A 57671-nucleotide genomic window follows, 5' to 3' on the forward strand; every position below is an offset into this window, starting at 1 on the left:
ACTCGAGCGCATTTTTCAGTGCATCGGAAGCGACCTCAAGGTCTGGGTTGAGGATAAGGTGATACTTGGCATTTGTAAGCAGTGCTTGGTTATGCCCCGCACCGAATCCAGGATTTGCCCCTACAAAAATTAAATCATGCTCACCTGAAAAATACTGTATTACATCTTCATTATGAATAGCTAAATCATTTGATGGCGAATGGTCAACGACTATCAAGACACTAACAACCCCAGCTTCCGCTATTGCTTTCTGTAGCTTGTTGAAAGTGCTTGCTATCATTGCCTTTTCAGTACAATAAGCAACCACAGAAATAGATAGGAACGATTGATTCATGCTATTTAATCCAGTGATCACGCCACAATAGAACATTGCGCTCAAAATAGTTATAAGTAACAGCAGATAAAATTAGCGTAGTGAACATAAAACCAAACCAATATAAAGCAGCAGTATTCACTGTAACGTTTGGCAAATAGAAACTCATAGCACTTAACACTAATAGGTTTACAAGGTATGCTGAATATGACCATCTAGCCACAGGTCTTACTAATCTATAAAATAGATTATTAACTCTTAAGTCCATACCAAGAACAAGTAATCCGGCAGCAGCAATATTCGCCATTGGAAATAACATAACCTTTAAAAAAAGGCTGTCATCCATAATTTCATCTGGTTGCATCGAAATAATAATAACTGGCATTAATAATAAAGATAGGAATGGTGCAGCCTTGATCATTCTATCTCGCCATATTTTTCCATGATAATAAAAATAGGAGGTTAACACCCCAATCATTATTGAATCGAGGCGTAGTGATGCTGTCGATCTGACTTGATTGAATGTTAACTCAGAGTCTGAATACACAAATGTTACACGCATCATCAAAGAGAATACTAGTAATATAAAGAGAGTAACCAACAATGCCTGTATAGCCGAACCACGCCAAGTAAAAAACATTATCACTGGTATAAATAAATAAAAAATCTCTTCAATTACTAAGCTCCACGCTTCACCAAAAAAACCAGGATGGGGTAAAAATAAACTTTGTGTAAATGTCACATAATGCCATAATTCTGGTGTCGACTCAGGCCGCCATGTGTCAATAATCAACCAATTTAAGAGTAAGAATAATAAATAGTTAGGATAGGTTCGTAAAAAACGACGCCCCCAAAATTTAGGAATCCAGCGCCAACGACTATTACTTTTAGAACTTTTTTCTATAATAATTGAGCCAATTAAAAAACCAGATAATACAAAGAATATTTCAACTCCGAGAAAACCACCAAATTTGAAAAGTTGAGCCTCTGGAAAAATTGGAAACAATAGACGACGACCATGCGAAAGTAAAACCAGAAGGATTGCACTAGCTCGACAAATGTCGAGCCAGCGATTTTCTTTTTCAATATGACTTAACATAATTAGTTGGCTGTAGCTGTATACGCAGCAATTTTAGATTGCAACTTATTCTCGCTATTTTGTATTAATTTTTTATAAGTCATATTGGAGATACCCCATAAAGTAGAGTTTAAGTCTTCCTTATGCCCGACTAAATATTTTGATGTCACGATTGTGTGAACATCGTCATGCTGCTCAATGAAACGATCAATGGTATTAGTTTGCGCATCGTGATTACAACTATCCCAAGCCAAGAGCTTATCATAGAATTTATCCGAGTAAACATTTGTAACCATACTAACCATTTTATCTATATGGACATAGCATTCATTACCAATATTTTCGATGTGTAATATTTTGACATCATCATGCAAGTCAGCAATCAAACCAGCAAATACATCCCAGTTTTCTTTTTCAGATAAATATTTTTTAATATTATTCAGTCTACTTGAAAAATCATCCGGAAGATAGACATCATCTTCACAGATAGTTATTTGCTGAAATTTGAGGTCTTTAGCCCTATTAATGAGGAATTTATAACTCAATCCACATCCTACCCATCCAAGTCGATGCCTTAAGCCTGGAACATACTGGATACCATAGTGATTATCTTTTTCAAAGTCAGCTTTGCGGGAAGTCGTCTCAGGTAATCCTAAGCAAATCATATCCGTATCAAACTGAATTACATCTCCCACAGCCTGATAAAAATCATCATAAGTAATCAGGTCATGCGCCAAAAACAATCTCAGGAAATAATAGGAAAACATATCAGGCATGTCAATACAGCCTTTTCTAATTTCGTTATTTCGTTCTTTTCTGACAATATCATTGGAGACCCAATATTCAACTTTTTCCACCATAGCCTGAATATCATTCACAGGAACAAAATCAACCAAAGGCAACAATGCAGAATACTCATCCATATCTGCACTTTCTTCAGATACAATGATTTTATTTTGTGACAAACACTCGTATATTCTAGTTGTTTCCAGTAAAGCACCCTCATAATAATGGATATTAACTACAACCTTTGCTTTTGACATTTCGGCATACAGAGCCTCACCAAAAAGATCATTAATTATTTTCACAGAAAAATGTTTTTTTAGCTCTGTGATATAGTCTCTACGCCTATCATTATTTATATCACCATAAAATAGCACATCAACAGTCTCAGAAACCGTGTTGTTAAGTTCTCGCGGAAGAAATCCCACTGGCAGATGATAGATCTGGCGATAGCTCAATCCTTTATCTTGTAAAAACGCAATATTCTTTAAAGAGTAATCAAAAATGGCTAATGAGTTTTCCAAGCGTGCAAGGTAGTCATCAGTGAACCAACGAGAGCTGACTGATTGTTCAAGTTGATACGCGATATACAATCCAGGTAAAAGAGGGAACATCTGTGGACAAATAACAATATGCAAGACGTCCCGATAGCCCTCTTCTGGCATTTGATATTGAATTACAGCCTGAATATTCACTTTTTTCAAACTAGCACACATCAATTCAGCGAGATAACCACAATGTGCAGTAGTCAAAATAACTAATTCGGCAGTATCTTGATCTCCTAATGAAATAACCTCAGGTGTAACATGATGAGACCGACCACCCAATACATAGCTAACACGATGCAAAGTCGTGCGGATACCTTGCTGTCGTAAACTACGTAAACCTTTTGTGACCAGAGATGGATTTCTTGTAAGAGTAACTATAGGACGCAAAAATGGTTGAATCGCTCTAGCCAGTTTGCCACGCCGGCCACCTTCACTGCATACTTGCCGCCAGCCAAGTTGTAATGCAACGACATCACCACGTAACAAACGGCCCATCACTCGTAAAGGCATGGTTATCCGCCAGGACAAACTGGTTGTCACTTGTTGTTTCCAAGCTTGGAAGAATACTTCCTGCTGCTGGAGCTGATTTTCAAAAGCATTAACCTGACGAGAAGAAAACTCAGCCTGTGCAGAGATAACTGCCAATCGCTCAGAGAGAATTTTAGTCTGTGCAGAAGCCACTGTTACCTGCTCAGATGCCGCAGCTGCCTGTTCAGACGCAATAACTAACTGTTCAGAAATAATTGCAGCCTGCTGATGTGCTTCCTCAATACTTTTCTGCTGTCTCTCGATTATAGAAAGAGACTCCTGATGTTGACGAGCAATCTCAGCCTCATAGTCAGATAAATGCTTGGCATGTAACGCAGTTTGTTCAGACAGCGCAGTTACCAATTCAGCATTACGCTCTTTCCATACTCGCACATCAGCCTGATGCTCGCGAACTAGATTTACAAATTTTATAGAAACTGCAGCTTGAATCGAAGAAGGGAGACCATCAAATATTTTAGGATCAAGGCGATCTTGTTGCATGTACTCGCTCACATGACAAAGGATTATATCGTGCTGTTCAGGTTGGCCCAATCGAAAGCGTAAATATGTAGGTTTTAATTGCAATGAATAGGGTACCAAATATCCAAATAGATAGAAACTGAGCCGTCTTATACGTTCAGCATCATCATGAGCCTCCAGAATGAAATTGTAAGAATTCTCGCCCCAAACCGTTAGTGATTTGTCCAGCAAAAGTGCTTCCACTCCTACGCTGGAGTTAATAGTTAATATCTGTCGACATAAAGCAACAAAATATAGACTATTTTGTGAGTTATCGAGACAAACCTGTGCGGCTTTAAGCGTAAAAGAGCTCCCTGGATGAGAGCGAACCAGCAGATCATGTGCTGCCACTTTCTGCCGTGCGGCAGCAAGCAGTGCGAGATTGCTCATTCCATTGCCATAAGCAACCAAATTAGAGTCGTCTTCAACTTGTAACACAGCACCACATTCATAAGAGGTTTGTGCTGGCAATTCTTGGCAAGCTTCGGGATGAGTCAAGAAAAACTGCAATAGCTCTCGTGTTGTGAGAGACAATTGCCAGTCATGACACAGGGAATAACGTTGTGCTGACTCAGAGTTGCCATTGACACCGCGAAAATCGACATACCCGGTCTCACGATACAGTGGTCCACGCAGTGAACCCAATTCAATATGGATGACTGGAATGCCACGGGCGGCACATACCGCCTCCAATGAAGCAACATTACAAATAGTGACGATGGCTTCAAGTTCAACCGGAGCCGCATCTAATAAGACTTCAAGTTCACGCTCAAATGCAGCATCTCGCTCGCACAAGAAGTGCCGAAACGCCTCTATCGGATTACCATTACGCTTATTCAACCAATGATCAAATTTATTCTCATCCAGCCATGCGTAATAATGTTGCTCGGGCATGGTATTAAGAGGTAATGAATAACCCAACCGAGATTGTACCGCCTGATCACATTCCCAGCGACCTTCCCAATCACCGGGAGCGCGAACATAGTCACGCCCAGTGATAAAGAAGGCAGATTCATCTGCCCATTCACACAATAAACGGTAATAACACCAAAGATAGGGTGCTGCCTGGGCACGAAAAGGATAAGGTGGTAGAAAAGCAGCCAGCATTGATAACTCCGAGAAATTCAGGCAAGAACGGTGATAGGAGCGTGTACAACGCCACCCAGTTCTCTGGAAGACCAAAACTTGATTGCCTGCATTGGCCGACGCTGATCAAGTTCTTCACGCTCCCCTCCCTTGAGAGAGGCCAAACCGCAGTGCAACAAATAATCACCACTATTAATTGGTAAGGTCACTTGATAAGTCACCAGTTGGCGGCCAGGTTTCAAGGTTATAGGGTGACCAGCAGCAATATTGCTATCACCCCAAATATCACCACCTTGAGCTCGGCTCAATGAAAGTCCTAATGCCACATCTTCAATATTCTCACTCGACCAGAGTTCAAAACGCAGCGTTAGTGTTTCACCTGATTTGACAAGGGGTTCTTCATGAAAGGGTGTACCATCCGCCTTAACAATGGTCAGGCTTGCGATAATCGCGCGTGCTGAACCAAATCGCTTCTCACCCAGCGCCAGATTGGCCTCATTCTTTTGCTTTTCAAGTAGAACTAGCTGCGACGGGCAATCGCCATCACTTTCGATGTCAGGCAATGCCAAGGTATCGGCTTGCTCCTGTGACAAGATCATGCCCTTTTCGTACGCCATCACAGCAGCTAGCACATCACTGGTATCACCAATAAGACGTCCCCCTTCCATCACCAGGCACCGATCGGCATACTCAAGAATACTGCCTGTTGAGTGGGTCACCATCAAGATGGTTACCCCCTTCGCTTTCAGGGCCTCCATACGCTTGAAACACTTGTATTGGAAACCAATATCACCAACGGCTAACGCCTCATCGACTATCAAAATTTCAGGGTCAATACACGCCTGTACCGCAAACGCAAGACGTACGTACATTCCGCTGGAATAGGTCTTGACAGGTTGCTCCATAAAATCGCCGATGTCGGCAAAACGGGCAATTTCCTCAAACCTTGCGTCAATATTCTCTTTGCTCAACCCCAAAACACTGGCATTAAGATAGACATTATCGCGGCCACTAAACTCAGGATTAAATCCAGCGCCTAACTCAAGCAAAGCCGCAATACGGCCATTGACATTGACTTCGCCATGAGAAGGATTGAGGGTTCCGCAGATCAGCTGGAGCAGCGTGGACTTCCCGGCACCGTTATGACCGATAATACCAACGGTCTCACCCTTTTTAATCGTGAAATCAATTCCCCGGAGCGCCCAAAACTCACGAAAATACTGTCTGACAGCACAGCGAAACAACCGGAAGAAGCGGGGAATTATAAACTGCTTGAGTCGATCAACCGGTTGCTCATAAACCTGATAACACTTGCTCAAACCACGCACTTCAATCGCGACTTTGTCAGAGCACATCGGCAAACCCCTTACGCGTTTTCTGGAACAAGACAAATCCTGCATACATCACAGCGATTCCGGCAAAAAATGTCGTGCCGTATAACTCCCAAGAAGGTAATTTTCCCCAATAGAGCACATCACGCACCTGCGCAATCACCGGTGTAAGGGGATTGACGTTCAGCCAGTGACGATACTCTTCCGGTAACGCTTCGACAGGATAAAATATCGGTGAAAGGAACATTAATATTGTGCTGATAACGCCAACCAGTTGTGAAAGATCACGCAAGTAGACCCCCATCGCAGCAAGCGCCCACGAAACGCCCATGACTAGCAAGACCAGCGGTAAAATTACAACTGGGAAGAGCAATGCGGTAAGAGGTGGAATACCAAAGGCAATAACATAGAAAGCGATCCAAACAATAAAACTGATCACTAGATTTATCATGGCACTACCCAACGCAATCCAAGGCAATATATCAAGCGGAAATACAACCTTTTTGACGTAATTTACATTCTCCAGAATCAAACGAGGCGCTCGATTAAAACACTCGGAAAATAGATTGAATACCATTAAACCGGCAAACAATACCAAAGCAAACTCGCTGCGTGAATCACTACCACCACTCCAACGTGCTTTAAACACAACACTAAAAATAAAAGTATAAACAGCAAGCATGAAAAGTGGGGTAAATAGGGCCCACAAATTCCCAAACAATGAACCACGGTATCTAGCAGCGACTTCTCGACGAACCAGAGTAATAATTAAATGACGATTGGTATAAAAAGACAACATACTAATTGGTGATATACTATGATCTCGACTCATAAAAACCCTTGGGAAAATAATAACTCAACACAATATCCCATTAAAAACACTTTCCGAACACATATAAAAAATTTATCATCCATCCGTTTTATAAAAGTCTACTGAAGAATCAAAGAAAATATTCCACATCAGAAAAAATCGCTGCCATTTCATCCTTTTTTGATAAAGTTGCTTCATTGGATGGCCAATGAACACTTAAATCTTTATCATTCCACAATATGCTCCTGTCACTTTGTGGATGATAATAATTAGTCGTTTTATATAAAAACTCTGCTGTTTCACTTATAGTGAAGAAACCATGTGCAAACCCTTCCGGGATCCACAACTGCCGCTTGTTATCACTAGATAGATTAACACCGATCCATTTTCCAAATGTCGGCGAGCTTTTGCGTATATCTACTGCCACATCAAAGACTTCACCTGCAACACAACGCACCAGCTTGCCCTGAGCATGAGGTGGCAATTGATAGTGCAAGCCACGCAATACCCCTTTTGAAGACTTGGAGTGATTATCCTGCACAAAAGTCACCGGATATCCTACTGCCTCTTCAAACAGCTTGTGATTGAAACTCTCAAAGAAAAAACCACGTTCATCACCAAATACTTTTGGCTCAAAAATAAGCACGTCGGGAATAGCTGTCTTGATTACATTCATCTTTATATCCATACGTAATTCGACTTTTATGGGGGACATTTATCTTCCCCAGATATCACATCAGACTTTGGCGACCATTCTTAACAAATATTGGCCATAGGCGTTCTTTGCCAGTGGCGCTGCAAGCTCACGAACCTGAGCAGCATTGATAAACTTTTGGCGATAAGCAATCTCCTCCGGGCATGCAACTTTCAACCCCTGACGTGTTTCGATGGTCTGAATAAAGTTGCTCGCTTCAATCATGCTCTCGTGGGTGCCGGTATCAAGCCAGGCATAGCCACGGCCCATCATGGCGACCGACAAATTGCCTTGTTCCAGGTAGATCCGGTTCACATCGGTGATTTCCAGCTCACCGCGTGGCGATGGCTTCAGGCTCTTGGCGATCTCCACCACGCTGTTGTCGTAGAAATAGAGGCCAGTAACCGCATAGTTGCTCTTGGGCTCCAGTGGCTTCTCTTCCAGTGAAATAGCTGTGCCTTGCTTATCAAATTCCACCACCCCATAACGCTCAGGGTCATGCACATGGTAGGCAAAGACGGTTGCACCACTGTCCTTACTTGCTGCCGCTTCCAGTTGTTTCTGCAGGTCATGGCCGTAGAAAATGTTGTCGCCCAGTACCAGTGCACAGGGGTCTGAGCCGATAAATTCTTCGCCCAGAATAAAGGCCTGTGCCAACCCGTCCGGGCTTGGTTGCACCTTGTATTGCAAATTCAGGCCCCACTGGCTGCCATCCCCCAGCAGTTGCTCAAAACGGGGGGTATCTTGCGGGGTGCTGATGATCAAAATATCCCGAATACCCGCCAGCATCAGGGTGCTCAGCGGATAGTAGATCATCGGCTTGTCATAGATGGGTAGCAGCTGCTTGCTCACCGCCATGGTGACTGGATAGAGACGGGTGCCAGAGCCACCGGCCAGAATAATGCCTTTACGTTTGGTCATGATGCTTGTTTCTTATTTTTAAATTGCAAAAGAGAAGGGTGGTTTGAGGCCACACCTTTCTGTTTTATCCCTGTCAACCAGAGATGTATTCAGTACATCCCTGGCCTGTGATTTACTTGCCGAGGATCTCGGTCAACATCCGCTCCACACCGACGGTCCAGTCCGGCAGTACCAGATCGAAGGTGCGCTGGAACTTGCTGGTATCCAAGCGGGAGTTATGAGGGCGCTTGGCCGGGGTCGGGAAGGAACTGGTCGGCACCGCATTGAGCTGCGTGACTGCCAGTTCAACCCCGGCCTCTCTGGCTTTGGCAAACACCAGCTGGGCGTAGTCAAACCAAGTGGTGGTACCGGAGGCAATCAGATGGTACAACCCGGCGACCTCGGATCTGCTCTGCGCCACACGGAGCGCATGAGCGGTGCAATCTGCCAGCAATTCGGCACCGGTCGGGGCACCAAACTGGTCATTGATGACCGACATCTCGCTACGCTCCTTGCCAAAACGCAACATGGTCTTGGCAAAGTTGGCGCCACGGGCAGCGTAGACCCAGCTGGTGCGGAAGATCAGGTGGCGCGAGCACAGGGCAGCAGCCTGCTCACCCGCCAGCTTGGTCTCGCCGTAGACGTTGAGCGGAGCGGTAGCATCGGTTTCAAGCCAAGGGCGCTCACCACTGCCATCGAACACATAGTCAGTGGAGTAGTGCACCAACCAGGCTCCCAATGTCTCCGCTTCTTTGGCAATTGCAGCCACACTGGTGGCGTTGAGCAGCTCGGCAAACTCCCGCTCGATCTCGGCTTTGTCTACCGCAGTGTGGGCTGCTGCGTTCACGATGACATCCGGCTTCACCTGGCGCACTGTCTCCGCCACACCGGCCGGCTTGCTGAAGTCACCGCAGTAGTCGGTGGAGTCAAAATCGACGGCAGTGATACGGCCCAGCGGCGCCAGTGCACGTTGCAGCTCCCAGCCAACCTGACCATTCTTGCCAAACAGCAAAATATGCATCAGGCACGCTCCCCGTAGTTCTGTTCGATCCAGGACTGATAGGAGCCACTCTTCACGTTGTTGACCCACTGCTGGTTATCCAGATACCACTGCACGGTTTTGCGGATACCGGATTCAAAGGTTTCTTGCGGTTGCCAAGCGAGCTCGGAGCTCATCTTGCTGGCATCAATAGCATAACGGCGGTCATGGCCAGGGCGGTCGGCCACATAGGTGATTTGATCGCGGTAGGAGCCGGCCTTGGGCACCATTTCATCCAGTAGCTCGCAGATGGTATGCACGACTTCCAGATTCTGTTTCTCGTTGTGGCCGCCGATGTTGTAGGTCTCGCCGATGACACCTGTGGTGACCACGGTATAAAGCGCGCGGGCATGATCTTCCACATAGAGCCAATCACGGACCTGATCACCTTTGCCGTACACCGGCAGCGGTTTGCCATCCAGCGCGTTGAGGATCACCAACGGGATCAGCTTCTCGGGGAAGTGGTACGGGCCGTAGTTGTTGGAGCAGTTGGTGACGACGGTCGGCAGGCCGTAAGTACGGCGCCAGGCACGCACAAGATGGTCGCTGGAGGCCTTGGAGGCAGAATAGGGGCTGCTGGGTGCATAAGGGGTAGTTTCGGTGAAAAGCGGCAGTACCACACCGGGGGCCACTTCATCCGGATGGGGCAGGTCGCCATACACCTCGTCGGTGGAGATATGGTGGAAACGGAAAGCCGCCTTGCGTACCTTGTCCAGACCGTTCCAGTAGGCGCGAGCCGCTTCCAGCAGCATGTAGGTGCCAACGATATTGGTCTCGATGAAGTCGGCGGGGCCGGTGATGGAACGATCAACATGGCTCTCGGCGGCCAGGTGCATCACGGCATCCGGCTGGTGCTGGGCAAACACTCGATCCAGCTCGGCGCGGTTGCAGATGTCCACCTGTTCAAAGGCATAACGTTCACTGTTTGCGACACTGGCCAAGGATTCCAGATTGCCCGCATAGGTGAGTTTGTCGAGGTTGAGAACTGAGTCGTTGGTATTTTGAATGATATGACGAACAACCGCCGAGCCGATAAAACCTGCGCCACCAGTGACAAGAATCTTCATAGTTATACTCTTGAAAAGTAATAGAAAATTGGTTATTTTTTGAACCTGTTACGTATTGCTTATGGTGGTGAAAATACTCGCCAAAATGGCGGGTTTCTGACACCAACAATGAAAAAGACAATAGCTACCGCCCCTGGGTTACAGCCCCCAGATTGCTGCTTTGACCGGATTGTATGTGCTGTTGGCCATAGTGCCCTCCAGCTTGGGAAAATTCTGTCACCGCTCCCTGATGACAAAAGTGCGATTTCTCTTGCACATTGGATATGTCAGTTTACAAAAAATCACCGTCAATCGTTGCTATGCCCCAAGGGCAAAGTCCGAATTTTAGCGCCTTTACTAGCCGCTTGAACAGCTATAACAACCTTTCCTAAAGTAAGTGATTTGCCCCCTCTCCTGCAGCGGTTCTCCACTCTTCTAGCAGAGGAAGATGAGCTTACAATCTCTAATAAAACCTCTTTTGAGGCCAAAGATAATCGTTGCCAACCGGCTTCAGAAGTAAAAATAGTGACAAGCAGCGCCTCAGTGTGGAGCGCGCTCACATGAACGCCACTTTTTGCCAATCCAGCTGGAGACACGTAACACTTTCTTACAATTGCCCCCCGCCGCACACGCAAAATTTCAACTCTTCCACCAGGTTCTGATACCGGTCGCAATGCTGTCTGCACGACGTATTATGTCACTTGGGTTTCATATGTATATGTTTTTGCTGAAAACAAACAGGGCGAACCTGATGGTTCGCCCTGTGACGGTAAGATAACGCAAGGAGAGATCTGTGGCTACTGTCAGCTTTTTTCTTTGCCACCCTCGGTATAGGTGGCTTGCCAACCGCCGCCGACGGCTTTGTAGAGCGCGACCTGGTTGCTGAGCTGCGCCAGACGGGTACTGATCAGCCCCTGCTTGGCACTGAACAGCGAGCGCTGGGCATCGAGTCGGGTTAGATAACTGTCCACCCCCTTCTCGTAACGCACCTCCGCCAGCTTGAAGTAGGTCTGGTTTGCCTCCACCAGTGCCTGCTGCGCCTGCAGTTGCCGCTGATAGTCAGACTGGGCGCCGAGTGTATCCGCTACTTCCTTGAATGCGGTCTGGATGCTCTTCTCGTAGCTCGCCACCGCCTGCCTGGTGCTTACCTCGGCCACGTCCAGATCCGCGATGCGCTTGCCGCCATCAAAAATCGGCAGGTTGATCTGCGGCATGAAGGTCCAGGTGCCGGTGCCGCCGTCAAACAGCCCGCTCAACTGGTTGCTAGCGGTGCCCGCCGTCGCGGTCAGCGAGATGGTCGGGAAGAAGGCTGCACGGGCGGCGCCGATATTGGCATTGGCCGCCTTCAGGCTGTGCTCGGCCGCCAGGATGTCCGGGCGCTGTTGCAGCAGACTGGATGGAGCACCCACCGGGATGGCCGCCAGTTGCACCTCGGCCAGGCTCGCCGGCTCGGTCATCAGTGCGGGGACGCCAGTCCCGAGCAGCAGTGCCAGGCCGTTGCGATCCTGCTTCACCTGCCGCTGGTACTGGGCCAGGCTCACCTTGGCACTCTCCAGCGCGGTACGGCCCTGGGCCAGCTCCATCTCGGAGGCGGCCCCCAGCCGGTATTTGTGCTCGGTCAGGCCATAGCTCTCCTGCTCGGTGGCCAGGGTCGCCTCGCTCAGCGCGAGCAACTCCTGATCCGCCAGCAGGGTGAGATAGGCGTTGGCCACCGAGGCGATCAGCGCGATCTGGGTGCTGCGCTGGGTCTCAACCTGCGCCAGATAGTTTTCCAGCGCCTGATCTTTGAGGCTCTGGATCCGGCCGAACAGGTCCAGCTCGTAGGAGGTGATGCCGATGTTGGCGCCGTACTGGCTGCTGATGGTACCCTGCCCCGTGCTGCTGAGATCGTCCGATCCCTGCTGGCGGGTACCCGAGCCATTGGCCGCCAGGGTCGGCAGCTGGGCCGCCCGCTGGATCCGGTATCTGGCCTCGTAGGCCTCCACGTTGAGGGCCGCGATGCGCAGATCCCGGTTGTTCTCGAGGGCCGTGGCGATCAGCTGCTGCAGGGCGGGATCGAGGAACTGCTGGCGCCAGGGGGAGACAGCCGCCTCCCCTGCCGGGTTGCTCTGCCAGGCGGCGCCTTGCGGCAGCGCCGGGCGCTGGTAATCGGGGGCCATGGAACAGCCCCCCAGCAGCAGGGTCACGCTCAGGGCGATCAGGGTTTTAGTCATGTTTGATCTCCTCGGCATGGGCCAGACGCGCCTGCTTGGTGCTGTGCTTGGTGAAATAGCGCATCACCAGCACGAAGAACAGCGGCACGAAGAAGATGGCCAGCACGGTGGCACTGATCATCCCCCCCATCACGCCGGTACCGATGGCGTTGCGGCTGCTGGCGCCGGCACCGGTACTGATCACCAGCGGCAATACGCCGAGGATGAAGGCGAGCGAGGTCATCAGGATAGGACGCAGACGCAGGCGCGCCGCCTCCACCACGGCTTCGCTCAGCCCCATGCCCCTGTCATAGAGCTCCTTGGCGAACTCGACGATGAGGATCGCGTTCTTGGCCGACAAACCGATGGTGGTCAGCAGGCCCACCTGGAAGTAGACGTCGTTCTCCAGCCCGCGCAGGGTGGCGGCCACAATGGCCCCCAACACCCCGAGCGGCACCACCAGCATCACCGAGAACGGAATGCTCCAGCTCTCGTAAAGCGCCGCCAGACAGAGGAACACCACCAGCAGCGAGATGGCGTACAGGGCCGGTGCCTGAGAGCCTGCCTGCCGCTCCTGGTAGGAGAGACCGGTCCACTCGATGCCGATGCCTTCCGGCAGCTGCTTCACCATCTGCTCGATGGCGGCCATGGCGTCACCGGTACTCTTGCCCGGCGCCGCTTCCCCGACGATCTCCATCGCCGGTACGCCGTTGTAACGCTCCAGCCGTGGCGAGCCGAAGCTCCAGTCGGTGCTGGCAAAGGCGGAGAAGGGCACCATCTGACCGGCGCTGTTGCGCACGTACCAGAGCTTGAGATCTTCCGGGTTCATCCGGAAGGGGGCATCCGCCTGCAGATAGACCTTCTTGACCCGGCCTCTGTCGACGAAGTCGTTCACATAGGCAGAGCCCCAGGCACTGGAGAGCGTGCTGTTGATGTCGCTGATGGAGAGCCCCTGCGCCAACGCCTTCTCGTAGTCGATCTTGATGTCGAGCTGGGGAGTGTCTTCCATCCCGTTCGGGCGCACCCGCACCAGGTTGGGATCCTGCGCCGCCATGCCGAGCAGCTGGTTGCGCGCCGCCATCAGCTTGTCGTGGCCCACGCCGGCCCGATCCTGCAGGAAGAAGTCAAAACCGGTCGCCGTCCCGAGCTCCGGGATCGGAGGCAGGTTGAAGGCGAACACCTGGGCTTCCTTGATGCTGAACAGGTAGCCCATGGCACGGCCGATGATGGCATTGGCGCTGCGATCGGGCGTGTTGCGCTCCTTCCAGTCTTTCAGCTTGATGAACGCCATGCCGCTGTTCTGACCGCTACCGGCGAAGCTGAAGCCCGCCACCGTCAGCACGGAGTCGACGTTATCCTTCTCGTTTTTCATGAAGTAGTCGCGCATGTCGGCCAGCACCACCTCGGTGCGCTGCTTGGTCGCCCCGACCGGCAGCTGCACCATGGACATGATGACCCCCTGATCCTCTTCCGGCAGGAAGGAGGTGGGCATGCGCATGAACAGGATGGCCAGTACCGCCAGCATGGCGGCGTAGATAATGCCGTAGCGCACCCCTTGCTTGACCACCTTGCGCACGCCGCTCTGGTAGCGGTTGGCGCTGGCGTCGAAGGCCCGGTTGAACCAGCCGAAGAAGCCGCGCTTGGCACCGAACTCGCCATGCTTGAGGGGTTTGAGCAGGGTGGCACACAGGGCCGGGGTCAGGATCAGCGCCACCAGCACCGACAGCACCATGGCCGAGACGATGGTGAGCGAGAACTGGCGATAGATGGCACCGGTCGAGCCGCCGAAGAAGGCCATCGGCACGAACACCGCCGAGAGCACCAAGGCGATCCCCACCAGGGCACCGGTGATCTGGGTCATCGACTTGCGGGTCGCCTCGAGCGGAGAGAGATCCTCCTCGCTCATCAGACGCTCCACGTTCTCCACCACCACGATGGCGTCATCCACCAACAGGCCGATGGCCAGCACCAGGCCGAACATGGTCAGGGTGTTGATGGAGAAGCCGAACGCCGACATGACGCCGAAGGTCCCCAGCAGCACCACGGGCACCGCAATGGTCGGGATCAGGGTGGCGCGGAAGTTCTGCAGGAACAGATACATCACGCAGAACACCAGGAAGATCGCCTCCACCAGGGTCTGTACCACTTCCTCAATGGAGATCTTCACGAACGGCGTGGTGTCGTACGGGTAGACAATCTCCATGTTGGCCGGGAAGTAGGTGGAGAGCTCATTCAGCTTGCCACGCACCTTCTCGGCGGTATCCAGCGCGTTGGCGCCGGTCGCCAGCTTGATGGCCACCGCCGCGGTGGACTGACCGTTGTAGAGCGCCTCGGCATCGTAGCTTTCGCCGGCCAGTTCGACTCTGGCCACGTCTTTGAGCCGCACCTTGGAGCCGTCCTGGTTCACCCGCAGCAGGATGTCGTTGAACTCCTCCACGGTGGAGAGCCGGGTCTGCCCCATGATGGTGGCGGTGAACTGCTGATCGGTCACCGCCGGGGTACCCCCCAGCTTGCCGAAGGCCACCTGGGTATTCTGCGCCTTGATGGCGGCCTGCACGTCACCCGGGGTCATCTGCACCCGGTTGAGCTTGTTGGGATCGAGCCAGACCCGCATGGAGTACTGGCTGCCGAACAGGGTGATGTCCCCTACCCCGTCCAGACGACTGAGCGGCTCCTTGATGTTGGCCACCACGTAGTCGGCCAGGTCATCGTTGGTCATGGCGCCATCTTTGGAGATAAAGGCGGCCACCATCAGGAAGCTGCTGGAGGTCTTCTGGACCCGGATCCCCTGCTGCTGCACCTCTTGCGGCAACAGCGACATGGCTTGCTGCAGCTTGTTCTGCACCTGCACCTGGGCGATGTCGGGGTCGGTCCCCGGCTGGAAGGTGAGGGTGACCGATACCCGGCCGGAGGAGTCCGACTGGGAGGACATGTAGAGCAGGTGATCCAGCCCGGTCATGTTCTGCTCGATGATCTGGGTCACCGAGTCTTCCACCGTCTTGGCGGAGGCCCCCGGGTAGCTGGCGGAAATGCCCACCGCCGGCGGCGCAATGCTCGGGTACTGGGCGACCGGCAGCTTGATGATGGCCAGGCTCCCCGCCAGCATGATCACCAGGGCGATCACCCAGGCGAAAATGGGTCTGTCTATGAAAAATCGTGCCATGAGGCGACTACTCCATCCTACTTGTTGGCCGGGGCATTGGCCGGCGCCTGGGCAGACTGCGCAGCGGCACTCTGTTCAGCAGGTGCCACGACGACCCCGGGTTTTACCTTTTGCAGGCCGGCTACGATCACCCGTTCGCCCGCCTTGAGACCGGATTCCACCACCCAGTCACTGCCGACGATGCGGCCCAGCTGCACTTCACGCAGCTCCACCTTGTTGTCCGCCGTCACCACCATCACGGTAGCGCCGCCTTTCGGGGTACGGGTCACCGCGGTCTGCGGCACCAACAGCCCTTCGGCGCGCTCGCCCTCCTGCAGGGTGGCACGCATGAACATGCCCGGCAGCAGCAGCTGATGAGGGTTGGGGACGATCACCCGCAGAGTCACCATGCCGGTGGTCTCATCCACGGTCACGTCGGAGAACTGCAGCGAGCCCTCTTCACCGTAGGTGGAGCCATCTTCCAGCTGGAAGCTCACCCGGGCGCCTTTCTGCTCGTCCTGGGTCAGCTTGCCGGCCGCCACCTGGCGCTTGAGACGCAGCAGATCGGCGGTGGACTGGCGCACGTCCACATACATGGGATCGAGCTGCTGGATGGAGGTGAGGCTGTCGGCCTGCTGGGCCGTCACCAGGGCACCCTCGGTCACCGCGGACTTGCCGATACGGCCGCTGATGGGCGCCGTGATGCGGGTGTAGGCCAGGTTGATGTTGGCGGTCTGCAGCGCCGCCTTGGCGGCACCGATTTCGGCCAGCTGCTGCTTCCAGGCCGCGTCGGCGTCGTCATACTCCTGGCTGCTGATGGCCTTCACCTTCACCAGCTCGGCATAGCGCTTGGCCTTGAGGCGGGCGCTCTGCTCGTTGGCCTGCGCCTTGGCCAGGTTGGCCTTGGCACTGGCCACCGCGGCCTGATAGACGGCGGGGTCGATCTGGTACAGCAGCTGGCCGGCCTTGACGTCACTGCCCTCGGTAAAAAGACGCTTGAGAATGATGCCGCTCACCTGGGGACGCACCTCGGCGACCCGCAGCGGGGCGCTGCGACCGGTCAGCTCGGTGGTGAGCTGCAACGGCGCCGTGTGCAGGGTGACGACATCCACCGCGGCCGGCGGCATCGCACCGGGCCCCTGCTGGGCACTGCCCTGTTCGCCGCAAGCGGTCAGCAGACCGCTCGCCAGCAGCGCAAGGCCGACTGAACGTGCGAGAATATGTTTATGCATGGAGAACCTGAGCCTCTGTCTATCAATGAATAACCACAGGGTTTATAGGACCCGGTTGGTAAAATCGGAAAGATGAGGCAATATACATACATTCATAAATGTATGTAAGTGACTTTTTTTACTTTTACAAGGTGCGCGCAGAGATGGCCAGAAGAACCAAAGAAGAGGCGCAGCAGACCCGCTGCCACATCATGAGTACGGCCCTGGATCTGTTCTGCTCACACGGCCTGGCCAAGACCAGCCTGACCGACATCGCCAGGGCCGCCGAGCTGACCCGGGGCGCCATTTACTGGCATTTCAAGAACAAGGAAGAGCTGTTCGTCTCCCTCTGGGAGGAGCTGTGCCAACCCCTCTCCCATCAGCTCGATGCCTGCGTCTCCGAGCTGGAGCCCGACCCCCTCGGCAAGCTGCGTACCTTCCTCAAGGAGGTGCTGGTCAAAATCTGCACCAACCCGGCCCATCAACAGATGTTCACCATCATGTTCAACCTGGAGTCGCTGGAGGGAGAGGCCATCTCCTTGCGCGAACACATGCGCAGCCAGTCCAACAACTTCTTCCGGGATCTGGAAACCACCCTGGGCAATGCGGTGCGCCTCGGCCAGCTGCCGCAGGGGCTGGATCTGCAGCGGGCCGCCACCCTGCTGCACTGCACCCTGGATGGCTACATCATCAACTGGCTGCACTTTCCGGAGCGCATCGACCTGCGCCAGGAGGCCGACTTCCTGCTGGACAGCCTGTTCGCCCTGATCGCCCTGCCAACCGGCCCGGCCGCCCGTCGCCCCTGAGCCTGCAAGGCCGAACACTGGCGGCCCTTGCCCGATGCAGACAACCCCTACTTCCTTCCATCTCCTGCCATCAATTTGGCGCCCCGGCGCCAAATTGGCTCAAGTTTGCTATAGTCACGCCCCCGAAATTGAGTTGCGCCCCCCGAACCAAGGTGCCTGCCATGTCCCGTTCATCCTCCTCTTGCCCTCCGGCCTCCATTGCCATGCCCTCAGTCGACCCATGGTCAGCGGCGCGCCAATCGTTTCTGGCGCTGCTGCCAGCCGGCGCCCACCTGCTGGAGGCGGGCTGCGGCGAAGGCAACGATCTCTGCTTCTTTCGCCAGCAGGGGCTGGTGGTGACGGCCTTCGATGCCCGCCTGGCACAAGCCAGGGTAGCCTCGCGGCGCAGCGGCCAGCCGGTGCGGGTCTGCCGCATCGAGCAGTTGCATAGCGTAGTGCCCTATGACGGCATCTGGGCGCGCGGCGCCTTGCCGGCGATCGCGCCAGACGAGCTCAGCGATGCGCTGGCCCATCTGGCTGGGCTGCTCAAGCCCGCCGGGCCGCTCTATTGTGCCTTTCCCCACCCCAGTGGCCAGCCCGTTGCCACCGGCAGCACTCCTGCCGAGGAGCACCTCTCCCAGACCCGGCTCGATGAAGACGGCCTGCGCCGGCTCATCGCCCCGCTGCCGCTGCAACTGCAGCAGTGCTGGGAGTGCAAGCAGGCGGATGGCCGCTGGCTGCACGCCCTGCTGATCCGCGCCTGAAAGGGCGCGCCAAATTAATCGCCCACCGCGCTTCGCGCCCACCCTGCCAGTGGCTATCACCACCATGATCACATTTAACAATATTTAACTCGACATTAACGCACGCACGACAGACATGATGCGGATTTTGTGTTAAAAAGCGGCATTAAAATCAAAATTAAATAACAAATCAGACACTAACACCTGGATTTACTTATGAAACTTGTCCTCAAACTGGTTGCCGGCATCCTCACCGGACTCTTGCTCGGTCTCTACGCCCCGGAATGGGTCGCACGCGTGCTGTTTACGGCCAAGACAGTCATAGGTCAGCTGATCACCTTCACCATTCCGCTCATCATCCTGTTCTTCATCATGAGCGGCATCGCCAGCCTGCCGAAGAACTCCGGCAAGCTGCTGGGCAAGACGGTCGCCCTCTCCTACTGCTCCACCATACTGGCGGGCCTGTTCGCCTTTACCGTGGCCAGCAACCTGATCCCGCGCCTGACCACCGCCGCCGAGCCCACCGCCGAGAGCGCCATCAAGCTCGCCTCCTACATCAACCTGGAGATCCCGCCGCTGTTCGGGGTGATGTCGGCGCTGGCCGCCGCCTTCGTGTTCGGCATCGGCATCAGCGCCACCCAGGCCACCGATCTGCGCCGGGTCGCCGATCAGGGCCGCGACATCATCGACCGCCTGCTGGCCAAGGTGATCATCCCGCTGCTGCCGTTCTACATCGCCGGCGTCTTCGTCGAGATGACGGTGGAAGGCACCGTATTCGCCACCCTGAAGACCTTCGGCGTGGTGCTGGTGATGGCCATCGTCATGCACTGGCTCTGGCTCTCCGTGCTGTTCGTCGGTACCGGTCTGGCCCTGGGCCGCTCCCCGGCCCAGCTCATCAAGAACATGCTGCCGGCCTACTTCACCGCGCTGGGTACCATGTCCAGCGCCGCCACCATCCCGGTCGCCCTGCAGGCCAGCAAGAACAACGGCGTGAGCGACGGCATCGCCAACTTCACCGTGCCGCTGTGCGCCACCATTCACCTGTGTGGCTCCACCATCACGCTAGTGACCTGCGCCACCGCGGTGATGTTCCTCTCCGAGCATCTGGCCATTCCGGGCATCAACACCATGCTGCCCTTCATCATGATGCTGGGCGTCATCATGATCGCCGCGCCGGGTGCCCCGGGTGGCGGCGTCATGTCCGCGCTGGGTCTGCTCACCTCCATGCTGGGGTTCGGTGAAGCCTCCATCGCCCTGATGATCGCCCTCTACCTGGCGCAGGACAGCTTCGGCACCGCCTGCAACGTCACCGGCGACGGCGTCATCGCCCTGTGGGCCGACCGTTTCGCCCAGAGCGGCGAGCCAGCGCTCAGCGCCGAGCAAGATGCGGCCTGATAGAGCAAGCAGATAAAAAACGGGAGCCATCGGCTCCCGTTTTTTGTTGACGGTCAGCGCCAATCAACCGCGGCGGCGGATCACCCCTTCCTGCGCCGTGCTCGCCACCAGCACCCCATCGCGGGTGAAGAACTGGCCGCGCACCAGGCCGCGACCGGCACTGGCGCTCGGGCTGTCCACCACGTAGAGCAGCCAGTCGTCCAGCCGGAAGTCCCGGTGGAACCACATGGAGTGATCGATGGTGGCCACCTGCATGTCCGGCTCCCAGTACGACACGCCGTGGGGCTGCAGGGCGGTGAACAGGAAGTGAAAGTCGGAGGCATAGGCCAGCAGGTACTTGTGCACCCGCTGATCGTCCGGCATCTGGCCATTGGCCTTGAACCAGACGTGGCGCAGCGGCTCGTGCACGTCGGGGCGGATCGGGTCGACCAGGGTCACCGGGCGAATTTCGATGGGCTTCTCGCACATGATCTTGTCGCGCAGGGCAGGCGGGATCTGCTGCTCGTAGGGGCGCACCAGCTCCAGCTCGCTCTTGAGCTGCTCGGGGGGCGTGATCCCCGCCGGCATGGCGATCTGGTGTTCAAAACCGTCCGCCTCGACCTGGAAGGAGGCGTTGAGATAGAAGATGGGCTTGCCGCCCTGAATGGCCTTGACCCGGCGGGTGGAGACGGTCTGGCCGTCGCGGATATTCTCCACATCGTAGACAATGGGACGGTTGGCATCGCCGGGGCGCAGGAAGTAGGAGTGGAAGCTGTGCACCTGGCGATCGCTTGCCACCGTCTGTTTGGCGGCTGACAAGGCCTGCCCCATTACCTGTCCGCCAAACACGGCCCGCAGACCGAGATCCTGGCTCTGGCCCCGAAACAGGCCCTCCTCGATTTTCTCGAGCGCCAGCAACGCCAGCAGCTCATCAAGTACCTTGCTCATTATTATCTCCTGTGTCAGTGCGGGAAGGCTAACAAGCCCGCTCGTGCCGGGCAACCACCCCCGCCCCTACCAGTCGCCTGCCCGGCCCCATTAATTCAGCTTTACGTTAATTTGAACAATAACGAACTCAAAAGGCGCCAACGAAAAGGCCCGCCGAGAGGCGGGCCTGTTGCAGTGCGGCCTTGCGGCCACGCAGCGCTTACTTGCTGCCGGTACCCGAGTTGCGGGTGGAGGAGGTCGGCTTGCGACGGGCCGTGGTGGCACGGGCGCGCGGCTCCTTGCCCTGCATCTCCTTGTGGCGCTTGACGGCGCGACGGATCTGGGCGGCCTGCTTGTGACGACTGGTTTTGCCATCCTGCTGCAGATCGACCTTGGACTCGGTCTCGTTGGGCAGGTTGACCAGGCCACGCAGGTAGTTCACCTCTGGCAGTTTCAGCTCCTGCCAGCCACCGCGCGGAATGCCGCGATCCAGCTGCACGTCGCCGTAGCGAATACGCATCAGGCGGCTCACCTGCACTTCCTGGGATTCCCACAGGCGGCGCACTTCACGGTTGCGACCCTCGGTCAGGGTGACGTTGAACCACTGGTTCAGACCCTCGCCACCGGCCGGCTTGATCTTGTTGAACTTGGCCATGCCGTCTTCCAGCTGCACGCCCTTGCGCAGGCGCTGCAGCATGGCTTCGGTGATCTCGCCAAAGACCCGCACCGCGTATTCCCGCTCCACTTCGTGGCTCGGGTGCATCAGCCGGTTGGCCAGCTCACCGTCGGTGGTGAACAGCAGCAGACCTGAGGTGTTGACGTCAAGGCGGCCGACCGCAATCCAGCGGGCCCCTTCCATCTTGGGCAGACGATCAAACACGGTGGGACGACCTTCCGGATCGTGACGGGTACACATCTCCCCTTCCGGCTTGTGGTAAGCCAGCACGCGGCAGATCACTTCCTCTGCGGCACGGGTCTTGATCTGGTGACCATCCACCCGGATCACGGCGTTCACTTCGACGCGATCCCCCAGTGTGGCGACCTTGCCATCCACACTGACCCGACCTGCGGTGATCAGGGCCTCCATCTCACGACGGGAGCCGTGACCCGCGCGGGCCAACACTTTTTGCAGTTTTTCACTCATCGGGGTTACCTGATTGTTGATCGCTGCCCGCAGCTGCCAATGTCAGCGTGGACAACGAGGGTTGCAGTTCGGGATCAAGCTCGGGGAGCTGCTCCAGACTCTGCAGATTAAAATAATCCAGAAATTCTCGGGTGGTGGCGAGCAGCTCCGGGCGGCCCACCACCTCCTTGTGACCGATGCTGCGCACCCAGCCACGTTCTTTCAGGGTATTCACTATCTGGCTCGAGACCGCCACCCCGCGGATGGCTTCGATCTCGGCCCGGGTGATGGGCTGACGATAGGCGATCAGCGTCAGCGTCTCCATCACGGCGCGCGAATAACGGGGCGCCCGCTCGCTCCAGAGCCTGGAGAGCTCCTCGGCGTACTCCTGGCGGGCCTGAAAGCGCCAGCCGGAGGCGACTTCCTTGAGCTCCACTCCCCGTTCGCTGTAATCCTGTCTGAGCTCCGCCAGCAACAGCTGGACGTAGCGGCTGGTGACCGGGTAGTCCGCCAGTACGCTGCTCTTGAGCTCGCTGACGTTGAGCGGGCGTCCGGCGACGAACAGCGCCGCCTCGATCAGCGTCTTGAGTCGTTCAGCCGGCAGCGCCATGATCCGCTCCTCGCAACATCGGCCTCTTCAACCGTTCAGTGGGCAGCGCCACGCTCGCTCTCCTCATGCTGGCCGGCCAGGGCAAAGTGGATCGGCCCCAGCGGTTCCGCCTGCAGGATCCAGATCAACTGCTCCTTGCAGAGCTCCAGCAGCGCCAGAAACGTCACCAACACCCCCATGCGCCCCTCTTCGGCGCGCAGCACCCGATCCAGGCGCAGGGTCTGGCCCAGCGAGAGCATGGCAAGGATCTCCGCCATACGCACCCGGGTCGGGATCTGCTCACGGCGGATCTGGTGATGTTCAAAATGAGTCGCGCGTTTTACCACACTTTGCATGTAAAGGGCGAGCTCAACCAGCGAAACATCGGGCGTCAATGGTTTGAGATCGCCAAAATCCGGCGGCAGGGCGGTGGCGATGAAGATCTCCCGCTCCAGCCGCGGCAGCTCGTTGACCCGCTCCGCCCCCACCTTGTAGCGCTCGTACTCCTGCAGCCGGCGAATGAGGGTAACGCGGGGGTCCTCCCCCTCCTCCTCATCTTCCAGCTCAGGCGCCTTGGGCAGCAGCAGACGGGATTTTATCTCCGCCAGCCAGGCCGCCATCAGCAGGTATTCGGCCGCCAGCTCCAGATTGAGGCCCTGCATCAGCTCCACGTACTCCATGTACTGGGCGGTGATCTGCAGGATCGGCAGGTTGAGGATGTCGAGCTGCTGGCGCCGGATGAGGTAGAGCAACAGATCGAGCGGCCCCTCGAAGGTATCGAGAAACACCTCCAGCGCATCGGGCGGGATGAACAAATCCTGGGGCAGCTCGTGATAGGGCTGCCCCAGCACCCGGGCGATGGGAGACGGGACGGCCTGGGGGGGAATGGCTTCCCCCGCCGGGCTCGCCACCCTCTCACCCGCCGTGGGCGTGGTCGTCACCGGCACAGGATCGGCAGTATCACTCAAACGGAGTCGGATCCCCGGCACCACGCCGGCGCAGCACCGGCTCGTCGTCGGAGAAGTCCACCACGGTAGTGGGCTGCTCGCCCAGATAACCGCCGTTGACCACCAGATCCAGCTGCTTGCCCAGCTTGTCGAAGATCTCCTCCGGGTCGAACTCCGCCATGTCCGATTCCGGCAGGATCAGGGTGGTGGAGAGCAGCGGCTCGCCGAGCGCTTCCAACAGCGCCTGGGCAATCTTGTTGTCCGGCACCCGGATGCCGATGGTCTTCTTCTTCTCGTTCATCAGGCGACGCGGCACCTCCTTGGTGGCCTTGAAGATGAAGGTGTAGGGACCTGGGGTGTTGTTCTTGATCAGGCGAAACGCCGTGTTGTCCATCTTGGCATAGGTGGAGATCTCGGAGAGATCGCGGCACACCAGGGTGAAGTCGTGGTTGGGATCGATGCGGCGGATGCGGCAGATGCGCTCCAGCGCGCCCTTGTCGCCCATCTGGCAACCCAGCGCATAGCCCGAGTCGGTGGGATAGACGATGACGCCGCCGTTCTGAATGATCTGTACCGCCTGGCTGATCAGACGGGCCTGGGGGTTTTCCGGATGTACGTAAAAGTGCTGACTCATGACTCGTTCTCGCAATGGGGGCGGCAATGCCTGCCCGCTTGATGGCCGTGGAGCCAGGCTCCACGACACTACCTTAATCTGTTTGACGTCCGCCGGCGCCTCTCAACGGCTGGCCAGCAGGGCGGCGTGCTGCTCGGCGCTCAGGCCGAAGTGGCCGGGATGGGCCAGCCAGAGCGGCATCCCCTCCTTGGGCAACCAGAGGTGGCGCCCCAGCTCGGTCCAGTTGGAGGGGAAGTGAAAATCCGATCCTACCGAGATGTAGAGGTCGTGCTCCTTGGCCCACTGGCCGAGATTCGCCCGCTCCTGCGGGCTCTGCTGGGGCAGCGAGACCTCCATGGCATCGCCACCGGCCGCCTTGAAGGCCACCAGCAGCCGCTTGATCCACTTGGCGGTGAGGTCGTAACGGCTCGGGTGGGCCAGCACCGCCAGACCACCAGCGGCGTGAATGGCGCTGATCGCCTCGCCCATCTCGGGCCACTCGGCCGGAGCATAGCCCTTGTTGCCCCGGCTCAGGTACTTTTTGAAGACTTTCTGCATGGTATCGGCCACCCCGCGCGCCATCAGCACCCGGGCAAAGTGGGCCCGGGTCACGGCGGCGTCGCCAGCCAGCTGCTTGGCCTCTTCATAGGTGCCGGGGAGCTGGCACTTCTCCAGACGACGCCCTATTTCCTGGGCGCGCGCCTCACGACGGGCCAGCTGGCCGGCCAGAAACGCCACCAGCTGCGGATTTTTTTCATCCACCCCCAGCGCCACGATATGAATTTCGTGATGCTCCCAGCCGGTGGAGATCTCGACCCCGCTCACCAGCCGCAGCGGCAGTTGCTCGGCGTCGATGGTGCGGCGCACCTCATCAAGCCCGGCAAGGGTATCGTGGTCAGTGACTGCTAACACCTCGACCCCTTGTGCGGCGGCGCGGCGCACCAGTTCGGCGGGGCTCAGCACGCCATCCGAGGCCGTGGTATGGCAGTGTAGATCGAATCTCATCAGATTATTCCGCTCTCGTGGTCAGGTCACCATGGGTACACATTCGGTGAAAGAAGGCTAAAAAGCGACTTGACTTGGCCGCGGCTTTATCGTTTTCTGTAGGCACTTCATTGCAAACATCTTTTTACAGGACTTTATCATGCAAACGACTTCCATCCTGACCATCTGGTGGTGGCACACTCCCTGACATGCGGGCGTGTGGTCGTTGCTGTACCTGTAAATCTGACAGCAAATAAAGAACCCAAAGAAAAAGCCCGCTGACCCCAGCGGGCTTTTTTATTATCCGGCAAATGGACCTGTGATGAAACCGAGAATTCAGACAAGCAACCTGACCTGGCGATGGCGCCCCTGAACCAGCCACCCCAGACCCATTAAATTTTCAAGGAATTCAACGTCATGAACATCGGTAAACAGCATCACACGCAAGGGAACGCACTATGACAGCCAGCCATCGCCTTCCTCTGGGTGAATTCGATACCCTCACCCTCAACGCCCCCTATGTGGCCGATCCGCTGGCACTCTACAGCGAGCTCTGCCAGGGTCGCCCCAACAACCTGCTGCTGGAATCGGTCGAGATCGACTCCAAGGCCGGCAAACAGAGCCTGCTGCTGGTGGACGCCTGCCTGCGCATCGAGTGCCGTGGCCGCACCGTGCGGGTGCGCAGCCTCAACGACAACGGCGCACAGCTGCAGAGCCTGCTGGCCGAGCGCCTGCCAGCCGCCGTTGCCCAGAGCCTGGTGGCCGGCGAGCTGCAGCTCGACTTCCCGGCTTCTGATCGGGAGCAGGACGAAGACAGCCGCCTCAAGGGGATCAGCGTGCTGGACGTGCTGCGCACCCTGCAGCGGGAGCTTGATTGCCAGCTCGGCAAAGAAGCGCTCTTTATGGCCGGCAGCTTCGCCTACGACCTCATCGCCTCCTTTGAAGATCTGCCCGACGTGCCACAGGGGAGCAACGACTGCCCCGACTACTGCTTCTACGTGGCCGAGACCCTGATCACCATCGACCACATCGCGCGCTCCACTGCGCTGCTTGCCTGCATCTTTGGCGGCGACAGCGACGAGAGCCGGGTGGAAGACAGATACCACCGCCTGAGCGAGCGCCTCGCCCAGTTCAAGCACGCCTGCCAGCAAGCCCCCGCGCAGGCCCCGGCCACCCCGGCCCTCACCGGCGGCATGAGCGTGGACAAGAGCGACAAGCAGTTCTGCGCCGAGGTGGAGAAGCTCAAGGGCTTTATCCGCCGCGGCGACATCTTCCAGGTGGTGCCGTCCCGCTGCTTCTCCCTGCCCTGCCCCAGCCCCGTCGCCGCCTATCGCCGCCTCAAGCAGACCAACCCCAGCCCCTACATGTTCTATGTGCAGGATGAGGGCTTCACCCTGTTTGGCGCCTCGCCGGAGAGCGCGGTGAAATTCTGCGCCACCAGCCGCGACGTGGAAATGTACCCCATCGCCGGCACCCGCCGCCGCGGCTTCAACCCGGATGGCAGCATCAACCGGGATCTCGACGGCCGCATCGAGCTGGAACTGCGTCAGGACGAGAAAGAGGTAGCCGAGCACCTGATGCTGGTGGATCTGGGCCGCAACGACATCGCCCGCATCTCGGAGCCGGGTACCCGCTACGTCAAGGAGCTGCTGAAAGTGGATCGCTACAGCCACGTGATGCATCTGGTCTCCAAGGTGGTCGGCACCTTGCGCGCCGACCTTGACGCCCTGCACGCCTATCAGGCCTGCATGAACATGGGCACCCTCACCGGCGCCCCCAAGATCCGCGCCAGCGAGCTCATTCGCATGGTGGAAGGCAAGCGCCGCGGCAGCTACGGCGGCGCGGTCGGCTACATCAACGGCGCCGGCGAGATGGATACCTGCATCGTCATCCGCTCCGCGTTCGTCAAAGAGGGCGTGGCCCATGTGCAGGCCGGTGCCGGCGTGGTCTATGACTCCAAACCCCAGGCCGAGTCGGACGAGACTCGCGCCAAGGCGGCGGCCGTGCTGGCCGCCATCGCCGCCAGCCATGGCACCTCCCTGCAAGCCCTGAGCGCCCAGCAGGAGCAACATAAGGACGTGAGCCATGACTAACATCTTCCTGCTCGACAACTTCGATTCGTTTACCTACAACCTCGTCGACCAGTTCCGCTCCCTCGGCTATCCGGTGCGGATCTACCGCAACAGCCTGCCGGCAAGCCGCATCATGAGCGAGATCGCCGCCTGTGAAGGGGACGCCGTGCTGGTGCTCTCGCCGGGGCCGGGTGCCCCCCATGAGGCGGGTTGCCTGATTGACCTCATCAAGCTGGCCCGTGGTCAGGTGCCCATCCTCGGCATCTGTCTCGGCCATCAGGCCCTGTGCGAAGCCTACGGCGGCACCGTCGGTGCGGCGGGCGAGATCGTCCACGGCAAGCGCTCGCTGATTGAGCACAACGGCCACGGCGTCTTCGCGGGGCTGCAAAGCCCGCTGCCGGTGGCCCGCTACCACTCGCTGGTCGCCACCTATGTACCGGAAGAGCTGACGGTGATTGCCCACTATCAGGGCATGCCCATGGCCATCGAGCAGCAGGATGAGCGGGTGCTGGGGTTCCAGTTCCACCCGGAATCCATCATGACCTCGGAAGGGGCCCGCCTGCTGACCCAGGCGCTCGCCCATATCACCCGTCCAGAAAGCAGTGTGCGGTAAGGAGACCAACATGCATCATCATCTCAACACCCTCTATCAGGGTCAGTCTCTGAGCCGTGAAAGTACCCGCGACGCCTTCGGCCAGGTGGTACGTGGCGAAGTGGATCCCATCGTGCTCGCCAGTCTGTTGACCGCCCTCAAGATCAAGGGGGAGACCCCGGAGGAGATCGCCGGTGCCGCCGAGGCCCTCTTGGCGGAAGCGCGCGACTTCCCGCGTCCGGATTACGCGTTCTGCGATATCGTCGGCACCGGTGGCGATGGCCTCAACACCATCAACGTCTCCACCACTTCGGCGCTGGTCGCCGCCGCCTGCGGCCTGAAAGTGGCCAAGCACGGCAACCGCTCGGTCTCGAGCAAGTCGGGTTCGAGCGATCTGCTGGACAAGATGGGGATCAAGCTCGACATGAGCCCGGCGCAGGCGCGCCGCTGCCTGGACGAGCTTGGCATCTGCTTCCTGTTCGCCCCCCAGTACCACGCCGGGGTGCGCCACGCCATGCCGGTGCGCCAAGCCCTCAAGACCCGCACCCTGTTCAATGTGCTGGGGCCGCTCATCAACCCGGCTCGCCCCACCTATCAGCTGATGGGGGTCTATGCCCCCGAGCTGGTGCGCCCCATCGCCGAAACCCTGCTGGCACTGGGGCTGAAAACCGGTATGGTGGTGCACGGTGCAGGCCTTGACGAGATTGCCATCCACGGCCCGACCCAGGTGGCCCAGATCCGTGACGGCGAGATCCGCGAGTTTCTGTTAACCCCGGCCGACTTTGGCCTGGAGACCTACCCGGTCAGCGCCATTCAAGGTGGCGAGCCGGAAGAGAACCGCGCCATCACTGCCGCCATTCTGGAAGGGCGGGGCACCCCGGCCCACAACGCCGCCATCGCCGCCAACGTGGCGCCGCTGCTGCTGATGGCGGGCAAGGCGACCGATCTCAAGAACGCGGCGGCCCAGGTGCTGGCGGTGCTGGCAAGCGGCAAGACGGCGGAGCTCGCCGCTCGCCTCGCCACCCTGAGTCATCAGGAGGCATGATGTCAGCCACGACTCTGCACAGCAGTCATTCAGAGTGCCCTGAGGGCAGTTCACAGCTTCGCAAGGATAACGAGATGTCAGACCTTATTGCCCCCCATGCTTTTCTGAACATGGCCTCCATCAGCCAGACCATTCTCGGCAAGATCGTGGCGGCCAAGCAGGAGTGGGTTGCTGCCCGCAAGCTGGCCCAGCCGCTGGCGAGCTTCCAGAGTGCGCTGACCCCCAGCGATCGGGATTTCGTCGGGGCGCTCAAGGCGGGCTCCACCCGCTTCATTCTGGAGTGCAAGAAGGCCTCCCCCTCCAAGGGCTTGATCCGCAACGACTTCAGCCCGGAGGCGATCGCCGACATCTATGGCAAATACGCCACCGCCATCTCGGTGCTGACCGACGAGAAGTTCTTTCAGGGGGATTTTGCCTTCCTGCCACGGGTGCGCAGCCGCGTCAGCCAGCCGGTGCTCTGCAAGGATTTCATGATTGACCCCTACCAGGTCTATCTGGCCCGCCACTATCAGGCGGATGCCATCCTGCTGATGCTCTCGGTGCTCACCGACGAGGGCTATCGCGCCCTGTTCGCGGTGGCCAAAGAGCTGGGCCTTGGCGTGCTCACCGAAGTGAGCAACGAGGAGGAGCTGACCCGCGCCATCGCCCTTGGCGCGCCGGTGATCGGTATCAACAACCGGGATCTGCGCGACTTGAGCGTCGATCTCAACCGCACCAAACAGCTGGCTAAAGATATTCCGAGCGATCGGGTGGTGATCAGCGAGTCCGGCATCAACCACCGCGCTCAGGTGGCGGATCTGCGCCACCACGCCAAGGGCTTTCTGGTGGGCTCATCCCTGATGGCCGAGCCGGATCTGGAGGCTGCGGTGCGCAAGCTCACTCTGGGCCAGAACAAGGTGTGCGGTCTCACCCGCGCCGAAGACGCCATTGCAGCCCATCAGGCGGGCGCGGTATTCGGTGGCCTTATCTTTGTGGCGAAAAGCCCGCGCTATGTGGACATTCCTGCCGCTCGCGCCGTGATGGCGGGGGCGCCGCTCTCTTACGTCGGGGTATTTCGCAATGCCCAGCCCGCCACCATCGTCAAGACGGTGGAAGCGCTGGGGCTCGCCGCAGTGCAGCTGCACGGTGATGAAGACGCCGCCTATATCGAGGGACTGCGCGCGCTGCTGCCGGCTGGCTGCCAGATCTGGAAGGCAGTTGGCGTCTCTCTTGGCAAAGAAAGCGGCGAGCCGCTGCCCGCCCTCGACTATCCGGCCGATCGCCTGCTGCTGGATACCAAAGTAGGCAGCCAGAGCGGCGGTACCGGTCAGGCGTTCGACTGGGCCCTGCTGGCCAAGCTCGATAAAGCCAAGCTGATGCTGGCGGGCGGCCTCAACCCCGACAACGCCCTGCAAGCGGCCCAGGTCGGCTGCCTCGGCCTTGATTTCAACTCAGGGGTAGAGAGTGCCCCGGGCCAGAAGGATGCGCACAAGCTGGCGGCGGCGTTTGCCGCCCTGCACAACCTGTAAGCGCGCCCTGTGAGGCCACTACTGAATCACTGTTTCGTAATTGATGTTCCGTTTTCGACTCAAGGTATAAGGAAGAAACCATGACCCTGCTCAACCCGTTTTTTGGTGAATTTGGCGGCATGTACGTGCCCCAGATCCTCATCCCCGCCCTGCTCCAGCTGGAGAAGGCCTTTGTCGATGCCAAGGATGATCCGGCCTTTATCGCCGAGTTTCAGACCCTGCTGACCGAGTATGCCGGTCGCCCGACCCCGCTCACCCTGACCCGCAACCTGACCAAGGGCACCAAGACCCGCCTCTATCTGAAGCGTGAAGATCTGCTGCACGGCGGCGCCCACAAGACCAACCAGGTACTGGGTCAGGCGCTGCTCGCCAAGCGGATGGGCAAGAAAGAGATCATCGCCGAGACCGGTGCCGGTCAGCACGGCGTGGCCACTGCGCTGGCCTGCGCCCTGCTCGGCCTCAAGTGCCGGGTCTACATGGGTGCCAAGGATTGCGAGCGCCAGAAGCCCAACGTCTTTCGCATGAAGCTGATGGGCGCCACCGTCATTCCGGTGCACTCCGGCTCCAGCACTCTGAAAGATGCCTGCAACGAGGCGCTGCGCGACTGGGCCGCCAACTACGAGTCGGCCCACTACCTGCTCGGCACCGCCGCCGGCCCGCACCCCTTCCCCACTATCGTGCGGGAGTTCCAGAAGATGATTGGCGAAGAGGCCAAGGCCCAGTGCTTCGAGAAAGAAGAACGCTTGCCCGATGCGGTGATCGCCTGCGTCGGCGGCGGGTCGAATGCCATCGGCATGTTTGCCGACTTTATCGATGAGCCGTCGGTGCGCCTCATCGGGGTCGAGCCGGGTGGTCACGGTATCGAGAGTGGCGAGCACGGTGCGCCGCTCGGTCACGGCAGCAAGGGGGTCTTCTTTGGCATGCACTCCTACCTGATGCAGGACAATCAGGGCCAAATTCAGGAGTCCTACTCCGTCTCGGCAGGGCTGGACTTCCCCTCCGTCGGCCCGCAGCACGCCCATCTGGCCGCCATCGGCCGCGCCGAGTACCCCTCGGTAACCGACAAGGAGGCGCTGGACGCCTTCCAGGAGCTGGCCAAATCCGAAGGCATCATACCGGCGCTGGAGTCCTCCCACGCGCTGGCCCACGCCCTCAAGATGGCCCGCAGTGAACCGGAAAAAGAGCAGGTGCTCATCGTCAACCTCTCCGGCCGTGGCGACAAAGATATCTTCACCGTCGCTGACATTTTCGAGAAAGAAGGAACCTTGTCATGAACCGTTACGCACAACTCTTCTCCCGTCTGGACGAGGCCAATCAGGGCGCCTTTGTGCCGTTCGTGATGCTGGGTGACCCCACCCCCGAATTGTCGCTGGCCATCGTCGATGCGCTGGTCGCCGGGGGCGCAGATGCCCTCGAACTCGGCATTCCCTTCTCCGATCCGGTGGCGGACGGCCCCACCATTCAGGGCGCTGCCCTGCGTGCCTTTGCCAGCCACACCACCCCGGATGACTGCTTCGAGCTGCTCGGCCGCATCCGCGCCAAGTACCCGCAGCTGCCCATTGGCCTCTTGGTCTACGCCAACCTGGTCTATGTGCGCAAAATTGACGGCTTCTACGAGAAGTGCCAGCAGGCAGGCGTGGATTCGGTGCTGGTCGCCGACGTGCCGGTGCAGATGTGCGCCCCCTACAAGGCGGCTGCCGACAAGTTCGGCATCGACAGCATCTTTATCGCCCCGCCCAATGGCGACGCCGATACCCTGCAACAGGTGGCGGAGCTCGGCAATGGTTACACCTATCTGGTGAGCCGCGCCGGCGTGACCGGTGTCGAGACCAAGGCCGGCATGCCGGTGGAAGGTCTCATCAATACCCTGCGCGAGTTCAATGCCCCCCCCGCCCTGCTCGGCTTTGGCATCAGCGAACCGGCTCAGGTGCGTGAGGCGATTGCCGCTGGCGCCGCCGGTGCCATCTCCGGCTCCGCCGTGGTGAAGATCATCGAGACCCACCACCAGAACCCGGAACATATGCTCACTCGTCTGAAAGAGTTTGTGGAAGGGATGAAGGCTGCGACCAATCGGTAAGGGGTTGCATGGGTCACATGCCATTGGCCATGTCTGAGGAAAGGGAGCCTGATAGGCTCCCTTTCTATTTCCTGCTTGTTGCAGCTCCCAGCGTCTTTGTCCCCTCTCCCCTTGGGAGAGGGCTAGGGTGAGGGGAGTCAGGGTTCCCCGAAGGTTAACGATTTGATGGGTGCCCGTAGGTTCGAATAGCGAAGCGTATTCGGACGTTCGCGATCCGGGCGGAGTTAATCCGAACTCCCAAGCCAGCGGTGAGGCGTTTGATGCGGCTACGCCGCATGGGACACGAGGGCGCCGCCCTCGACGGGGTTTCGCCCGCCCTTCGGGCTGGGGCGAGTGACTTTGGAAAGACCCCAAGTCACCAAAAGTCTTCTCCCCCGCTTATTCGCCCGACTGACGTCGGGTACCTTCGGCTCACCCTCTTGTCCAACGGCACGCGCCGATGGGCCGTCCATGGCCCAGCGCCGCTCGCTCGACATCCTGCCTCGCGGCCTGGACAAGAGGGCTCGCCTCAGCGAAATAAGAGGGGGATCAACACTGTGCCAGCCCTCAGCTTCCGTCTAAACCACTGATATGCGCCCTCTCCCCTTGGGAGAGGGCTAGGGTGAGGGTATTTCCGCACTCTAGGCTAATCCAACTGCTCACTTGAGCAACAGTTTTCACTAATTGATTGAACCAGCTCAGATTTCTATCAACTTCCTCTTTCCATGTCTCAATCCGGCCCCTTAAGATAGCGATCAACAATCCATCTCTCTTGGGAGAACGCCATGGAAGTGATTGTTGCTATCCCGCAGGTTAACAACAGCGAACTGGGAGCTGTCACTCAGGGGCGGTAGCGTGGTTGTTGTCGGTTGGCGAAGAGCGAAGTCCAGCAGGTGAGTATTATTACGCCAACCTAAGCGGAATAAACAAGGATGTGGAAAAACCGTATAACCTAGAGTTTCAGATATATTCGCGCTGCACATTGGGCTTCACTGCATGAAATACCAATTTATTATTTTTAGCAAAACATACGATATCCGTACGCTAAACAGTTTATAAATCGAAGTTTTGTAGTTCTGCTGCGCAAAGCATCCAAAAACTGCAATTTAAAAAGCTCCACTTAACTCGGTGTTATCTTAAATAATAGAAGAGAAAAAATGGTCCGCAGCACCTATCAGTTCCAACGTTGGATCCCTCGTTCAAAAACATCATGGGCATGGCGTGTATTTAAAAAGCATAATATTGAGTTTCAGCGAATGTACTCAAGTTTTGATACAGCCAGAAAGTTTACTTATAAAAGTCTGGGCTCGACAGGTGCCCAATTGACAGACTCCCCAATCAAGCACTTTAAGTTTGAACGCGCATGGGAAGCCGAACAGTTTTCAGATGTTGAAGATTGGACTTCAGCCTTTAACGAACTTGAAAACTGGGTAAACCTAAATGCACTAGTGGCAATATCATCAAATTTAGAAACCTATATGGGCACAATTATTCCACTAGCTCTCGAATCTGATATTGGTGTTATTTTTGGGACGAGTCAAAGAATAGATGGCATTGAAATCATTAAACATGGTAAGAAAAAACCATTCAATTTCGATGACATCGTAACCTCGTGCACTAAAGGCACTTGGGATAGTAGAGCATCAGCTTATGAAAGGGCATTTGGAAATATACCTAAGTATCTGAAAAGTAACTTGTCTGATTTAGACAAAATTAGGAACATACGAAATAACGTAGCACATGCATTTGGTCGTGATATCGATGAGTCGAGACGAAAGGGAGAACTAACAACACTTCCTATTGAAAGAATTACGCGACAAAAACTAATGAAATATCAAAGCATTGTTTGGAAAACTGCAAAGTCTATAGATGTTCATTTGCAAAACTTCCACATCGGCGAATATCAAACGTTGCTTTTTTACCATTCTTTATATCCTAGTTTAAATCACAATGTACACCCGAGTATGAGAGCAGTTGAGCTTAAAAAGAAAATAGGTCAATTCGGCGAGGCCCCTGTAGGAAAAGACTTTTGCAAAGGATTAGTTGACTATTACGAAAACATTTAACATGACAAACATTTCAAGAAAGTTATAAATTCCAGGAACTTTCTATTTTAAATAAGTCATCATATTTACAACCAAACAATTTAATCAGAATGGCAATGTAACTTACCATTTTCACTCTGTATACTCTCGTTTAACCTCACTATCTTAATGGAAATTTAATAATGAAACCTAAATTTTGGAAGTTATCTCAAGGCACACGTGAATTTGAATTTAAAGATGTTATTGAATCAATAAATTCAGGACTTGTTTATGTTCATAAAGATACGCGAGGTAAAGGTACTTCATCTACATCTCAAGCAGATGATTTCATTAATGCAAATATTGGTGAGTATTTTTACCTCACTCATGGCAATGAAGGCATTTATCTTCTTGGTCAATTTATTGGCCCTGCAAATCTATTTTCAAAATATGGTGATGGCTGGTTAGAAAGAGAATTTAAGTTCATCTTTGCTTCAAATAACCGCAGTAGTTACTCTGGTGAGCATAAATGGTGGACACCTAATGATAACTCTACATTCACTCGTGTGCCTGAGCATGAATTAGAACAGTTTGAATTAGAAATTTTAACTCCTTATTTTGATGTAACTTTAAAAGATTTTGGGTTCTAGTCACATAACAAATGCTTACAAAGAGACTGTCAATATACGGCGTTGCCAGTCCCTTAGGCAGGCTTTATATGGTAAAAGGAGTTCTTCATTTATGTCCGGTTTAGTTTTAGAGCTCCAAAGAGATGCTCTCAACAAAGAAGTTGATGTTTCTGACCTGCTCAGAAAAGCAATGGTCGTGTCAAGGAAACTAAGTATTGATGAGATTTCAGAATGGATTTCAAACGAACTATCAGGTTACCCTAATGACGAGAGTTCGATTCCTGAATACAGAGAGGTTCGTGGAGAAATTAAGATCTTTAATCCTTACCGAGGATGGCAACCCCTAAATTTTGGTGATGCTGAATTCGGTGAAGAACTTTCAAAAAGAAAGATATCTCAAGCTATTAGTGAAATTGGAAAACTAGCAAATAGTGACAATGGCAGTTACTTATACGTTCCCTTTTCTCAAGCTATAAAAAACGTTCTAATGAGACAAATGGATATACCCTTGGAGCCAACACTTCTTGTCGGAAATTCAGTGTTGCATGGAATTCTTGATCATGTTAGAAATGCAGTATTAGACTGGGCTCTTGACTTAGAAAGCAGAGGGATCATAGGTGATGGCATGAGTTTCTCATCAAAGGAAAAAACAACGGCATCGCAGGTTACATATCAGATAACGAATCATATTGGGAGCATGCAAAACTCGCAGATTCAGCAAGACTCACCAAGAGCAACTCAGGTCCAAAATATTACGTTAGAACAAGCGGATATCATGAAATTCTTGGACGCTATAAAGTTAGCTAGAGATGACTTGGGGCTAGATCAAGACTCTAAAGATGAACTAAACACTGAAATTTCCACAATAGAATTACAGCTTACATCGCCAAAACCAAAAAACTCAATTATCACTGAGTCATTAAAATCAACAAGAAACATACTTGAAGGGATTAGTGGCAGTATTCTAGCTACAGGCCTTTTAACTCAATTATCTGCATTGATGTAATTACCATATAAAAATGCGACAAGAAGGGGCGTATTCAGCGCCCCTTACACTGGCGTTAACTAGCTAAAGGAAATACAAAAACCTCTTGAACAGACAGACATCAGGATACCTATACTTTCTGAGCAAGATATGGCATAGCAAAAAATACTATAGATGGGTGTCCAATTCTTGATTTTTTACTCAGCCACAATATATCCAACAACCCTTTCCAATCCCGCCACTACCGCCCCCTTCCCCACACCCGCCATCCCATCAACACCAGCATCACTACAACCCCCGGCAACCAGACCCAGTAGAGCTCGGAGAGGAGCACCGCCTCGCCCCGGGCGGTGAGATAGGCCTCCAGCTTGAAGGGGGCGACCCGGATCACCTGCCAGGGGGCGAAGAAACGCTCGTCCCGCCACGGCCAGAGCCAGCCAACCCCCTTGCCGCCGGTAGTGAGCGAATCGAGCAGGCTGTGGGAGAGCAGCGAGACCAGCAGAAACGACCAGACGGTGGCGGCACTGACCCGAAATTGGCGGTGAAACAGCATGGCCAGCGTGGGAAGGGCAAAGGCGAACAGCAGGGAGTGGGTAAAGCCGCGGTGGCCAAAGACATGGCCGTAGGCAACCCCCAGTTTGAAGGCGAGCACGTCGGCATCGGGCAGCATGGCGATGGCAACCCCCGCCAGCAGCAGGTGTGGCGGGATAATCCGGCTGCCAAGCCCCAGCCCAAGACAGAGAGGAACGGCGGCGTGGGTGACGATGGTGGGCATAGAGTGAAGCTCCAAATGAAAACATGAGCCTACCTTATCCCCGCTCGGTGAAGTGAAGGTGAAGTTGCGTGCCACCAGCCTTGAGCCCATGGCGGGCATTGCCTACAATGACCCACTTTTTATCACACTCAGGTAAATAAAATGAGCGACAACAAACCTGCCCTGCCCGACCGCCTGGCGGCCAACCCGCGCAGCCCGCACCATGTGGCGGAGTGCTTCCAGCACGAGATCGGCATTCGCGTGAACGGCAAGGAGCGCACCAATGTCGAGGAGTACTGCATCAGCGAAGGTTGGGTGAAGATCCCCTCCCCCAAAGCCAAGGATCGCTATGGCAACCCCATGCTGATCACCGTCAAGGGCACCGTCGAGGCTTTCTACGCCTAAACGGCCCTGACCGCGCGCCCCGCTGGGCCCGCCGCCATGCTATTCAGCACACCGGCCTTGTGCCGGTGTTCTGCTTTGGGCCTTTCATCTTGACGCCTGTGGCGGGCAAGTAGTGTCGCAGCGGGCGCCGCCCCCACTTGCATCGGGCCTGCGTCTCGGCAATCCTTGCCGCCCCTTGAACTGGCAAGATCTCATCCATGAACAAGCTGTTTGTCCTGCTGGCGCTGTTGACCCTGAGCACAGCGGCCCACGCCGATATCCTTATCAATCCCCAGATCGTGGTGAACGGCCAAAGCCAGGGTGGCGGGCGTATCCACATCTGTACCCTGACCCCCTTCAACAGCGTCTATGCCGATGCGGGGCGCAGCGAATGGCTGGCACGCCAGAAGGTGAGCCGCCGCTGCCAGCAGGGCCAAGGCAACAACAGCCTGTTCTGCGAGGCGGCCAAGGCGAGCTGCCTGACAACCCGATTGGACGAAGGGGACGACGCCAGCACCCTGCTGGTGTTCGACGGTGCCCACCAGAGCGGCGACTCCCTGCGCATCGACCGGGATATTGCGGATCTCGGCCGCTACGGCTTTGCCAACCGCATCTCCTCCTTCACCGTGCCGACTGGCTGGGTGGTACGCTTTTTCGAGGAGACCGATTTTCGCGGTGGCTACTACACCCGCAAGGGCGGCGAGCAGGAGGCAACCGACTTCAACAACCGCATCCGCTCGGTGCGGATCCTGAGCCGCTAGCACCCTGCCCCATCACCTCTTCGCCATAAAAAAACCTCTGCCCAGGCAGAGGTTTTTTCTTTTCGAGGCTTACTGCCAGTTGGGGTCGGCTTCAACCTGCTTCATCAGGGCGGCCTGCATCCCCTTGTCCGGCTGACCGAGCCAGGTGTAGCGGGCAAACTTGGACGGGGTTTCGCGAGCGGCGTCGCTATCCGGCAGATCGATCAGCACGCCCCACACCCGCTTGGCCTTGGCATCCACCAGCAGTTGCATGTAGTGGCTGGCGCAGTCGTGAGGTTTGCAGACCGAGCCGCTCTGATAGGGGGTGCCGGCCACGGCTTCGAGCGGGGAGCTGGTGCCGTTGCCGCTGCGCACCCACTTGGGCAGGTTCTTGATACCCTGGGTCGCCTTGGCCCAGGGGGCCTTGAAGTCCGCCGACAGCAGCAGATCCGAGGTATAAGTAGCGGCGGCAAACGCCGGCGCGGCGCCGACCAGCAGCAGGGAGAGCGCCAATGCGCGCGAGAGACGGGTCATGGTGTGATTCCTTGTTATATGAATGCCTGAACGGGCGCGGGCTGGCCGCGCGCCATCACGCTACCGCCTGCGCCCGCCCCTGTCGAGCCCAGGCCGTGCCGAGGCGTCAGTGGTTGGCGCCAGATGGACGACACCCCGCCGCGCCAGTGGCGAGACGGGGTGTGCATGGGGCAAGAATCGCTTAGCCGAGGGAGGCGAACAGCCCCGCCAGGGTGGCGCTCATCAGGTTGGCCAGGGTCGCCGCCAGCACCGCCTTGAAGCCGAGGCTCGCCACGTCGTGGCGGCGCTCCGGCGCCATGGTGCCGATGGAGCCAAGCTGCACCGCGATGGAGCCCAGGTTGGCAAAACCGCACAGCGCGAAGGTGATGATGATCTGGGTGTGGGCGCTGAGATCCTGCTTGATGTTGGCAAAGTCCAGGTAGGCGACGAACTCGTTCATGATCACCTTCTGACCGATCAAGGATCCTGCCGCCATCATCTCGCTGGCGGGCACACCGATGAGCCAGGCCACCGGCGCGAACAGGTAACCCAGCAGCTGCTGCAGGGAGAGATCGGCCCAGCCAAACCACTCGCCCACCGTGGTGAGACCGGCGTTGATCATGGTGATGACGCTGACAAAGGCCAGCAGTATGGTGCCGATGGCCACCGCGATCTTCATGCCGCTCATGGCGCCGCCCGCCAGGGCGTCGATGGCGTTGCTGTAGTCGCTCTTGTCGAGGGTGATCTCGGCCTGCTCGCGCACCTGCTGCTGCTCCGGCACCAAGAGTTTCGCCATCAAGAGGCCACCCGGCGCCGCCATAAAGGAGGCGGCGATCAGGTATTTCAGATCCACACCGAGCCCGGCGTAGCCACCGAGCACAGAGCCTGCCACCGAGGCCATGCCGCAGGTCATCACCGCAAACAGCTCGGAGCGGGTCATGCCGGCCAGGAAGGGGCGGATCAGCAGCGGCGACTCCCCTTGCGAGAGGAAGATGTTGCCGGTGGCCACCAGGGATTCGGCGCGGCTGGTGCCGAGCAGGCGGTGAATGCCGCCTCCCAGCACCCGGATCACCCACTGCATGATGCCGAAGTGATAGAGCACCGCGATCAGCGCACTGATGAAGATCACCAGCGGCAGCACCCGTACGGCGAAGATGAAGCCGTTGCTGGCCAGATCGCCAAACACGAAGCGGATGCCGCTGTCGGCAAAGCCGAGCAGGGCGGAGACGCCGTTGCTCATGGCACCGAGCATGATTTGACCGGGGGGGAAGTAGAGCACCAGGGCGGCGAAGCCGGTTTGCAGGGCGAGCGCCCCCAGCACGGTCCGCCAGCGGATGGCACGGCGGTTTTCACTGGCCAGCCAGGCGATAAACATCAGGGCCAGCATACCGACCAGACTCAATAACAGCGTCATCTTGCACCTATGAAGAGAGAAGTTTCATACGGCAAGTCTGCAGACAGGCATCGCAGGGAGCGGGCGGGAGAGGTGCCGACCCCGCGACACGCAGACCACAAACCTACAGGTTAGTGGCGGGTCCCATCCTGGGGTCATTCACGTTCCGGGTGACGGCGAGTATCGGGTGACGCCAGCGCCGTCGCAGGGAAGCTGCGGCCGGGTGGCAGGTCGGGCGGCGATGGTACAGTGATCGCCGTCACAGAAAAAGCGGTAAAACGATTGGCCCCGCCAACTTTTTCACGGCAGCGCTGAGCCTTACCCAAAACGCGGCAGGATTGCGCCGCAACTGAGCGAACGCACAGGGAAACCAGGTTTCGCTCCCCCCGAATAGGGCAGGTATCACCCCCTTCCCCGGATAACCGAAGCGGTTCACGTTTTTTCACGCCGCAACGCGGTACACTGACCAATCACCAAGTTTATGTTTTTATTGAAAAAGCCCCATGGTCCTGGAATGGCCTGGTGCCATCAACCTTCGGTGGAACGCCATCATGATGAAAAGAACCGCGATTGCCCTGACGCTGGCCGGCCTGCTGACACTGCCTGCCGTGCTCCCTTCCGCAGCCTGGGCTGCCCCGGTACGCTCCCTGCAAAAGGAGCAGAATTACGATCAGTACATCAGCAAGCGCCAGGTGGTGGATCAGCTGCTGGCGGATGCCTGGCAGATTTTCAAATCCCCCGCCCGCATCTCCACCGCCGGCTTCACCGCCAAGATGCCGAGCAACATGGAGCAGGTGACCGAGCTGCTGCTGCAGGCCTACCAGCTCGAGCCCTATCGCACCGACCTGCTCATCTCGGCGGCCAACGCCCAGATCTACAACGGCAACGTGGACAAGGCCATCGGCCTGTTCGAGCAGGCTCTCAGCACCGCGCCCGATGACATCGACCTGCTGAGCTACCTCGCCACCTGGCAGACCTTCAAGCACAACGAGGCCGCCGCCAAGGGGTATCAGAGCAAGCTGGCCAGCCTGAACCCGGGCCGGGCCGCCGATCTGCAGCGCATCTTCGACACGGTCGATCGCGTCGTCGCCACCCCGCTCAAGGAGCAGGGGGAGCGCTCACCCAAGCCGGGCAACCGGGCCATCGTCACCCTGGGTTATGCCCTCAATCCCGACGGCTCCATGCACGACATCCTGCTGGGCCGGCTGGAAACCACCCGGGCGCTGGCCAAGGCCAACCCGGCAGCCCTCATCATCCTGACCGGCGGCGTGCCCCAGCACCGCCAGACCGAGGGCAAGCTGATGGCGGACTGGCTGGTGAAAAAGGGGATAGATCGCTCGCGCATCATCGAGGAGAACTACGCCACCAGCACGGTGGAGAACGCCCTCTACAGCGGCTATGCCCTCGCCCGCCACCAGATCGAGTACGCAACCCTGGTGAGCTCCGCCAGCCATGTACGCCGGGGCCAAGCATTGCTTGAGATCGCCTGCTGGCAGAGCGGGCCGGCCGGAATCCGGATAGACAGCGTCAGCTATCCCGACAAGCCGCTCTCCGAGCTTGCCAAGGTGAGCGACAGCGAGCTGCTCGGCATCTACCGCGACGCCCTGCGCACCTATGGGCTCTGGAGCTACCGCTCCGCCCCCCTGCTGGAGCGCTGAGCCCAGGCACGCCACGCTCGCCCGGCCCGTTGCCAGCGCGCCTCTTGCAGCACCGGCGTCACCTGCCCCCAACCAACCCGCCCAACCGGCGGGTTTTATTTTATCCGCCCAACAAGCCGGTTCGATATTCAATAACTGGGCAAGCATTGCCATCTCCGAATAGGTTTGCCGATATTCCAAGCCATTTTTCAACACTCATTGCCAGCCACCAAATATTGAATTGCCATATTGAGATATATGAATAAACGGATTGGGTTGCCGTTCTTTTTCTAAGAACCATATCTCATCAGCCATATATTTTCGGTCTTTCCTCAGCGCCCCGATAAATGGGAAAACTGCCGCTTCATTCCCCCGATGGAGCAATATCATGACAGGAAAAGGACATTCCCTCTGGCTGGCGGCGCTCGCCCTGCTCAGCCTGCAAGCCAAGGCCGTGGAAGTCACGGTGGCCTACCAGACATCTGCCGAACCGGCCAAGGTGGCCCAGGCCGACGACACCTTTGCCCGCACCAGCGGCGCCACGGTGAAGTGGCTCAAGTTTGACAGCGGCGCCAGCGTGGTACGGGCGCTCGCCTCCGGCGACGTGCAGATCGGCAACATCGGCTCCAGCCCGCTGGCAGTGGCCGCCAACCAGCAGGTGCCCATCGAAGTATTCCTGCTCGCCTCCAAGCTCGGCAACTCGGAAGCGCTGGTGGTCAAGCCCGAGCTCACCTCCGCCACGGCGCTCAGCGGCAAGCGCATCGCCGTGCCCTTTACCTCTACCACCCACTACAGCCTGCTGGCCGCGCTGCGGCACTGGGGAGTGGAGCCGGCCAGCCTGCAGATCGTCAACCTGCAGCCGCCGGCCATCATCGCCGCCTGGCAGCGGGGTGACATCGATGGCGCCTATGTCTGGGCGCCTGCCCTCAACGAGCTGACCAAGGGCGGCAAGGTACTGACCGACTCGGCCCAGGTGGGCGAGTGGGGAGCACCCACCCTGGATGTCTGGGTGGTGCGCAAGGAGTTCGCCAAGGCCCATCCCGAGCTGGTGCAGGCCTTCGTCGACAGCACCCTGGCGGCCCAGCGCGACTACCTGGCCAACCCCGACGGCTGGCTGACCAAGCCGGACAACCTCGCCAAGCTGGCCAAACTGAGCGGCGTGCCCGCCAGCGACGTGCCCGCGCTGGTCAGGGGCAACACCTACCTGAGCGCCAGCCAGCAGGGCGCCGAGCTGGGGGAGCTGGTGAACCAGACCCTGGTGGACACCAGCCGCTTTCTCAAGGAGCAAGGCAAGGTGCAGAGCGCTGGCAGCGATTATCGCGCCTACGTGACCGACCGCTTCGTCAAGGCTCACGCCCGCTGACCCCGCATCACAAGGAGGCATGCATGCTGCAGCTCACTCACCTTTTTGCCGATTACGCCGGGCGCAGAGTCCTCGACAACATCAACCTGACCCTGGATGCGGGCGAGCTGATGGTGGTGCTCGGCCCCTCCGGCTGCGGCAAGACCACCTTGCTCAACCTCATCGCCGGTTTTCAGAGCGCCCAGCAGGGCACCATCACTCTGCAAGGGCGGCCGGTGAGCGGCCCCGGCGCCGAGCGGGGGGTGGTGTTTCAGCACGATGGCCTGCTGCCCTGGCGCAACGTGCTGGACAACGTCGCCTTCGGCCTGCAGCTGGCCGGCGTGCCGCGCCGCGAACGCGAGGCCAGCGCGCTGGCCATGCTGCGCAAGGTGGGGCTGGAGGAGGCCCACGCCAAGCCGGTCTGGCAGCTCTCCGGCGGTCAACGCCAGCGGGTCGGCATCGCCCGGGCGCTGGCCACCCAGCCGCAACTGCTGCTGCTCGACGAGCCCTTCGGCGCCCTCGACGCCTTTACCCGCGAGCAGATGCAGACCCTGCTGCTGCGCCTGTGGCACGAGCAGCGCCGGCAGGTGCTGCTCATCACCCACGACATCGAGGAGGCGGTGTTCATGGCAACCGAGCTGGTGCTGCTCTCCCCGGCGCCGGGGCGAGTCATGGAGCGGCTGACCCTGGATTTTGGCCGCCGCTTCGCCGCCGGCGAACCCTGCCGCAGCATCAAGTCGGATCCCGCCTTCATCGCGCGGCGCGAGTACGTGCTGGAGCGGGTCTTTGCCGAGCGGGAGGTGTTTGCATGAGCCTCACCCTCTCCCGCCCGCTCGCCCCTGCCCGCCGGATACGCCTGCGCTGGCCGCTGCCGCGCCGGCTTGGAGTGAGCCTGCTGACCCTGGGTGCCCTCCTGGCGCTCTGGTGGCTGGTGGCCAGGCTCGGGCTGATAAGCCCGCTGTTCCTGCCCCCTCCCGCCCAGGTGCTTCAGCAGTTTGCCACCCTTGCCGGGCCGCAGGGCTTCATGGATGCCACCCTCTGGCAGCACCTCGCCGCCAGTTTGCAGCGCATCCTCATCGCCCTCGCGGCCGCCACCCTGTGCGGCGTGACGGTGGGTCTCGCCATGGGGCTCAGCCCCACCCTGCGCGGCATGCTCGACCCGCTGATCGAGCTCTACCGGCCGGTGCCGCCCCTTGCCTACCTGCCGCTCATGGTGATCTGGTTTGGCATCGGCGAAACATCGAAGGTGCTGCTCATCTATCTGGCCATCTTCGCGCCGGTCGCCATGGCCACCCTGGCCGGGGTGCAGGGCGCCAAGCAGGTGCGGCTGCGAGCCGCCCGGGCGCTCGGCGCCAACCGCTGGCAGGTGCTGTGGTACGTCATCGTGCCCGGCGCCCTGCCGGACATTCTCACCGGGCTGCGCATCGGGCTCGGGGTCGGCTGGTCCACCCTGGTGGCGGCCGAGCTCATCGCCGCCACCCGCGGCGTGGGCTTCATGGTACAAGCCGCCGGCGAGTTTCTCGCCACCGACGTGGTGCTGGCGGGCATTCTGGTGATCGCCCTGATCGCCTTCACTCTGGAACTTGGTTTACGTGCGCTGCAGCGTCGCCTGACGCCGTGGCATGGAGAAGGACTATGAGCAATTCCCTGCAAATCACCCCCTTCGGCCCCCATATCGGCGCCGAGATCAGCGGCATCAGCCTGGCCGGGCCACTCGATGAGGGCCAGTTCGCCCAGTTGCAGCAGGCACTGCTGACCCATCAGGTGCTGTTCTTTCGGGAGCAGCCCATCAACCCCCGCCAGCAGCGGGCGCTGGCCAACCGCTTCGGCGATCTGCACATTCACCCCGTCTATCCCCACGCGCCGGAGGCCGAGGAGATCATCGTGCTCGACACCCACGACGACAACCCGCCGGACAACGACAACTGGCACACCGACGTCACCTTCATCGAGACGCCGCCTGCGCTGGCCATTCTGGCCGCCAAGCAGCTGCCGCCGGTGGGGGGCGATACCCTGTGGGCCAGCGGCATCGCCGCCTTCGAGGGGCTCTCCCCTGGCCTGCAGCAGTTGCTGACGGGGCTGGAAGCCGAACACGACTTCACCAAATCGTTCCCGGCCCATCGCCACAACGCCAGCCCGGCCGAATACCAGCGCTGGCAGGAGGCGGCAGCCCGTCACCCGCCGCTGCGCCACCCGGTGGTTCGCACCCACCCCTTGAGCGGCCGGCAGGCGCTGTTCGTCAATGAAGGCTTCACCACCCGCCTGCCCGACTTGCCAGCGCAAGAGAGCGAGGCGCTGCTCGCCTTCCTGTTTCGCCATGTCACCAGGCCCGAGTATCAGGTGCGCTGGCGCTGGCGGGAGCACGACATCGCCATCTGGGACAACCGGGTCACCCAGCATTACGCCAACGCCGACTATCTGCCCGCCCGGCGAGTGATGCACAGGGCCACCGTGCTGGGGGACAAGCCGTTCTGGCGCGCGCCCGCGTAACGCCAGGACCAGCCCCTGCGCCGACCGGTTGCGCCGCCATTATTGATCCCGCATAAAATAACGGTGCGCGTTGCCGGTCATTATTTTCAAATAGATCAACGAGGCCATCAAATATCACCAGAAATATGTAAACCGACACACCTTGCAATATTTCCATACAACTTCCGGCTGCCATCCGGTCGGCCCGTCCTCGTACTATTTTGGGGTTCAGGCTAGATAAATGGAAATAGACAATGAAATACACGCTGCTCATGACCCTGCTGGCACCGGCATTGCTGGCAGGCTGCAATCTGGAAAAAAAAGAAGAGCCCTTCCAGGCCCGCCATATTCGCGCCGGCTATGACGCCGGCCAAGTCTGCCAACAGCTGCGCCAGGGTTGGCAGGAGGACGGCATCGCCATTCCCGCCAGTCAGGTCAGTTGCCACTACTTGACGGTGCCGCTCGATTACGACAAGGAGTGGGTCCAGATCAAGGAGACCAAGTGGGAAAAGCGCTCCGCTGCACGCGCCGACAGTACCCTCTTCGCCGACAACAGTTCCCGCTTCTCCTCCTGGCCGGACAAACCCGTCCGCCCCCATGTCAAACAGGAGGCCCGCACGGTCAAGGGCGACACCCTGGATATCTTCTATCTGCACTATCGCGCCAGCGGCGACTATCGCGGCACCCTGTTCTACAACCCGGGCGGCCCCACCTCGGCCACCCCGGATCTTGGCCTTCTGCTCGATATGCTGCGCAGCGCCAACCCCGCCATCCTTGAGCACTACGACATCGTCACCCTGGATCCCCGCGGGGCCGGTTACAGCGCCCTCGGCCACGAACTGCGCAGCTGCCTGCTGACCGACAAGCAAGGCGTTCGGCCGGACATGAGCCCGGCGCAGCTCGCCCAGCTGTTCGCCAGCCGGGACAAGGGCGCCCTGCCGGCGCTCCAGAGCGGGGCGGATCAGGGCAAGGCCTTCAGCACGGCCCTGCTGGAGCGCTGTGGCGAGCCGCTGCGGCTGCATGCGCCACACCTGGGCTCGCGGGCCGTGGTCGAGGACATGGAGCGCCTGCGCCAGCACCTGGGGCGCGAGCGGATCATCCCCATCACCTTCTCCTACGGCACTCGCCTGGCCGCCCTCTATGCCGCCCGCTACCCGAGCCACGTGGCCAATCTGGTGGTCGACTCGCCGATGTCCCCCGCCGAAAACCGCTATCCGGCCATCTTCCGCGGCGATGCCGAAAATGCCAATCGCATCCTGGCCTGGCGCTTCGGGGATCAGGCGCTGCAGCGCAGCATGGCGGTGACCCGCCAGGTTCGTGACAACGGCCGCTATGTGGACAACCAGGGCAATGTGCTCGACCGCGCCAGCTGGGTGGCGGTGCTGGGCGATGCCATCAGCGGCAGCCAGCGCGACGATCAGCTTGCTTTCTGGCAGCAGGACGATGCCGGCCCCCTGCTGGCCCGCCTCGCCGGGCAGGACGATGACAACCCCTATCAGGAACTGCAGGAGATGCCCTTCTTCAGCGCCATCCACTGCACCGACAACAGCGAGCCCTACAACTGGCAAACGCTGGACCCGGAAGATGCCGCCTTCCAGGGGGCCGGCGCCCTGCTGCTGGCCAAGAGCTTCAACACCTGCGCCGACTGGCCTTATCCGCGCCAGCCCATCGCCAGCTACGGCGCCGGCGAGATAAAACTGCCGGATGATGCCAGGGCCCTGGTGCTCGGTGCCGAGTACGATCCCAATACCCCCTTCGCCGGTGCCCGCCAGATGCAGGCCGCCTTTGGCAGCGCCGCCCGCCTGGTGCAGGTAGAACAGAGTAACCAGCATGGCCAACTGAACAGCTCCCGCTGCGCCCAGGCGGCCCTCAGCACCCTGCTGTTGGGGGATGCCGCGAGCCTGCCCGCCGAGCAGCGTTGCCTGGCTGACTGACGGAGCACGACCCAGCTGAGTACAATCCAGCTGAATACTGCCCAATAAAAAGCCCGCCGAATTGGCGGGCTTTTTCATGCCGGCAGGCGTCCTCAGGCGGCGACCAGCGACTCCAGATCGCGCCGGCTCAGGCGCTTGCTGTCCACCTTCACATAGACGGAGCGCTCGGAAGCGGCCAGCAGCACGTCGCTCACCCCCTCGCAGGCGCGGATCTTCTGCTCCAGCGCCGCGTCGGCCGCCACCCCTTCCGGCAACACGATGCGCAGGCTGCTCACATAGGGTGGTTCGGCCATGGTCAGGCTGACCCCGAGCCAGACCAGCGCCAGCGCGGCGCAGCCGCCAAACACCAGGGTGCCGCCGCCCAGGCTGTAGAGCAGGCCGCCGAGGCTGCCACCGATGGCCACCCCGATGAACTGGCTGGTGGAGTAGATCCCCATGGCGGTGCCCTTGTAGCCGGGGGGCGACTCCTTGCTGATAAGAGAGGGCAGCAGCGCCTCCATCACGTTGAAACCGATGAAGAAGATCTGCAGGCCGGCGAGCAGGCCCCACAGCTGCAGGCCGCTTTGCCAGAGCACCAGCTCGGCGATGAGCATCACCAGCACACAAATCTGGAACACCCGCTTCATCTTTCTGCGCTTCTCGGCATAGATGATGAACGGCACCACGCTGACGAAGGCGATCAGCATGGTGACCAGATAAGCCTGCCACTGGCTGTCGCGGGGCAAACCGGCACGCTCCAGCAGCGGCGGCAGCGCCACGAAGCTCGACATCAGCAGGGTGTGCACGCAGAGGATGCCGAAGTTGAGCTTGAGCAGGCGCGGGTTGGTCAGCACGGTGCGCATCCCCCCCTTCACCATGCCGGACTCGCGATTGAGCAGGTGACCGCTCGGGGTCGGCACCAGCCAGAGGGTGACGGCGATGCCTGCCAGCGCCAGCAGGGCGATCAGCCAGAACAGGCCGGAGAGCCCCAGCGCATGGGTGATGAGGGGGCCGGTCACCATGGCGATGGCAAAGGTGATGCCAAAGCTCACCCCGATGAAAGCCATCGCCTTGGTGCGGTTCTGCTCGCGGGTGAGATCCGACAAGAGCGCCATGACGGCAGCCGAGATGGCGCCGCTACCCTGCAGGGCGCGGCCAAGGATCACGCCCCAGATGGAGTGGGTCAGCGCCGCGATCACGCTGCCAAGGGCAAACATCAGCAGGCCGCCGACGATAAGGGGCTTGCGGCCCACCTTGTCGGAGAGCAGACCAAACGGGATCTGGAACAGCGCCTGGGTCATGCCGTAGATGCCGATGGCCAGGCCGATCAGCGCCTCGGAGGCGCCCGCCAGCGACATGCCGTAGGTGGTCAGCACCGGCAGCACCATAAACATGCCGAGCATGCGCAACGAGAAGACGGAGCCGAGCGCCCAGGTGGCACGGCGCTCGCCCCTCGTCATGGTGAAATCATTCATGATGGCCTCGATAGGTCAGGGAAAAGGAAGACTCAAGGGGTGGCCGACACACGCCATGCCACACCCGACACAAGGGAAAAGTGCCCGACGGGGCGGCCCCATAATAACAGAGCCGGGAAGGTTCCCGGCTCTGGATTCTACTGATTTTCCCGCGTCGCATCACAACACGGAGCATGACAGGCATGCACCTTAGGGCAGCATGCTCACCAGCACCGCAGGCTCGGCCTCCGGCTGGAAGTCCACCGACATCATCACGCTGAGGCAAGTGATGGTGACGATGGAGAACATGAACAGCTTGCGCGCCCAAAGGGAGTCATCCACCGCCGCCTTGTAGCCAGACAGCGCCATCCCCAGCCACCAGACGCTGACCGCGGTGGCCACCACCAGATACTTGTAGCCGGCGTAACCGCCGAGGAACAGCATCAGGGTCGGCACCATGAAGGCCAGGATGTAGAGGGTGATGTGGAGCTTGGCCACCGGGATCCCCTTCACCACCGGCAACACCGGGATGTTGGCCGCCTGGTAATCCTTGAAGCGAAAGATGGCGATCGCATAGGAGTGCGGCATCTGCCACAGGCTGAAGATCGCCAGCAGGATCAAGGCGCCCGAGTCGAACTGACCGCTCACCGCGCAGTAGCCGATGACCGGCGGCGCGGCGCCGGAGAGGCTGCCGACCAGGGTGCCGTAGACCGAGTGACGCTTCATGTAGAGGCTGTAGACCCCCACATAGACAATGAAGCCCAGCACCGCCAGCAGGGCGGCCAACGGATTGGCCGCAAAGTAGAGCAGTGCAATGCCCGCAATGCCGAGCGCGGTGGCGTACCAGAGCGATACGCCGGGGGCGATCAGACCCTTCACCAGAGCACGGTTCTTGGTGCGCTCCATGATGCAGTCGATGTCCCGGTCGATGTAGTTGTTGAACACGCAACCGGAGGCGACCACCAGTGATACACCAGCCATGGTCAGAATGAACAGGGGCACATCCAGGCTCCCCTTGGAGGCCAGCAGGAACCCTCCGATAACCGAGATGAGGTTACCGAAGATGATGCCCGGCTTGGTCACTTGCAGGTATTGCTTCATCATCATTGCCAACCTGCTCAGTGAACCATCATGTTGATGTTGAGGTTGTACATGATCCACAGGGAACCCACGACCACGATGGCGATGATGAGCACGGTAAAGATCAGTGCCACCAGGTTCCAGCGCTCCTCGGACGAGGTGTTCATGTGCAGGAAGTAGACCAGATGCACGAAGATCTGCACCACCGCCATGCCGACCACGGTGGCCAGCACGGTGGTGTGGGAAGCGGAGCCGTCCATCACCATCCAGAACGGCACCGCGGTCAGGATCAGGGACAGCACGAAGCCGATCAGGTAGCTCTTGGCGCTGCCGTGGCTGGCGCCGTGATTGTCAACGGAATGACTCATTTACATGACCCCCATCAGATAGACCACGGTGAAGACGCAGATCCACACCACGTCGAGGAAGTGCCAGAACAGGCTCAGGCACATCAGACGGGTACGGTTGCGATCGGTCAGCCCCTTCTTGGCGACCAGCACCATCATCACGATGATCCAGACAAGACCACTGGTCACGTGGATACCGTGGGTGCCGACCAGGGTGAAGAAGGCTGAGAGGAAGCCACTGCGATCCGGACCGTAGCCCTCGGCAATCAGGTGATGGAATTCATAGATCTCCATCGCGATGAAGCCGGCACCGAACAGGAAGGTGATGAACAGCCAGGTGTTGACCGCCGCGACCTTGTTCTTGTTCATTGCCAGCATGCCGAAGCCGAAGGTGATGGAGCTCAGCAGCAGCAGCATGGTTTCGGCAAACACGAACGGCAGTTCGAAGATGTCCTTGCCGCTCGGGCCGCCGGCAGTGCCGTTGACCAGTACCGCATAGGTCGCGAACAGGGTCGCGAACAGGATGCAGTCACTCATCAGGTAGATCCAGAAGCCGAATACCTTGTTGGCACCGGCATCGTGGTGCCCATCCTCATGGGCACCCTGGGTGTGATGTAGAACGTCAGTCGCCATGGAATTAAGCCACCTTGTTGATATTTTCAAAATGCTGACGCTCGATCCGCTCGATCTCGTCAACCTGCACGTAGTAGTCCACGTCGTCGTTGAAGCTGTGGATGATCCAGGTAGCGATCATGCCGACGAAGCCGGCTATGGCCATCCACCAGATGTGCCAGATCATGGCAAAGCCGAACAGGGTGCTGAAGGCGGCGATGATGACGCCGGCACCGGAGTTTTTCGGCATGTGGATCGGGTCATAGTGCTTGGGCTGCTGATAAGCGGAACCGTCCTGCTTGGCTTCCCAGAACGCATCCAGTCCCTTGATCTTCGGCTCGATGGCGAAGTTGTAGAAAGGGGGCGGTGAGGAAGTGGACCACTCCAGGGTACGACCGCCCCAGGGATCGCCGGTCAGGTCGCGGTTCTTCTCGCGGTCGCGGATGCTGACCACGATCTGGATCACCTGGCACAGTACGCCCAGGGCAATCAGCCCGGCGCCGCAGGCAGCCACCACCAGCCAGCCGTGGAACTCGGGATCGATGTTCTGGCTGACGCGGCGGGTCATGCCCATGAAGCCCAGTACGTAGAGCGGCATGAAGGCGACGAAGAAGCCGGTGATCCAGCACCAGAAGGCACGCTTGCCCCAGACGTCATCCAGCTTGAAGCCGAACGCTTTCGGGAACCAGTAGGTGATACCGGCGAAGCAACCGAACACCACGCCGCCAATGATGACGTTGTGGAAGTGGGCGATCAGGAACAGGCTGTTGTGCAGCACGAAGTTGGCGGCCGGCACGGAGAGCAGTACCCCGGTCATGCCACCCACGGTGAAGGTGATGATGAAACCGACGGTCCACAGCATGGGCGAGGTGAACTCGATGCGACCGCGGTACATGGTGAACAGCCAGTTGAAGATCTTCACCCCGGTCGGGATGGAGATGATCATGGTGGTGATGCCGAAGAAGGCATTCACGTTGGCGCCCGACCCCATGGTAAAGAAGTGGTGCAGCCAGACGATGAAGGAGAGCACGGTAATGGCGATGGTCGCCCACACCAGTGAGGTGTAACCGAACAGCTTCTTCTTGCAGAAGGTCGCCACCACTTCGGAGAAGATCCCGAATACCGGTAGCACCAGGATGTACACCTCGGGGTGACCCCAGGCCCAGATCAGGTTGATGTACATCATCATGTTGCCACCCATGTCATTGGTAAAGAAATGGGTACCCAGGTAGCGGTCTGCGGTGAGCAGGGCGATGGTGACGGTCAGGATCGGGAAGGAGGCGATGATCAGCACGTTGGCGCACAGGGCGGTCCAGGTGAACACCGGCAGGCGCATCATGGTCATGCCAGGGGCGCGCATCTTGATGATGGTGGCGAAGAAGTTCACGCCGGTCAGCAAGGTCCCCAGACCCGAGATCTGCAGACTCCAGATCCAGTAATCGACCCCGACCCCCGGACTGAATTCCAGCCCCGACAAGGGCGGATAGGCCAGCCAGCCGGTCTGGGCGAATTCACCGACCCCGAGGGAGACGTTGATCAGCACCACGGCCGCGGCGGTGAACCAGAAGCTCAGGTTGTTCAGGAAGGGGAAGGCGACGTCACGGGCACCGATCTGCAGCGGCACGACTATGTTCATCAGACCGATCACCAGCGGCATGGCCACGAAGAAGATCATGATGACGCCGTGGGCGGTGAAGATCTGGTCGTAGTGGTGCGGTGGCAGTATGCCCTCGCCACCGGCCGAGGCCATAACCTGCTGGGTACGCATCATCACCGCATCGGCAAAGCCGCGCAGCAGCATCACCATGCCGAGGATGAGATACATGATACCCAGGCGTTTGTGGTCCACCGAGGTGAGCCACTCTTTCCACAGATATTGCCACTTGCCGAAATAGGTGATGAGCCCGGCGACGGCCAGGCCCCCCAGAATGATACCGGCTATCGTGACCATGATGATGGGTTCATGGTACGGAATAGCGTCGAGTGTTAATTTTCCAAACATCAGTTAGTACCCGCTTTCACAGTCTTGTCGGCCGGCATGTGGCCGGCGTGGTCCATCTGCTCGCCCTGGGCCTCATGGTGCATGGCGTCGCCGTGCTCCATGTCTGCGTGGTTCATGGAAGCGTCATGCTCCATCCCCTCGTGGCTCATGGACTCGTCATGGGACATCACGGCCTGCTTTTCGCCGTGTTGCATGGCGGCGTGCTCGCCGTGCTTCATGTCGCCCATGAACTTGTTGATGATGTTGACGAACAGCTTGGGATCGGCGCTGGCGAAATACTCCACCGGGTGGTTCTCGCTCTTCTTGGCCAGGGCATTGAACTCATCCATGGTGTTGAGCGCCTTGGAGGAGGCCTTCACCTTGGCAACCCAGGCGTCGAAACCGGCTTGATCCTGGGTCGCGATGGCGTTGAACTTCATGCCTGAGAAACCGGCGCCGCTGTAGCCACCCGAGATGCCCTTGTACTGGCCTGCCTCGTTGGCGATCAGGTGCAGTTTGGTCTGCATGCCCGCCATGGCGTAGATCTGGCCGCCCAGCTGGGGAATGAAGAAGGAGTTCATCACAGTGTCGGAAGTCACCCGGAAGTTGACCGGGGTGTTGACCGGGAATGCCAGCTCGTTGACCGAGGCGATGCCCAGTTCCGGATAGACAAACAACCATTTCCAGTCAAGGGAGATGACATCGACCTGGATCGGCTTCACCTCGGATTCCAACGGTTTGTAGGGATCCAGAGAATGGGAGGTTTTCCAGGTGATCACCGCCAGGATGGCGATAATGATGACGGGTACGGTCCAGACGACCGCTTCAATCTTGTTGGAGTGGGCCCAGTCCGGTGCATAGGTGGCCTTGGTATTGGACGCTCGGTATTTGTAAGCGAACGCCACCGCCATCACGATCACCGGCACCACCACAATCAGCATCAAGCCGAGTGCGGTCAGTATCAGTGACTTCTGCTCCAGACCAACTTGTCCCTTGGGGCTCATCAGAGCCATGTCGCAGCCGCTCAGCAAGCCGGCAGTCGCGAGCAACAGCAAAGCGCCCAAGCCCCTCTTTACATCAAAAGGTCTCATGCAATGTCCTCATCTTCGCAGGGCTAAAGTTGTAAGAAAAACGCAGCATTCTATTTCACCCGGGGGGGATGTGAACAACATGAAAAATTAATCTTTCACTTGTGTGTGGATTGCGATTTCTGTGTGTTGCATGTTAATGCCTTGACGTCATGAAAATTATCAAAACCACCTCGACCCCCTTTCATCGCCAGCTGGTGCCATTTCACCCTGTATCTGTTTATTAAACAGACACCCAGTGATTTAACCCTTTACTTAACAAGGACAAATGACCCCCCTTTGTGGCTAGCCGGCCAAATTCCGGGCTGAAATCCGTGCGCATTTGGTCGCTCAGGGCAGAACAATTATGGGACTCGAAATTAACCATAATTAATCAAATTAAATTTCAATTAATTCCATGAGGTTGGTGCGGCTTTACCCGCAAACATGCACACCACATACGTCTCATGCGACCTGGCCGATCACAGGGTCCATCATTTTGTTTAATAAGTTATTATCAAACCCATGGACTCCATCCGGATATGGCGGTAGGTTGCGCCCCTTCGTTACTCGCCAGTCACGAATTCAACCTTATCCCATTTCTCACTCGACTCTTCATACACAGGGATTGCCATGAGCATCACACGCAGAGACTTTCTCAACGGCGTCGCCATCACCATTGCGGCCGGGGTTGCCCCCATCAAGCTGCTGCAAGCGGCCGAAGGCGGCACGGCACTGGCTGAAAAAACGCTGGTCTACCCGCCCGCCCTCACCGGGCTGCGCGGCAACCACCCAGGCTCCTTCGAACCGGCCCACAGCATCGCCCGCGACGGCAAACAGTATGACTTTGCCAACATTCCCCTCGAGGGCGAATACGATCTGGTGATCGTCGGCGCCGGCATCAGCGGCCTGGCGGCCGCCTGCTTCTATCAGCAACTGCTTGGCGCGGACAAAAAGATCCTGCTGCTCGACAACCACGACGACTTCGGGGGCCACGCCAAGCGCAACGAGTTCACCACCCCCGACGGCCTGCGGCTGGGTTACGGCGGCAGCGAATCCCTGCAATCACCGCGCTCTGTCTACAGCCCGGTGGCGCTGGGGCTGCTCAAGGCGCTCGAGGTCAACATCGACGAGCTGGCCAAAGGCTTCCAGCAGACCTTCTACCCGGATCTGGGCCTGAGCCGCGGCGTCTACTTCGACGAGAAGCACTTTGGCGTCAACAAGGTAGTGAGCGGCGACCCGGGCCACAACGTGGCCGACGACATCCCGCGCGATCGCCTGAACGGCCGGCCGCTGGCAGAGTTTATCGGCGACTTCCCGCTCGATGAGAGTGACAAGGCCGCTCTGCTGGCGCTGCACGAGGAGAAGACCGACTACCTGAGCGGCATGACCCAGGCGGAAAAAGACCTCTGGATGACCCGCAACAGCTACACCACCTTCCTGCGCGACAAGGTGGGCCTGAGCGAGCGGGCCATCACCTACTTCCAGCAACGCACCAACGACTTCCAGGCGGTCGGCATCGACGCCACCGCCTGCGCCGACGCACGCCTGTGCGCCCTGCCCGGTTTCGGTGGCATGAACCTGACCCCGCTCGATGCCGAAGAGCAGGCGGAGCTGGACGACCCCTACATCTTCCACTTCCCGGACGGCAACGCCGGCCTGACCCGCTTGATGGTGCGCAAGCTCATCCCGCAGGTGGCCCCCGGCCACACCATGCAGGACGTGGTGCTGGCCAACTTTGACTACAGCAAGCTCGACCTGCCCGAGCACAAGGTGCAGCTGCGCCTCGGCAGCACGGCGCTGCAGGCCAAAAACGTGCCGCTCAAAGACGGCAAACAGGGAGTGGACGTCACTTACATCAAGGAGGGGAAACTGCACCGGGTGCGGGCCAGGCAGTCCATCATGGCCGGCTACAACATGATGATCCCCTACATGGTGCCCGAGATGGCGGAGCCCCAGAAGGAGGCGCTGCGCCAGAACGTCAAGGCGCCGCTGGTCTACACCAAGGTGGTGATCAAGAACTGGCAATCCTTCGTCAAGCTGGGGGTGCACGAGGTCTACTCCCCGGCCGCCCCCTACAGCAGGGTCAAGCTCGACTACCCGGTCAACCTCGGCGGCTACGAGCATCCCAAGAACCCGGACCAACCCATGTGCCTGCACATGGTCTACGTGCCGACCCTGCCGGGCAGCGGCCTGTCGGCCCGCGAGCAGTCCCGCAAGGGGCGCGCCATGATCCTCGGCATGCCGTTCGAGCAGCACGAGCAGATGATCCGCGAACAGTTGCAGGGGATGCTGGGCGGCGCCGGTTTCAACCATGAGCAGGATATCCTCGCCATCACGGTCAACCGCTGGTCCCACGGCTACTCCTACATCACCAACACCCTGTTCGATGACGAGGAGCAGTGCGACAAGTGGATCGAGCTGGGTCGCCAGCCGGTCGGCAACATCACCATCGCCAACTCCGACTCGGACTGGAGCCCCTACGCCCACTCCGCCATCGATCAAGCCTGGCGCGCCGTCAACGAGCTGGTTGCCATGCACAAGGGAGGTGCCAAATGATCCGTTCCCTGACCCTGACAGCCAGCGCCGTGCTGCTGGCCCTGCCCGCCTTCACCCTGCAGGCCGCGCCTGCCATGTCGGCCGGCGAATACGTGGCCAAGCTGGGAGACTGCGCCGCCTGCCACACCAGCGAGGCAAGCAAGCCGCTGGCCGGCGGCAAGGGCTTCCCCACCCCCATCGGCACCGTCTACGCCACCAACATCACCCCCGACAAGACCCACGGCATCGGCAACTACAGCCTGCCCGAGTTCATCAAGGTGATGCGCGAAGGGATCACCCGCAGCGGCGATCCCCTCTACCCGGCCATGCCCTACACCGCCTACGCCAAGATGAGCGACGAGGATCTCACCGCCCTCTACCACTACCTGATGCAGGATGTGCAGCCGCAGGCTGTTGCCAACAAGGAGAGCGACATCCCCTGGCCGCTCAACATGCGCTGGCCGCTCAACGGCTGGAACTGGGTCTATCACGATGACAGTCGCTTTACCCCGGTAGCCGGCAAGAGCGAGGAGTGGAATCGCGGCGCCTATCTGGTGCAGGGGGCGGGCCACTGCGGCAGCTGCCACACCCCGCGCGGGCTCGGCATGCAGGAAAAGGCCCTGACCGAGGCGGATCCCCTCTATCTGAGCGGTGCCACCCTGGATGGCTGGTATGCCCCCAACATTCGCGGCACCCGCTACGACAAGCAGGCGCTGATCGATCTGCTGAAAACCGGCCGCAGCCAGCATCAGGCCGTCAGCGGCCCCATGGCGGAAGTGATCACGCACAGCAGCCAGTACTTCAGCGACGCGGATCTGGCCAGCATCGCCACCTACCTGACCGAACTCGGCGACGACGCGGCGGCCAGCAAGGGCAACCGGGCCTACGCCAGCGCCGGTGGCAAGGCGGACTACGCCATGTACTGCTCCACCTGCCACGGGGTCAATGGCCAGGGCAATGACCACGTCATCCCCTCGCTGGTGGGCAACCAGACCGTGCTGGCCGAAGACCCGAGCAGCCTGCTCAACGTGCTGCTGCACGGCGCCGAGACCCCGGTCACCCAGGGCAACATCGGCTACCACATGCCGGGTTATGGCTGGACCCTCAACGATGAGCAGATCGCCGAGCTGGTCAACACCCTGCGCGCCTCCTGGGGCAATGAAGGGGTGGCCATCAAGCCGGAGACGGTCAAGGCCCAGCGCGCCCTGCACCAATAAGTCACGCCGACCA

General features: G+C 58.4%; 49 protein-coding genes (1 of these 49 cut by a window edge). 22 read left to right on the top strand and 27 right to left on the bottom strand.

Annotated features, from left to right (window positions below):
- The 12 genes from QLG02_RS01010 to QLG02_RS01065 all read right to left on the bottom strand — a co-directional run.
- Positions 1-334 carry the 5' end (the start) of a glycosyltransferase family 2 protein gene (locus QLG02_RS01010; RefSeq protein WP_282464272.1) on the bottom strand. It extends 473 nt beyond the left edge of the window, so 334 of the gene's 807 nt are visible here — the first part of the coding sequence; its start codon is at positions 332-334; its stop codon lies off the left edge, out of view.
- Position 335: 1 nt separating this feature from the next.
- On the bottom strand, positions 336-1412 hold the full coding sequence (locus QLG02_RS01015) for an acyltransferase (RefSeq protein WP_282464273.1): 1077 nt from the start codon (positions 1410-1412) through the stop codon (positions 336-338).
- Between the two features lie 2 nt (positions 1413-1414).
- A complete protein-coding gene (locus QLG02_RS01020; protein ID WP_282464274.1) occupies positions 1415-4876 on the bottom strand; it encodes a glycosyltransferase family 25 protein in 3462 nt (1153 codons plus the stop codon).
- A 17-nt stretch (positions 4877-4893) separates the two neighbouring features.
- The gene (locus QLG02_RS01025) at positions 4894-6210 is read right to left on the bottom strand and encodes an ABC transporter ATP-binding protein (protein WP_282464275.1); all 1317 of its coding nucleotides are present in this window, start codon (positions 6208-6210) and stop codon (positions 4894-4896) included.
- Complete coding sequence (locus QLG02_RS01030) at positions 6200-7018, bottom strand: ABC transporter permease (protein ID WP_282464276.1); 819 nt, start codon at positions 7016-7018, stop codon at positions 6200-6202. Before QLG02_RS01030 ends, QLG02_RS01025 begins: the two co-directional genes overlap by 11 nt.
- A gap of 109 nt (positions 7019-7127) precedes the next feature.
- Entirely contained in the window at positions 7128-7673 is a 546-nt protein-coding gene (gene rfbC / locus QLG02_RS01035; protein WP_282464277.1) for a dTDP-4-dehydrorhamnose 3,5-epimerase, read from the bottom strand.
- 60 nt (positions 7674-7733) lie between these two features.
- Positions 7734-8612 (bottom strand): glucose-1-phosphate thymidylyltransferase RfbA, encoded by an 879-nt coding sequence (gene rfbA / locus QLG02_RS01040; protein ID WP_282464278.1) that lies wholly within the window; start codon positions 8610-8612, stop codon positions 7734-7736.
- 112 nt (positions 8613-8724) lie between these two features.
- Positions 8725-9612: a dTDP-4-dehydrorhamnose reductase gene (gene rfbD, locus QLG02_RS01045; RefSeq protein WP_282464279.1), complete on the bottom strand. Its 888-nt coding sequence runs from the start codon at positions 9610-9612 to the stop codon at positions 8725-8727.
- Positions 9612-10697 carry a dTDP-glucose 4,6-dehydratase gene (rfbB, locus tag QLG02_RS01050; RefSeq protein ID WP_282464280.1) on the bottom strand — a complete coding sequence of 362 codons (1086 nt, stop codon included), beginning with the start codon at positions 10695-10697 and terminating at the stop codon, positions 9612-9614. The genes rfbD and rfbB overlap by 1 nt, the downstream gene beginning before the upstream one ends.
- Before the next feature lie 782 nt (positions 10698-11479).
- Positions 11480-12889 carry an efflux transporter outer membrane subunit gene (locus QLG02_RS01055; RefSeq protein ID WP_282464281.1) on the bottom strand — a complete coding sequence of 470 codons (1410 nt, stop codon included), beginning with the start codon at positions 12887-12889 and terminating at the stop codon, positions 11480-11482.
- Positions 12882-16031, bottom strand: coding sequence for an efflux RND transporter permease subunit (locus tag QLG02_RS01060; RefSeq protein ID WP_282464282.1), 3150 nt, complete (start codon positions 16029-16031; stop codon positions 12882-12884). The genes QLG02_RS01055 and QLG02_RS01060 overlap by 8 nt, the downstream gene beginning before the upstream one ends.
- 17 nt (positions 16032-16048) lie before the next feature.
- Positions 16049-17242 (bottom strand): efflux RND transporter periplasmic adaptor subunit, encoded by a 1194-nt coding sequence (locus QLG02_RS01065; protein ID WP_029299706.1) that lies wholly within the window; start codon positions 17240-17242, stop codon positions 16049-16051.
- A gap of 143 nt (positions 17243-17385) precedes the next feature.
- On the opposite strand from QLG02_RS01065, the gene QLG02_RS01070 reads away from it, so the two are divergent.
- The 3 genes from QLG02_RS01070 (at position 17386) to QLG02_RS01080 (ending at position 20144) form a co-directional block, all read left to right on the top strand.
- Positions 17386-18027, top strand: a complete 642-nt coding sequence (locus QLG02_RS01070; protein ID WP_282464283.1) for a TetR family transcriptional regulator — start codon at positions 17386-17388, stop codon at positions 18025-18027.
- A gap of 203 nt (positions 18028-18230) precedes the next feature.
- Entirely contained in the window at positions 18231-18770 is a 540-nt protein-coding gene (locus QLG02_RS01075; protein ID WP_282464406.1) for a class I SAM-dependent methyltransferase, read from the top strand.
- Positions 18771-18965: 195 nt separating this feature from the next.
- Positions 18966-20144 (top strand): dicarboxylate/amino acid:cation symporter, encoded by a 1179-nt coding sequence (locus QLG02_RS01080; protein WP_282464284.1) that lies wholly within the window; start codon positions 18966-18968, stop codon positions 20142-20144.
- Positions 20145-20207: 63 nt separating this feature from the next.
- On the opposite strand, the gene tesB is transcribed toward QLG02_RS01080, so the two are convergent.
- From tesB to QLG02_RS01110, 6 genes are all read right to left on the bottom strand, one after another.
- Positions 20208-21071 (bottom strand): acyl-CoA thioesterase II, encoded by an 864-nt coding sequence (gene tesB, locus QLG02_RS01085; protein ID WP_016351376.1) that lies wholly within the window; start codon positions 21069-21071, stop codon positions 20208-20210.
- A gap of 199 nt (positions 21072-21270) precedes the next feature.
- Positions 21271-22194: a 23S rRNA pseudouridine(2605) synthase RluB gene (gene rluB / locus QLG02_RS01090; protein WP_011706718.1), complete on the bottom strand. Its 924-nt coding sequence runs from the start codon at positions 22192-22194 to the stop codon at positions 21271-21273.
- The gene (scpB, locus tag QLG02_RS01095) at positions 22187-22783 is read right to left on the bottom strand and encodes an SMC-Scp complex subunit ScpB (RefSeq protein WP_011706719.1); all 597 of its coding nucleotides are present in this window, start codon (positions 22781-22783) and stop codon (positions 22187-22189) included. The genes rluB and scpB overlap by 8 nt, the downstream gene beginning before the upstream one ends.
- 35 nt (positions 22784-22818) lie before the next feature.
- Positions 22819-23730: a ScpA family protein gene (locus QLG02_RS01100; protein WP_052143511.1), complete on the bottom strand. Its 912-nt coding sequence runs from the start codon at positions 23728-23730 to the stop codon at positions 22819-22821.
- Entirely contained in the window at positions 23723-24343 is a 621-nt protein-coding gene (locus tag QLG02_RS01105; protein ID WP_282464285.1) for an L-threonylcarbamoyladenylate synthase, read from the bottom strand. The genes QLG02_RS01100 and QLG02_RS01105 overlap by 8 nt, the downstream gene beginning before the upstream one ends.
- Positions 24344-24445: 102 nt before the next feature.
- Positions 24446-25327, bottom strand: a complete 882-nt coding sequence (locus tag QLG02_RS01110; RefSeq protein ID WP_044800394.1) for a PHP domain-containing protein — start codon at positions 25325-25327, stop codon at positions 24446-24448.
- A 437-nt stretch (positions 25328-25764) separates the two neighbouring features.
- Between QLG02_RS01110 and QLG02_RS01115 the strand changes: the two genes are divergently transcribed.
- From QLG02_RS01115 to QLG02_RS01155, 9 genes are all read left to right on the top strand, one after another.
- Positions 25765-27399, top strand: coding sequence for an anthranilate synthase component 1 (locus QLG02_RS01115; protein ID WP_282464286.1), 1635 nt, complete (start codon positions 25765-25767; stop codon positions 27397-27399).
- Complete coding sequence (locus tag QLG02_RS01120; protein ID WP_282464287.1) at positions 27392-27991, top strand: aminodeoxychorismate/anthranilate synthase component II; 600 nt, start codon at positions 27392-27394, stop codon at positions 27989-27991. Before QLG02_RS01115 ends, QLG02_RS01120 begins: the two co-directional genes overlap by 8 nt.
- A 10-nt stretch (positions 27992-28001) precedes the next feature.
- Positions 28002-29015, top strand: coding sequence for an anthranilate phosphoribosyltransferase (gene trpD / locus QLG02_RS01125; protein WP_282464288.1), 1014 nt, complete (start codon positions 28002-28004; stop codon positions 29013-29015).
- The gene (gene trpCF / locus QLG02_RS01130; protein ID WP_282464289.1) at positions 29015-30523 is read left to right on the top strand and encodes a bifunctional indole-3-glycerol-phosphate synthase TrpC/phosphoribosylanthranilate isomerase TrpF; all 1509 of its coding nucleotides are present in this window, start codon (positions 29015-29017) and stop codon (positions 30521-30523) included. The genes trpD and trpCF overlap by 1 nt, the downstream gene beginning before the upstream one ends.
- Before the next feature lie 80 nt (positions 30524-30603).
- The gene (gene trpB / locus QLG02_RS01135) at positions 30604-31797 is read left to right on the top strand and encodes a tryptophan synthase subunit beta (RefSeq protein ID WP_017780792.1); all 1194 of its coding nucleotides are present in this window, start codon (positions 30604-30606) and stop codon (positions 31795-31797) included.
- Entirely contained in the window at positions 31794-32600 is an 807-nt protein-coding gene (gene trpA, locus QLG02_RS01140) for a tryptophan synthase subunit alpha (protein ID WP_282464290.1), read from the top strand. The genes trpB and trpA overlap by 4 nt, the downstream gene beginning before the upstream one ends.
- 1136 nt (positions 32601-33736) lie before the next feature.
- Positions 33737-34645, top strand: a complete 909-nt coding sequence (locus tag QLG02_RS01145) for a hypothetical protein (protein ID WP_282464291.1) — start codon at positions 33737-33739, stop codon at positions 34643-34645.
- Positions 34646-34806: 161 nt separating this feature from the next.
- Entirely contained in the window at positions 34807-35253 is a 447-nt protein-coding gene (locus QLG02_RS01150; RefSeq protein WP_201925797.1) for a hypothetical protein, read from the top strand.
- A gap of 91 nt (positions 35254-35344) precedes the next feature.
- On the top strand, positions 35345-36238 hold the full coding sequence (locus tag QLG02_RS01155) for a hypothetical protein (RefSeq protein WP_282464292.1): 894 nt from the start codon (positions 35345-35347) through the stop codon (positions 36236-36238).
- Positions 36239-36458: 220 nt separating this feature from the next.
- On the opposite strand, the gene QLG02_RS01160 is transcribed toward QLG02_RS01155, so the two are convergent.
- A complete protein-coding gene (locus QLG02_RS01160) occupies positions 36459-36992 on the bottom strand; it encodes a metal-dependent hydrolase (protein WP_282464293.1) in 534 nt (177 codons plus the stop codon).
- Positions 36993-37133: 141 nt separating this feature from the next.
- Here QLG02_RS01160 and QLG02_RS01165 point away from each other — a divergent pair, with 141 nt between their 5' ends.
- The gene (locus QLG02_RS01165) at positions 37134-37376 is read left to right on the top strand and encodes a DUF3297 family protein (protein ID WP_005302916.1); all 243 of its coding nucleotides are present in this window, start codon (positions 37134-37136) and stop codon (positions 37374-37376) included.
- 197 nt (positions 37377-37573) lie between these two features.
- Positions 37574-38116 carry a beta/gamma crystallin-related protein gene (locus QLG02_RS01170; protein ID WP_282464294.1) on the top strand — a complete coding sequence of 181 codons (543 nt, stop codon included), beginning with the start codon at positions 37574-37576 and terminating at the stop codon, positions 38114-38116.
- Between the two features lie 69 nt (positions 38117-38185).
- Here the strand turns inward: QLG02_RS01170 and QLG02_RS01175 are convergent, their stop codons facing one another.
- Complete coding sequence (locus QLG02_RS01175; protein WP_049048861.1) at positions 38186-38629, bottom strand: inhibitor of vertebrate lysozyme family protein; 444 nt, start codon at positions 38627-38629, stop codon at positions 38186-38188.
- Between the two features lie 181 nt (positions 38630-38810).
- Positions 38811-40022, bottom strand: coding sequence for a NupC/NupG family nucleoside CNT transporter (locus QLG02_RS01180; protein WP_016351392.1), 1212 nt, complete (start codon positions 40020-40022; stop codon positions 38811-38813).
- A 482-nt stretch (positions 40023-40504) separates the two neighbouring features.
- On the opposite strand from QLG02_RS01180, the gene QLG02_RS01185 reads away from it, so the two are divergent.
- The 6 genes from QLG02_RS01185 (at position 40505) to QLG02_RS01210 (ending at position 47383) form a co-directional block, all read left to right on the top strand.
- Positions 40505-41659 carry an ElyC/SanA/YdcF family protein gene (locus QLG02_RS01185; protein ID WP_282464295.1) on the top strand — a complete coding sequence of 385 codons (1155 nt, stop codon included), beginning with the start codon at positions 40505-40507 and terminating at the stop codon, positions 41657-41659.
- Between the two features lie 367 nt (positions 41660-42026).
- Positions 42027-43001 (top strand): taurine ABC transporter substrate-binding protein, encoded by a 975-nt coding sequence (gene tauA, locus QLG02_RS01190; RefSeq protein ID WP_282464296.1) that lies wholly within the window; start codon positions 42027-42029, stop codon positions 42999-43001.
- Positions 43002-43024: 23 nt separating this feature from the next.
- Positions 43025-43792, top strand: coding sequence for a taurine ABC transporter ATP-binding subunit (gene tauB / locus QLG02_RS01195; protein WP_282464297.1), 768 nt, complete (start codon positions 43025-43027; stop codon positions 43790-43792).
- The gene (gene tauC / locus QLG02_RS01200; protein ID WP_282464298.1) at positions 43789-44619 is read left to right on the top strand and encodes a taurine ABC transporter permease TauC; all 831 of its coding nucleotides are present in this window, start codon (positions 43789-43791) and stop codon (positions 44617-44619) included. Before tauB ends, tauC begins: the two co-directional genes overlap by 4 nt.
- Positions 44616-45470, top strand: coding sequence for a taurine dioxygenase (gene tauD / locus QLG02_RS01205; RefSeq protein ID WP_282464299.1), 855 nt, complete (start codon positions 44616-44618; stop codon positions 45468-45470). Before tauC ends, tauD begins: the two co-directional genes overlap by 4 nt.
- 233 nt (positions 45471-45703) lie before the next feature.
- Entirely contained in the window at positions 45704-47383 is a 1680-nt protein-coding gene (locus QLG02_RS01210) for an alpha/beta hydrolase (RefSeq protein WP_282464300.1), read from the top strand.
- A 92-nt stretch (positions 47384-47475) separates the two neighbouring features.
- Here QLG02_RS01210 and QLG02_RS01215 read toward each other — a convergent pair whose 3' ends face one another.
- The 6 genes from QLG02_RS01215 to cyoA form a co-directional block, all read right to left on the bottom strand.
- Positions 47476-48837 (bottom strand): MFS transporter, encoded by a 1362-nt coding sequence (locus QLG02_RS01215; RefSeq protein WP_282464301.1) that lies wholly within the window; start codon positions 48835-48837, stop codon positions 47476-47478.
- A gap of 189 nt (positions 48838-49026) precedes the next feature.
- The gene (gene cyoE / locus QLG02_RS01220; RefSeq protein WP_005302932.1) at positions 49027-49923 is read right to left on the bottom strand and encodes a heme o synthase; all 897 of its coding nucleotides are present in this window, start codon (positions 49921-49923) and stop codon (positions 49027-49029) included.
- Between the two features lie 11 nt (positions 49924-49934).
- Positions 49935-50264 (bottom strand): cytochrome o ubiquinol oxidase subunit IV, encoded by a 330-nt coding sequence (locus QLG02_RS01225; protein ID WP_005302933.1) that lies wholly within the window; start codon positions 50262-50264, stop codon positions 49935-49937.
- The gene (locus QLG02_RS01230) at positions 50265-50876 is read right to left on the bottom strand and encodes a cytochrome o ubiquinol oxidase subunit III (protein WP_016351429.1); all 612 of its coding nucleotides are present in this window, start codon (positions 50874-50876) and stop codon (positions 50265-50267) included. It abuts the gene before it with no gap.
- A 4-nt stretch (positions 50877-50880) separates the two neighbouring features.
- Entirely contained in the window at positions 50881-52857 is a 1977-nt protein-coding gene (gene cyoB, locus QLG02_RS01235) for a cytochrome o ubiquinol oxidase subunit I (RefSeq protein ID WP_024945052.1), read from the bottom strand.
- On the bottom strand, positions 52857-53927 hold the full coding sequence (gene cyoA, locus QLG02_RS01240; RefSeq protein ID WP_080602798.1) for a cytochrome o ubiquinol oxidase subunit II: 1071 nt from the start codon (positions 53925-53927) through the stop codon (positions 52857-52859). Before cyoA ends, cyoB begins: the two co-directional genes overlap by 1 nt.
- A 609-nt stretch (positions 53928-54536) precedes the next feature.
- Between cyoA and QLG02_RS01245 the strand changes: the two genes are divergently transcribed.
- A complete protein-coding gene (locus tag QLG02_RS01245; protein ID WP_282464302.1) occupies positions 54537-56462 on the top strand; it encodes an NAD(P)/FAD-dependent oxidoreductase in 1926 nt (641 codons plus the stop codon).
- Entirely contained in the window at positions 56459-57658 is a 1200-nt protein-coding gene (locus QLG02_RS01250) for a cytochrome c (RefSeq protein WP_236766591.1), read from the top strand. Before QLG02_RS01245 ends, QLG02_RS01250 begins: the two co-directional genes overlap by 4 nt.
- Positions 57659-57671 lie beyond the last annotated feature (13 nt).

This window comes from Aeromonas sp. V90_14 (assembly GCF_029967615.1).
GTDB classification, from domain to species: Bacteria; Pseudomonadota; Gammaproteobacteria; order Enterobacterales; family Aeromonadaceae; genus Aeromonas; species Aeromonas hydrophila.

Excerpts from the sequence above, each read along its gene's own strand:
- QLG02_RS01170 (WP_282464294.1), top strand. The coding sequence starts at position 37,574 with ATGAACAAGCTGTTTGTCCTGCTGGCGCTGTTGACCCTGAGCACAGCG.
- tesB (WP_016351376.1), bottom strand. The coding sequence starts at position 21,071 with ATGAGCAAGGTACTTGATGAGCTGCTGGCGTTGCTGGCGCTCGAGAAA.
- scpB (WP_011706719.1), bottom strand. The coding sequence starts at position 22,783 with ATGGCGCTGCCGGCTGAACGACTCAAGACGCTGATCGAGGCGGCGCTG.
- QLG02_RS01105 (WP_282464285.1), bottom strand. The coding sequence starts at position 24,343 with ATGAGTCAGCACTTTTACGTACATCCGGAAAACCCCCAGGCCCGTCTG.
- QLG02_RS01145 (WP_282464291.1), top strand. The coding sequence starts at position 33,737 with ATGGTCCGCAGCACCTATCAGTTCCAACGTTGGATCCCTCGTTCAAAA.
- QLG02_RS01155 (WP_282464292.1), top strand. The coding sequence starts at position 35,345 with ATGTCCGGTTTAGTTTTAGAGCTCCAAAGAGATGCTCTCAACAAAGAA.
- QLG02_RS01250 (WP_236766591.1), top strand. The coding sequence starts at position 56,459 with ATGATCCGTTCCCTGACCCTGACAGCCAGCGCCGTGCTGCTGGCCCTG.
- QLG02_RS01115 (WP_282464286.1), top strand. The coding sequence starts at position 25,765 with ATGACAGCCAGCCATCGCCTTCCTCTGGGTGAATTCGATACCCTCACC.
- QLG02_RS01160 (WP_282464293.1), bottom strand. The coding sequence starts at position 36,992 with ATGCCCACCATCGTCACCCACGCCGCCGTTCCTCTCTGTCTTGGGCTG.
- tauA (WP_282464296.1), top strand. The coding sequence starts at position 42,027 with ATGACAGGAAAAGGACATTCCCTCTGGCTGGCGGCGCTCGCCCTGCTC.
- QLG02_RS01120 (WP_282464287.1), top strand. The coding sequence starts at position 27,392 with ATGACTAACATCTTCCTGCTCGACAACTTCGATTCGTTTACCTACAAC.
- QLG02_RS01110 (WP_044800394.1), bottom strand. The coding sequence starts at position 25,327 with ATGAGATTCGATCTACACTGCCATACCACGGCCTCGGATGGCGTGCTG.
- QLG02_RS01245 (WP_282464302.1), top strand. The coding sequence starts at position 54,537 with ATGAGCATCACACGCAGAGACTTTCTCAACGGCGTCGCCATCACCATT.
- QLG02_RS01030 (WP_282464276.1), bottom strand. The coding sequence starts at position 7,018 with ATGAGTCGAGATCATAGTATATCACCAATTAGTATGTTGTCTTTTTAT.
- QLG02_RS01065 (WP_029299706.1), bottom strand. The coding sequence starts at position 17,242 with ATGCATAAACATATTCTCGCACGTTCAGTCGGCCTTGCGCTGCTGGCG.
- rluB (WP_011706718.1), bottom strand. The coding sequence starts at position 22,194 with ATGAGTGAAAAACTGCAAAAAGTGTTGGCCCGCGCGGGTCACGGCTCC.
- cyoB (WP_024945052.1), bottom strand. The coding sequence starts at position 52,857 with ATGTTTGGAAAATTAACACTCGACGCTATTCCGTACCATGAACCCATC.
- QLG02_RS01060 (WP_282464282.1), bottom strand. The coding sequence starts at position 16,031 with ATGGCACGATTTTTCATAGACAGACCCATTTTCGCCTGGGTGATCGCC.
- QLG02_RS01020 (WP_282464274.1), bottom strand. The coding sequence starts at position 4,876 with ATGCTGGCTGCTTTTCTACCACCTTATCCTTTTCGTGCCCAGGCAGCA.
- tauB (WP_282464297.1), top strand. The coding sequence starts at position 43,025 with ATGCTGCAGCTCACTCACCTTTTTGCCGATTACGCCGGGCGCAGAGTC.
- QLG02_RS01215 (WP_282464301.1), bottom strand. The coding sequence starts at position 48,837 with ATGAATGATTTCACCATGACGAGGGGCGAGCGCCGTGCCACCTGGGCG.
- QLG02_RS01165 (WP_005302916.1), top strand. The coding sequence starts at position 37,134 with ATGAGCGACAACAAACCTGCCCTGCCCGACCGCCTGGCGGCCAACCCG.
- rfbB (WP_282464280.1), bottom strand. The coding sequence starts at position 10,697 with ATGAAGATTCTTGTCACTGGTGGCGCAGGTTTTATCGGCTCGGCGGTT.
- QLG02_RS01185 (WP_282464295.1), top strand. The coding sequence starts at position 40,505 with ATGGTCCTGGAATGGCCTGGTGCCATCAACCTTCGGTGGAACGCCATC.
- trpCF (WP_282464289.1), top strand. The coding sequence starts at position 29,015 with ATGTCAGCCACGACTCTGCACAGCAGTCATTCAGAGTGCCCTGAGGGC.
- QLG02_RS01015 (WP_282464273.1), bottom strand. The coding sequence starts at position 1,412 with ATGTTAAGTCATATTGAAAAAGAAAATCGCTGGCTCGACATTTGTCGA.
- QLG02_RS01025 (WP_282464275.1), bottom strand. The coding sequence starts at position 6,210 with ATGTGCTCTGACAAAGTCGCGATTGAAGTGCGTGGTTTGAGCAAGTGT.
- trpB (WP_017780792.1), top strand. The coding sequence starts at position 30,604 with ATGACCCTGCTCAACCCGTTTTTTGGTGAATTTGGCGGCATGTACGTG.
- QLG02_RS01210 (WP_282464300.1), top strand. The coding sequence starts at position 45,704 with ATGAAATACACGCTGCTCATGACCCTGCTGGCACCGGCATTGCTGGCA.
- rfbA (WP_282464278.1), bottom strand. The coding sequence starts at position 8,612 with ATGACCAAACGTAAAGGCATTATTCTGGCCGGTGGCTCTGGCACCCGT.
- trpD (WP_282464288.1), top strand. The coding sequence starts at position 28,002 with ATGCATCATCATCTCAACACCCTCTATCAGGGTCAGTCTCTGAGCCGT.
- tauC (WP_282464298.1), top strand. The coding sequence starts at position 43,789 with ATGAGCCTCACCCTCTCCCGCCCGCTCGCCCCTGCCCGCCGGATACGC.
- QLG02_RS01070 (WP_282464283.1), top strand. The coding sequence starts at position 17,386 with ATGGCCAGAAGAACCAAAGAAGAGGCGCAGCAGACCCGCTGCCACATC.
- QLG02_RS01225 (WP_005302933.1), bottom strand. The coding sequence starts at position 50,264 with ATGAGTCATTCCGTTGACAATCACGGCGCCAGCCACGGCAGCGCCAAG.
- rfbC (WP_282464277.1), bottom strand. The coding sequence starts at position 7,673 with ATGAATGTAATCAAGACAGCTATTCCCGACGTGCTTATTTTTGAGCCA.
- QLG02_RS01230 (WP_016351429.1), bottom strand. The coding sequence starts at position 50,876 with ATGGCGACTGACGTTCTACATCACACCCAGGGTGCCCATGAGGATGGG.
- QLG02_RS01150 (WP_201925797.1), top strand. The coding sequence starts at position 34,807 with ATGAAACCTAAATTTTGGAAGTTATCTCAAGGCACACGTGAATTTGAA.
- QLG02_RS01080 (WP_282464284.1), top strand. The coding sequence starts at position 18,966 with ATGAAACTTGTCCTCAAACTGGTTGCCGGCATCCTCACCGGACTCTTG.
- tauD (WP_282464299.1), top strand. The coding sequence starts at position 44,616 with ATGAGCAATTCCCTGCAAATCACCCCCTTCGGCCCCCATATCGGCGCC.
- cyoA (WP_080602798.1), bottom strand. The coding sequence starts at position 53,927 with ATGAGACCTTTTGATGTAAAGAGGGGCTTGGGCGCTTTGCTGTTGCTC.
- rfbD (WP_282464279.1), bottom strand. The coding sequence starts at position 9,612 with ATGCATATTTTGCTGTTTGGCAAGAATGGTCAGGTTGGCTGGGAGCTG.
- QLG02_RS01055 (WP_282464281.1), bottom strand. The coding sequence starts at position 12,889 with ATGACTAAAACCCTGATCGCCCTGAGCGTGACCCTGCTGCTGGGGGGC.
- QLG02_RS01075 (WP_282464406.1), top strand. The coding sequence starts at position 18,231 with ATGCCCTCAGTCGACCCATGGTCAGCGGCGCGCCAATCGTTTCTGGCG.
- QLG02_RS01175 (WP_049048861.1), bottom strand. The coding sequence starts at position 38,629 with ATGACCCGTCTCTCGCGCGCATTGGCGCTCTCCCTGCTGCTGGTCGGC.
- QLG02_RS01180 (WP_016351392.1), bottom strand. The coding sequence starts at position 40,022 with ATGACGCTGTTATTGAGTCTGGTCGGTATGCTGGCCCTGATGTTTATC.
- trpA (WP_282464290.1), top strand. The coding sequence starts at position 31,794 with ATGAACCGTTACGCACAACTCTTCTCCCGTCTGGACGAGGCCAATCAG.
- cyoE (WP_005302932.1), bottom strand. The coding sequence starts at position 49,923 with ATGATGATGAAGCAATACCTGCAAGTGACCAAGCCGGGCATCATCTTC.